Annotated in this window: 58 protein-coding genes; 34 read left to right on the top strand and 24 right to left on the bottom strand. The window is 71.7% G+C overall.

What is annotated here, in order from left to right:
• Positions 1–185: 185 nt before the first annotated feature.
• Positions 186–2735, top strand: coding sequence for a discoidin domain-containing protein (locus tag K377_RS14245; protein WP_111663662.1), 2550 nt, complete (start codon positions 186–188; stop codon positions 2733–2735).
• A 77-nt stretch (positions 2736–2812) separates the two neighbouring features.
• Here K377_RS14245 and K377_RS14240 read toward each other — a convergent pair whose 3' ends face one another.
• The 4 genes from K377_RS14240 to K377_RS14225 all read right to left on the bottom strand — a co-directional run bounded on the left by K377_RS14240 (position 2813) and on the right by K377_RS14225 (position 5764).
• Positions 2813–3082, bottom strand: a complete 270-nt coding sequence (locus K377_RS14240; RefSeq protein ID WP_111663741.1) for a GlsB/YeaQ/YmgE family stress response membrane protein — start codon at positions 3080–3082, stop codon at positions 2813–2815.
• An 85-nt stretch (positions 3083–3167) separates the two neighbouring features.
• Entirely contained in the window at positions 3168–4286 is a 1119-nt protein-coding gene (locus tag K377_RS14235) for a hypothetical protein (protein WP_237551975.1), read from the bottom strand.
• Between the two features lie 177 nt (positions 4287–4463).
• Positions 4464–5180, bottom strand: coding sequence for a cysteine hydrolase family protein (locus tag K377_RS14230; RefSeq protein WP_111663661.1), 717 nt, complete (start codon positions 5178–5180; stop codon positions 4464–4466).
• Positions 5180–5764, bottom strand: coding sequence for a cysteine hydrolase family protein (locus K377_RS14225; RefSeq protein ID WP_111663660.1), 585 nt, complete (start codon positions 5762–5764; stop codon positions 5180–5182). The genes K377_RS14230 and K377_RS14225 overlap by 1 nt, the downstream gene beginning before the upstream one ends.
• A gap of 230 nt (positions 5765–5994) precedes the next feature.
• Between K377_RS14225 and K377_RS14220 the strand changes: the two genes are divergently transcribed.
• The 8 genes from K377_RS14220 to K377_RS14185 all read left to right on the top strand — a co-directional run bounded on the left by K377_RS14220 (position 5995) and on the right by K377_RS14185 (position 12441).
• Positions 5995–6315 (top strand): hypothetical protein, encoded by a 321-nt coding sequence (locus K377_RS14220; RefSeq protein WP_111663659.1) that lies wholly within the window; start codon positions 5995–5997, stop codon positions 6313–6315.
• A gap of 105 nt (positions 6316–6420) precedes the next feature.
• On the top strand, positions 6421–7236 hold the full coding sequence (locus K377_RS14215; protein ID WP_111663658.1) for a HipA family kinase: 816 nt from the start codon (positions 6421–6423) through the stop codon (positions 7234–7236).
• Positions 7233–7625 carry a DUF3037 domain-containing protein gene (locus K377_RS14210; RefSeq protein WP_111663657.1) on the top strand — a complete coding sequence of 131 codons (393 nt, stop codon included), beginning with the start codon at positions 7233–7235 and terminating at the stop codon, positions 7623–7625. Before K377_RS14215 ends, K377_RS14210 begins: the two co-directional genes overlap by 4 nt.
• Before the next feature lie 135 nt (positions 7626–7760).
• On the top strand, positions 7761–8522 hold the full coding sequence (fabG, locus tag K377_RS14205) for a 3-oxoacyl-ACP reductase FabG (protein ID WP_111663656.1): 762 nt from the start codon (positions 7761–7763) through the stop codon (positions 8520–8522).
• A 17-nt stretch (positions 8523–8539) separates the two neighbouring features.
• Positions 8540–9292 carry an SDR family oxidoreductase gene (locus K377_RS14200; RefSeq protein WP_111663655.1) on the top strand — a complete coding sequence of 251 codons (753 nt, stop codon included), beginning with the start codon at positions 8540–8542 and terminating at the stop codon, positions 9290–9292.
• 89 nt (positions 9293–9381) lie between these two features.
• Positions 9382–11004 carry an ABC transporter substrate-binding protein gene (locus K377_RS14195; protein ID WP_111663654.1) on the top strand — a complete coding sequence of 541 codons (1623 nt, stop codon included), beginning with the start codon at positions 9382–9384 and terminating at the stop codon, positions 11002–11004.
• A 117-nt stretch (positions 11005–11121) separates the two neighbouring features.
• Positions 11122–11805, top strand: a complete 684-nt coding sequence (locus tag K377_RS14190) for a uracil-DNA glycosylase (RefSeq protein ID WP_111663653.1) — start codon at positions 11122–11124, stop codon at positions 11803–11805.
• Positions 11806–11895: 90 nt separating this feature from the next.
• On the top strand, positions 11896–12441 hold the full coding sequence (locus K377_RS14185; protein WP_111663652.1) for a hypothetical protein: 546 nt from the start codon (positions 11896–11898) through the stop codon (positions 12439–12441).
• A gap of 21 nt (positions 12442–12462) precedes the next feature.
• On the opposite strand, the gene K377_RS14180 is transcribed toward K377_RS14185, so the two are convergent.
• On the bottom strand, positions 12463–12936 hold the full coding sequence (locus K377_RS14180) for a hypothetical protein (RefSeq protein WP_258395035.1): 474 nt from the start codon (positions 12934–12936) through the stop codon (positions 12463–12465).
• A 163-nt stretch (positions 12937–13099) separates the two neighbouring features.
• Here K377_RS14180 and K377_RS14175 point away from each other — a divergent pair, with 163 nt between their 5' ends.
• The gene (locus K377_RS14175) at positions 13100–13996 is read left to right on the top strand and encodes a Gfo/Idh/MocA family protein (protein WP_111663650.1); all 897 of its coding nucleotides are present in this window, start codon (positions 13100–13102) and stop codon (positions 13994–13996) included.
• Between the two features lie 104 nt (positions 13997–14100).
• Here K377_RS14175 and lnt read toward each other — a convergent pair whose 3' ends face one another.
• Positions 14101–15648 carry an apolipoprotein N-acyltransferase gene (gene lnt / locus K377_RS14170; RefSeq protein ID WP_111663649.1) on the bottom strand — a complete coding sequence of 516 codons (1548 nt, stop codon included), beginning with the start codon at positions 15646–15648 and terminating at the stop codon, positions 14101–14103.
• Positions 15649–15746: 98 nt separating this feature from the next.
• Positions 15747–16223: a nuclear transport factor 2 family protein gene (locus tag K377_RS14165; RefSeq protein WP_111663648.1), complete on the bottom strand. Its 477-nt coding sequence runs from the start codon at positions 16221–16223 to the stop codon at positions 15747–15749.
• Positions 16224–16292: 69 nt separating this feature from the next.
• Between K377_RS14165 and K377_RS14160 the strand changes: the two genes are divergently transcribed.
• The gene (locus K377_RS14160; protein WP_111663647.1) at positions 16293–16949 is read left to right on the top strand and encodes a DinB family protein; all 657 of its coding nucleotides are present in this window, start codon (positions 16293–16295) and stop codon (positions 16947–16949) included.
• 19 nt (positions 16950–16968) lie between these two features.
• Positions 16969–17709: an SDR family oxidoreductase gene (locus K377_RS14155; protein ID WP_111663646.1), complete on the top strand. Its 741-nt coding sequence runs from the start codon at positions 16969–16971 to the stop codon at positions 17707–17709.
• Between the two features lie 15 nt (positions 17710–17724).
• Here K377_RS14155 and K377_RS41665 read toward each other — a convergent pair whose 3' ends face one another.
• From K377_RS41665 to K377_RS14145, 3 genes are all read right to left on the bottom strand, one after another.
• Entirely contained in the window at positions 17725–17898 is a 174-nt protein-coding gene (locus K377_RS41665) for a hypothetical protein (RefSeq protein WP_181512562.1), read from the bottom strand.
• A 90-nt stretch (positions 17899–17988) separates the two neighbouring features.
• Positions 17989–18738: a tyrosine-protein phosphatase gene (locus K377_RS14150; RefSeq protein ID WP_111663645.1), complete on the bottom strand. Its 750-nt coding sequence runs from the start codon at positions 18736–18738 to the stop codon at positions 17989–17991.
• Entirely contained in the window at positions 18735–19583 is an 849-nt protein-coding gene (locus K377_RS14145; protein ID WP_111663644.1) for a helix-turn-helix transcriptional regulator, read from the bottom strand. The genes K377_RS14150 and K377_RS14145 overlap by 4 nt, the downstream gene beginning before the upstream one ends.
• A gap of 101 nt (positions 19584–19684) precedes the next feature.
• Between K377_RS14145 and K377_RS14140 the strand changes: the two genes are divergently transcribed.
• Positions 19685–20392, top strand: coding sequence for an SDR family NAD(P)-dependent oxidoreductase (locus K377_RS14140; RefSeq protein ID WP_111663643.1), 708 nt, complete (start codon positions 19685–19687; stop codon positions 20390–20392).
• 12 nt (positions 20393–20404) lie between these two features.
• Here K377_RS14140 and K377_RS14135 read toward each other — a convergent pair whose 3' ends face one another.
• Positions 20405–21121, bottom strand: coding sequence for a helix-turn-helix transcriptional regulator (locus K377_RS14135; RefSeq protein ID WP_343238155.1), 717 nt, complete (start codon positions 21119–21121; stop codon positions 20405–20407).
• 233 nt (positions 21122–21354) lie between these two features.
• On the opposite strand from K377_RS14135, the gene K377_RS14130 reads away from it, so the two are divergent.
• Together K377_RS14130 and K377_RS14125 are read left to right on the top strand one after the other, a co-directional pair.
• Positions 21355–21885: an alpha/beta fold hydrolase gene (locus K377_RS14130; protein WP_111663642.1), complete on the top strand. Its 531-nt coding sequence runs from the start codon at positions 21355–21357 to the stop codon at positions 21883–21885.
• A 25-nt stretch (positions 21886–21910) separates the two neighbouring features.
• Entirely contained in the window at positions 21911–22609 is a 699-nt protein-coding gene (locus K377_RS14125; RefSeq protein WP_111663641.1) for a VWA domain-containing protein, read from the top strand.
• A 33-nt stretch (positions 22610–22642) separates the two neighbouring features.
• Here K377_RS14125 and K377_RS14120 read toward each other — a convergent pair whose 3' ends face one another.
• The 3 genes from K377_RS14120 to K377_RS14110 form a co-directional block, all read right to left on the bottom strand.
• Entirely contained in the window at positions 22643–22831 is a 189-nt protein-coding gene (locus K377_RS14120; protein ID WP_111663640.1) for a CsbD family protein, read from the bottom strand.
• An 83-nt stretch (positions 22832–22914) separates the two neighbouring features.
• A complete protein-coding gene (locus K377_RS14115; protein WP_111663639.1) occupies positions 22915–23790 on the bottom strand; it encodes an undecaprenyl-diphosphate phosphatase in 876 nt (291 codons plus the stop codon).
• A gap of 150 nt (positions 23791–23940) precedes the next feature.
• Positions 23941–24945 carry a helix-turn-helix transcriptional regulator gene (locus tag K377_RS14110; RefSeq protein ID WP_111663638.1) on the bottom strand — a complete coding sequence of 335 codons (1005 nt, stop codon included), beginning with the start codon at positions 24943–24945 and terminating at the stop codon, positions 23941–23943.
• A gap of 73 nt (positions 24946–25018) precedes the next feature.
• Here K377_RS14110 and K377_RS14105 point away from each other — a divergent pair, with 73 nt between their 5' ends.
• Positions 25019–26212 carry an MFS transporter gene (locus K377_RS14105; RefSeq protein ID WP_111663637.1) on the top strand — a complete coding sequence of 398 codons (1194 nt, stop codon included), beginning with the start codon at positions 25019–25021 and terminating at the stop codon, positions 26210–26212.
• Here the strand turns inward: K377_RS14105 and K377_RS14100 are convergent.
• On the bottom strand, positions 26175–26888 hold the full coding sequence (locus K377_RS14100) for a TVP38/TMEM64 family protein (protein WP_111663636.1): 714 nt from the start codon (positions 26886–26888) through the stop codon (positions 26175–26177). The two genes, K377_RS14105 and K377_RS14100, sit on opposite strands and share 38 nt — an antisense overlap.
• A gap of 107 nt (positions 26889–26995) precedes the next feature.
• Between K377_RS14100 and K377_RS14095 the strand changes: the two genes are divergently transcribed.
• The 3 genes from K377_RS14095 to K377_RS14085 all read left to right on the top strand — a co-directional run bounded on the left by K377_RS14095 (position 26996) and on the right by K377_RS14085 (position 30122).
• Entirely contained in the window at positions 26996–27703 is a 708-nt protein-coding gene (locus K377_RS14095) for a DNA alkylation repair protein (protein ID WP_111663635.1), read from the top strand.
• A gap of 300 nt (positions 27704–28003) precedes the next feature.
• Complete coding sequence (gene tuf, locus K377_RS14090; protein ID WP_111663634.1) at positions 28004–29203, top strand: elongation factor Tu; 1200 nt, start codon at positions 28004–28006, stop codon at positions 29201–29203.
• Positions 29204–29261: 58 nt separating this feature from the next.
• Positions 29262–30122 carry a spermidine synthase gene (locus K377_RS14085; protein WP_161195187.1) on the top strand — a complete coding sequence of 287 codons (861 nt, stop codon included), beginning with the start codon at positions 29262–29264 and terminating at the stop codon, positions 30120–30122.
• 6 nt (positions 30123–30128) lie between these two features.
• Here the strand turns inward: K377_RS14085 and K377_RS14080 are convergent, their stop codons facing one another.
• The gene (locus K377_RS14080) at positions 30129–31481 is read right to left on the bottom strand and encodes an MFS transporter (protein ID WP_258395034.1); all 1353 of its coding nucleotides are present in this window, start codon (positions 31479–31481) and stop codon (positions 30129–30131) included.
• A 104-nt stretch (positions 31482–31585) separates the two neighbouring features.
• Between K377_RS14080 and K377_RS14075 the strand changes: the two genes are divergently transcribed.
• Positions 31586–32038: a DUF4442 domain-containing protein gene (locus tag K377_RS14075; RefSeq protein ID WP_181512561.1), complete on the top strand. Its 453-nt coding sequence runs from the start codon at positions 31586–31588 to the stop codon at positions 32036–32038.
• 253 nt (positions 32039–32291) lie between these two features.
• On the opposite strand, the gene K377_RS14070 is transcribed toward K377_RS14075, so the two are convergent.
• Together K377_RS14070 and K377_RS14065 are read right to left on the bottom strand one after the other, a co-directional pair.
• Positions 32292–32759: a hypothetical protein gene (locus tag K377_RS14070; RefSeq protein ID WP_146614722.1), complete on the bottom strand. Its 468-nt coding sequence runs from the start codon at positions 32757–32759 to the stop codon at positions 32292–32294.
• A gap of 852 nt (positions 32760–33611) precedes the next feature.
• Positions 33612–34028 (bottom strand): DUF3761 domain-containing protein, encoded by a 417-nt coding sequence (locus K377_RS14065; RefSeq protein WP_237551974.1) that lies wholly within the window; start codon positions 34026–34028, stop codon positions 33612–33614.
• A 365-nt stretch (positions 34029–34393) separates the two neighbouring features.
• On the opposite strand from K377_RS14065, the gene K377_RS14060 reads away from it, so the two are divergent.
• Entirely contained in the window at positions 34394–35044 is a 651-nt protein-coding gene (locus tag K377_RS14060; RefSeq protein ID WP_111663630.1) for a DedA family protein, read from the top strand.
• 25 nt (positions 35045–35069) lie between these two features.
• On the opposite strand, the gene K377_RS14055 is transcribed toward K377_RS14060, so the two are convergent.
• Positions 35070–35591: a gamma carbonic anhydrase family protein gene (locus tag K377_RS14055; protein ID WP_111663629.1), complete on the bottom strand. Its 522-nt coding sequence runs from the start codon at positions 35589–35591 to the stop codon at positions 35070–35072.
• Between the two features lie 131 nt (positions 35592–35722).
• Here K377_RS14055 and K377_RS14050 point away from each other — a divergent pair, with 131 nt between their 5' ends.
• A complete protein-coding gene (locus K377_RS14050; protein WP_111663628.1) occupies positions 35723–36475 on the top strand; it encodes an acyltransferase in 753 nt (250 codons plus the stop codon).
• A gap of 66 nt (positions 36476–36541) precedes the next feature.
• Here K377_RS14050 and K377_RS14045 read toward each other — a convergent pair whose 3' ends face one another.
• Positions 36542–37447, bottom strand: a complete 906-nt coding sequence (locus K377_RS14045) for a LysR family transcriptional regulator ArgP (protein ID WP_111663627.1) — start codon at positions 37445–37447, stop codon at positions 36542–36544.
• Between the two features lie 69 nt (positions 37448–37516).
• Between K377_RS14045 and K377_RS14040 the strand changes: the two genes are divergently transcribed.
• Positions 37517–38134 carry a LysE/ArgO family amino acid transporter gene (locus K377_RS14040; protein WP_111663626.1) on the top strand — a complete coding sequence of 206 codons (618 nt, stop codon included), beginning with the start codon at positions 37517–37519 and terminating at the stop codon, positions 38132–38134.
• A gap of 54 nt (positions 38135–38188) precedes the next feature.
• Positions 38189–39529 carry an MFS transporter gene (locus tag K377_RS14035; protein WP_111663625.1) on the top strand — a complete coding sequence of 447 codons (1341 nt, stop codon included), beginning with the start codon at positions 38189–38191 and terminating at the stop codon, positions 39527–39529.
• Positions 39530–39826: 297 nt separating this feature from the next.
• Here the strand turns inward: K377_RS14035 and K377_RS14030 are convergent, their stop codons facing one another.
• Entirely contained in the window at positions 39827–40681 is an 855-nt protein-coding gene (locus tag K377_RS14030; protein ID WP_111663624.1) for a DMT family transporter, read from the bottom strand.
• Positions 40682–40815: 134 nt separating this feature from the next.
• Here K377_RS14030 and K377_RS14025 point away from each other — a divergent pair, with 134 nt between their 5' ends.
• From K377_RS14025 to K377_RS14015, 3 genes are all read left to right on the top strand, one after another.
• Positions 40816–41388 (top strand): helix-turn-helix domain-containing protein, encoded by a 573-nt coding sequence (locus K377_RS14025; RefSeq protein WP_111663623.1) that lies wholly within the window; start codon positions 40816–40818, stop codon positions 41386–41388.
• A 43-nt stretch (positions 41389–41431) separates the two neighbouring features.
• Complete coding sequence (locus K377_RS14020) at positions 41432–41989, top strand: YbaK/EbsC family protein (protein WP_111663622.1); 558 nt, start codon at positions 41432–41434, stop codon at positions 41987–41989.
• A 199-nt stretch (positions 41990–42188) separates the two neighbouring features.
• Positions 42189–42896, top strand: coding sequence for a TMEM175 family protein (locus K377_RS14015; RefSeq protein WP_111663621.1), 708 nt, complete (start codon positions 42189–42191; stop codon positions 42894–42896).
• A gap of 24 nt (positions 42897–42920) precedes the next feature.
• Here the strand turns inward: K377_RS14015 and K377_RS14010 are convergent, their stop codons facing one another.
• Positions 42921–43910 (bottom strand): LacI family DNA-binding transcriptional regulator, encoded by a 990-nt coding sequence (locus tag K377_RS14010; RefSeq protein WP_111663620.1) that lies wholly within the window; start codon positions 43908–43910, stop codon positions 42921–42923.
• 292 nt (positions 43911–44202) lie between these two features.
• On the opposite strand from K377_RS14010, the gene K377_RS14005 reads away from it, so the two are divergent.
• From K377_RS14005 to K377_RS13990, 4 genes are read left to right on the top strand one after another with little or no spacing between them, the layout of a single operon-like run.
• Positions 44203–45129 (top strand): carbohydrate ABC transporter permease, encoded by a 927-nt coding sequence (locus K377_RS14005; RefSeq protein ID WP_111663619.1) that lies wholly within the window; start codon positions 44203–44205, stop codon positions 45127–45129.
• Positions 45130–45134: 5 nt separating this feature from the next.
• The gene (locus K377_RS14000; RefSeq protein ID WP_111663618.1) at positions 45135–46064 is read left to right on the top strand and encodes a carbohydrate ABC transporter permease; all 930 of its coding nucleotides are present in this window, start codon (positions 45135–45137) and stop codon (positions 46062–46064) included.
• A 55-nt stretch (positions 46065–46119) separates the two neighbouring features.
• Complete coding sequence (locus K377_RS13995; protein WP_111663617.1) at positions 46120–47457, top strand: ABC transporter substrate-binding protein; 1338 nt, start codon at positions 46120–46122, stop codon at positions 47455–47457.
• Positions 47458–47501: 44 nt separating this feature from the next.
• A complete protein-coding gene (locus tag K377_RS13990) occupies positions 47502–49559 on the top strand; it encodes a beta-galactosidase (RefSeq protein WP_111663616.1) in 2058 nt (685 codons plus the stop codon).
• A gap of 37 nt (positions 49560–49596) precedes the next feature.
• Here the strand turns inward: K377_RS13990 and K377_RS13985 are convergent, their stop codons facing one another.
• Complete coding sequence (locus K377_RS13985; RefSeq protein ID WP_111663615.1) at positions 49597–50670, bottom strand: iron chelate uptake ABC transporter family permease subunit; 1074 nt, start codon at positions 50668–50670, stop codon at positions 49597–49599.
• Positions 50667–51716 (bottom strand): iron ABC transporter permease, encoded by a 1050-nt coding sequence (locus K377_RS13980; protein ID WP_111663614.1) that lies wholly within the window; start codon positions 51714–51716, stop codon positions 50667–50669. Before K377_RS13980 ends, K377_RS13985 begins: the two co-directional genes overlap by 4 nt.
• 113 nt (positions 51717–51829) lie before the next feature.
• On the opposite strand from K377_RS13980, the gene fes reads away from it, so the two are divergent.
• The 3 genes from fes to K377_RS13965 all read left to right on the top strand — a co-directional run bounded on the left by fes (position 51830) and on the right by K377_RS13965 (position 55072).
• Entirely contained in the window at positions 51830–53203 is a 1374-nt protein-coding gene (fes, locus tag K377_RS13975) for an enterochelin esterase (protein ID WP_237551973.1), read from the top strand.
• Positions 53204–53273: 70 nt separating this feature from the next.
• A complete protein-coding gene (locus K377_RS13970) occupies positions 53274–54263 on the top strand; it encodes an ABC transporter substrate-binding protein (protein ID WP_111663613.1) in 990 nt (329 codons plus the stop codon).
• Positions 54263–55072 carry a 2,3-dihydro-2,3-dihydroxybenzoate dehydrogenase gene (locus K377_RS13965; protein WP_111663737.1) on the top strand — a complete coding sequence of 270 codons (810 nt, stop codon included), beginning with the start codon at positions 54263–54265 and terminating at the stop codon, positions 55070–55072. The genes K377_RS13970 and K377_RS13965 overlap by 1 nt, the downstream gene beginning before the upstream one ends.
• Positions 55073–55111: the final 39 nt, after the last annotated feature.

Genomic DNA, 55111 nt, shown 5'->3' with positions numbered 1-55111 from the left:
GGTCTTGCCGAACTATTACCTCGGCCCTTAAATCAAACCGCGAACTAAGTTCTCTTCTCTGGCCGTTGAACTCTTCCGGACACGGTAGGAGTGCGCTCCACCGCGCCCGTCCATCCAGACGTGCGCTCACTTGGTGAAGGCTGCTTCGGGCCGTTTCACCCTCACCCCCGCACGGAGTGACACGCATGAGACACAGATCCTTGGGGATCGCGCTCGCCACGGCGGCGGCGCTGCTGAGCTTCCCCGCCCAGGCATCCTCGGCGGCGGCCGCCGACACGCCGCTCTCCCAGGGCAAGGCCGTCACGGCCTCCTCCACCGAGAACGGCGGCACGCCCGCGGCGTATGCCGTCGACGGTGACACCGGCACCCGCTGGTCGTCCGCGGCGACCGACGCCCAGTGGCTCCAGGTCGACCTCGGGGCGTCGGCGACGCTCAGCAAGGTCGTCCTCAACTGGGAGGCCGCCTACGCGAAGGACTACAAGATCCAGGTCTCCGACAACGGGAGCACCTGGTCCGACCTGAAGTCGGTCACCGGCTCCGACGGCGGCACCGACACCCTCGACGTCTCCGGCTCCGGCCGGTACGTCCGCATGACCGGCGTCACCCGCGCCACCCAGTACGGCTACTCCCTCTGGGAGTTCCAGGTCTTCGGCAGCTCAGGGACCACCCCGCCGGCCGACGGCTGCTCGACCGCGAACGCCGCCAAGGGCCGCCCCGCGACCGCCTCCTCCACGGAGAACGGCGGCACCCCGGCCTCGGCCGCCTTCGACGGCGACACCGCCACCCGCTGGTCGTCCGCCGCCACCGACCCGCAGTGGGTCCAGGTGGACCTCGGCTCGTCGCAGAGCATCTGCAAGGTGGACCTCAACTGGGAGGCCGCGTACGCCAAGGCCTTCAAGATCCAGGCCTCCGCGGACGGGCAGACCTGGACGACCCTGAAGGACGTCACCGGCGCGACCGGCGGCACCACCTCCTACGACGTCAGCGGCACCGGCCGCTATCTGCGGATCTACGGAACCACCCGCGCCACCGGCTACGGCTACTCGCTGTGGGAGGTCGGGGTGCACACCGGCTCCGGCTCCACCACCCCGCCCGTCGAGGGCGGCGGCGACCTCGGCCCGAACGTCATCGTCGTCGACCCCAACACGGCCAATCTGCAAGGCAAGTTCGACCAGGTCTTCGCCCAGCAGGAGTCGAACCAGTTCGGCTCGCAGCGCTACCAGTTCCTGCTCAAGCCGGGCACGTACAACAACATCAACGCCCAACTCGGCTTCTACACCTCGATCTCCGGTCTCGGCCTCAACCCCGACGACACGAAGATCAACGGTGACGTCACGGTCGACGCGGGCTGGTTCAACGGCAACGCCACGCAGAACTTCTGGCGCTCCGCCGAGAACCTCTCCCTCAACCCGGTGAACGGCACCGACCGCTGGGCCGTCGCGCAGGCCGCCCCGTTCCGCCGCATGCACGTCACCGGCGGCCTCAACCTCGCGCCGAACGGCTACGGCTGGGCCTCGGGCGGCTACATCGCCGACTCCAAGATCGACGGCACGGTCGGCCCGTACTCGCAGCAGCAGTGGTACACCCGCGACAGTTCGGTGGGCGGCTGGACCAACGGCGTCTGGAACATGACGTTCAGCGGTGTGCAGGGCGCTCCGGCGACCAACTTCGACACCGGCCCGTACACCACGCTCGACAACACGCCGGTCTCCCGCGAGAAGCCGTTCCTCTATCTGGACGGCAACGACTACAAGGTGTTCGTGCCCGCCAAGCGCACCAACGCGCGCGGCGTCTCCTGGCCGGCCAACGCGGGGACCTCGCTCCCGCTGAGCCAGTTCTACGTGGTGAAGCCCGGCGCCACCGCGGCCACCATCAACCAGGCGCTCTCCCAGGGCCTGAACCTGCTGTTCACCCCGGGCGTCTACCACCTCGACCAGACCATCAACGTCAACCGCGCCAACACGGTCGTGCTCGGCCTCGGCCTCGCGACCATCGTTCCCGACAACGGCGTCGACGCCATGCACGTCGCCGACGTCGACGGCGTGAAGCTCGCCGGGTTCCTGATCGACGCGGGCTCCAAGAAGTCGGACACGCTGCTCCAGATCGGTGGGGCCGGAGCGAGCGCCGACCACGCCGCGAACCCGACCTCCATGCAGGACGTGTTCATCCGGATCGGCGGCGCGGGCCCCGGCCTCGCCACCAACTCCGTGGTCGTCAACAGCGACGACGTGATCGTCGACCACACCTGGATCTGGCGGGCCGACCACGGCGACGGCGTCGGCTGGGAGACCAACCGCGCCGACTACGGGCTCGTCGTGAACGGCGACGACGTCCTCGCCACCGGTCTGTTCGTGGAGCACTTCAACAAGTACGACGTGCTCTGGAACGGCGAACGCGGCCGCACGATCTTCTTCCAGAACGAGAAGGCGTACGACGCTCCCAACGCCGCCTCCATCACCCACGACGGCATCGTCGGCTACGCGGCCTACAAGGTCGCCGACAGCGTCAACACCCATGAGGCGTGGGGCCTGGGCAGCTACTGCAACTTCACCTCGGACCCGAGCATCGTGCAGCAGCACGGCTTCCAGGTCCCGGTGAAGTCCGGCATCAAGCTGCACGACATCCAGGTCATCTCGCTGGGCGGCAAGGGCCAGTACGCCCACGTCGTCAACAACACCGGCGCTCCGACCTCGGGCACCAGTACCGTCCCGTCCAAGATCACGTCATTCCCGTAGACGCGATCCCGACACCGTGAGACGACCGTGCGGGGCACCCCTGGTGGGGTGCCCCGCACGGGGCGTCGTCAGCGGGTTCAGGCGCGACGTCGGTTACCGGTGATCACGCGGTACAGGATCAGCAGGATCAGCGAGCCGACGATGGCCGCCACCCACGTGGACAGGTTGAAGAAGCCGTCGATGGAGTCGACCCCGAAGATGACCTTGCCGAGCCAGCCGCCCAGAAGACCACCGGCGATGCCGATGAGCATCGTGATGATGATGCCGCCCGGGTCCTTGCCCGGCAGCAGCAGCTTGGCAATCGCTCCTGCGAGCAGTCCGATGACGATCCACGCGATGATGCCCATCATTCGCCTCCAACCAGTGGTGATAAGAACTGGTTAAGCGAGTACTCCGTCGATCCGTCTTCAAACCCGATGGGCGTGCGGGCGATTATTTGCGGACCGGGCACACCCCCGGCGTGGCGACCGTGTTGTAGAGCGGGGCGGCCTGGGCCGTCACGTTGACGGTGCCGAGCTGGTTGAGGATCTCGTCGGAGAGAAGGTCCTGCTGGCCCTTGAGGGCGTCGGCGACCACGGTGTCCTTCGGGAAGACCATCTCCGCGGCGATGTTGTCCTGCACGATGCGGGCGAGGTTGTCGAGCGCGGTGAAGACCGGGTCGGCCGGGGGCTCGAGACCGGGCAGGTCGATGAGGTGGGTGGCGACCTTCGCCGCGTTCATGCAGTCCTTGATGATGATGGTGTTCTGGTTGAGCACGCTGGTGGTCCACTGCGAGATCACCACGCAGTAGAGGTCCGTCCACGCGCTCTCGCCGACCTTGGCGCGCCAGGTCTTCATGATGTCCTGCACACCCTTGATCTGGGCCTGCGAGGCATGCTCCATGTTGGTGCGGATGGCCGGGTAGACGCTGCCGGAGAACTGCTCGAAGGACGCCATGTCGAAGTGCTTGGCGGCGACGGAGGTCTTGATGAAGGCGAGTGCTCCGTCGAGGATCGCGGCGCAGGACGTCTGGAGGGCGGCCGGAAGACCGGCGGCCGGCAGGTTCTGGCGGGCGGTGGAGAGCTTGGCGGCGTACGCCTTGAGGGGCTCGATCCACGCCGTGGACGTGTCGTCGTTGTAGGCGACCATCATCAGGTCGTGCGGGTCGATGCGGTCGGCGTTCGGCAGGTTCGGGATCTTGTCCGCGAGGTAGGACGCGATCACCGAGAAGACGCCGAGCGGGGTGTGGGCGATGGACTTCGCCAGTTCGAAGGTCGGCGCGACCGGGTTGACGGACTCCTGCCCGTCCTTGGTCACGAGGGTGAACCGGCCGCCCTTGGCGTCGTTCTGGACGACGACCACCGGGGCGAGGTGCTTGACCAACTCGGCCTTGAGCGTGGCGTAGTTGGCGCGCATGCCCGCGTTCACGGCGAACATCGACTCGCGCGCCTGCGCCTGGGTGACCGTCGCGGCGGTCACGGTGTCGGCGGAACTCGGGGCGGCCGAGTAGCCGAGCACGGCCGCGGTGCCGACGCCGGTGGCGCCTCCGATAAAACCTCTGCGCGTAGCCATCTTCGTCTTCTCCATCTGGATGTCGTGAGCTGCTGATCGGGCATGGGGGGAACCTTCTGTTGGGGGGATGGGGGGATGGGGGGATGTGGGGATGTGGGGGAGCAGAGGGGCGAGGGAGGGGAGGAGCCGGGGAGGAGCCGGGGCTCCTCCCCGGCCGGGCGTGGGGCCGGGTGCGGGCTACTTGATGTCGCGCTGCTTCGGCACGACCACGCCGAAGCGGTCCTGGATCGTGGCGAGCGCGGCTTCGTGCACCTGCTGGGCCGGGATGCCCCGCGGATTGCCGTTGACCGGGAGCGGGCGGGTCGCGGAGGCGTCGCCGACCACGGTCGGGCGGTAGCCGTGATAGACGGCTCCCTCGGTGGTGAACAGGGTGCACATGTGGGTCATGAACCCGGCGATGATGACGTTCTTGCGGCCGGTCTTCTTCAGCACCGCGTCGAGGTCGGTGTCGTGGAAGCCGTTGGGGACGGCCTTCTCGACGACCGTCTCGCCCTTGGCGGGCTTGAGCGCCGGGATGATCTGTCCCGCCTTCGACTTCAGGTCGTAGCCCTTCTCCACGATGTGGACGACGGGCGTGTGCGCCGCGCGGGCCCGCTCCAGGAGCGCCTCGGTGTTCTTGACGGCGGCGCGCCAGCCGGTCAGCTCCATCGGGCCGCCGGTGTACACGTTCTGGTAGTCGACGAGAACCAGCGTGGCGTCGGACAGCTTCGCGGGCGTCTCGTCCAGCTTCATCAGCTGCCGCAGCGTCGTGGTGTCCTCGGCGTGGTTCGTCGCGGCGGGCTTCTTGCCGCCGTCGGCGCGGGTGGCGGCCTCGGAGTCGCCGCCGCAGGCCGACAGCGTGACGGCGAGCACGGCGGCGGCGGCCAGCGCGGCGGCCGGACGGAGCAGCTTCATCAGACGATCTCCTTCTGCGTGCCGACCACGACGCCGTAGAGGTCGGCGATGGTGGCCAGCGCGCTGTAGTGCACCTGGCAGGCGTCGAGGTCGGTGCCGGCGACCGGCAGCGAGCGGGTCGCGGTGGCCTCGGCGACGACGGTCGGCCGGTTGCCGTTGAGGAACGCGCCCTGGGCGGTGAACGCCACGCACATGTGGGTCATCCAGCCCGCGATGACGACGTCCTGGCCCTCCTTGAGGTGGGTGTCCAGGTCGGTGCCGACGAACGCGTTCGGGGCCTGCTTCACCACGACCGGCTCACCGTCGACCGGGGTGAGCTTCGGGTGGATCTGGCCGATCTCCGCCCGGATGTCGTACGGGGTGCCCTCGCCGCCGTCGTTGATGACGTGGACGACCTTGGTGCCGGCGGCGCGCGCCCGGGACAGCAGCTGCGCGGCCGCGTCGAGGGACTTCTCCCAGCCGTCGAGCTCCATGACGCCCTGGGTGTAGGTGTTCTGGAAGTCGATCAGGATCAGCGTCGAGTCGGCCAGCGTCGCGGGCGTCTGGTCGAAGCCGTTCAGCTCGCGCAGCGTGGTTCGGGACATGGGTGTACCGCCTTCAGGAGTTGCGTGGGAGAGGCCGGCCCGCGGTGTTCCACCGGGCCGCGTTCACCACGCTATGACCCCGCTGTGACGTCGGCAATGACGTCTAACATGCAGATACCGACATGCGCGGGGTGGCGGGACGTGCGGCTCGGGCGGTTCGGGTCGGTGCTCGCCGGGCCCGGGGCGCTGGGCCCGTGGGGCGGCTCCGGGAGTGGATAGGCTCCGGTCGCATGAGCGAGATACGCCCCTGGGCGCAGGGCAAGTTGACCGACCGGCCCGTCGCCGTGATCGCCGTTCTCGGTGACCTGCTCGTGTGCGCCGTGGTGCTCCTGATGGCCGTCGGCGTCATCGGCCATGACCCGACCACCCGGGCGGAGGAGACCACCGCCTGGCAGTCCGCCGGGAAGCTGTATGTCGGCTGGCTGGTGGTGGGTGCGGTGTCCTTCGCCGTGCTGCGGATGCCGAGGGCCCTGCTCGCCCACGTGTCGACGATGGTGCTCGCGCCGGTCGTCCTGATCGGTCTGGTGCTCCTGCCCGGTCTCGGTGGATGACGGTGCACCCGGGTGCGGGGCGGCACGCGGCCGCTCCTCGCCTGTCATCACTCTCGGTTACTATGCTGCCTTTTACACGGTGGACTAGATGAATGGCCTGGGAACATGCTGAAAGAGGTCCTTGCCACCCGCTACGTCACGCCCTTGCGTGAGGGCGGTTCGCTGCCGGGGCTCGTCGAGGCGGATGATCTCGGCACGTACGTCATGAAGTTCACCGGCGCGGGGCAGGGGCGCAAGACGCTCGTCGCCGAGGTGATCTGCGGGCAGCTGGCGCGGCGGCTCGGGTTCCGGGTGCCCGGTCTGGTCGCGCTCGACCTCGACCCCGTGATCGGGCTCGGTGAGCCCGACACCGAGGTGCAGGGGCTGCTGAAGAACAGTGGCGGCATCAACCTGGGGATGGCGTTCCTGCCGCGGGCGCTCGGCTTCGACCCGCTCGCGTACGCCGTCGACCCGGTCCAGGCCGGGCGGATCGTCTGGTTCGACGCGCTCATCAACAACGTCGACCGCTCCTGGCGGAACCCCAACATGCTCGTGTGGAAAGGCGAGTTGTGGCTCATCGACCATGGCGCCTCCATGATCTGGCACCACAACTGGCGTGGCGCCCCGGCCTGGGCCGGCAAGCCGTACGACGCCACCGACCACGCCCTCGCCCCCTTCGGGCCCGACCTCGCCGCGGCCGCCGCCGACCTCGCGCCGCGCGTCACCGAGGAGCTGCTCGCCGAGGCGGCGGCCGACGTGCCCGATGTGTGGCTGACCGACGAGCCCGGGTTCGACACTCCGGACGCCGTGCGCCGCGCGTACGTGGAGACCCTGCTCGAACGCGCCCCGGGCCTTCATGAACGGATTTACCTGCCCAAGGGCGCCGCCGCGACCGCACCCCGGGCCACGGGCTGGATCACGTACGAAGGAGCCGGCCGATGAGCGAGCGTGAGACCCGCGACGTCTTCGAGTACGCCCTGCTGCGTGTGGTGCCCCGTGTCGAACGCGGCGAGCAGATCAACGCCGGGGTCGTCGTGTACTGCCGCGCCCGGTCCTACGTCACCGCGCTCACCCATCTCGACGAGGCGCGGCTGCTCGCCCTCGACCCCGAGGCGGACGTGGCGGGGGTGCGGGCCCTGCTCGGCGCCGTCGAGCGGCACTGCGCCGGGGGAGCGGGCGCCGGACAGGCCGGTGCGGACGACGCCGGGCGGCGCTACCGCTGGCTCGTCGCGCCGCGCTCGACCGTGGTGCAGCCGGGGCCGGTGCACACCGGTCTGACCAGCGATCCGGAGGCCGAGGCGCACCGGCTGCTCACCCTTCTGGTGCGCTGAGTGATCAGAGGCACCCGGTGGGTACGTTGACACCGGGTGTCAGGACTTCTAGCGTCACACGCACAGGGTACTAAGCGGTTGCTCAGCGACTTCCCAGCCGAGCAGCCGACCTCTAGGGCGAGGAGACCGAAGAGCATGTCCACCACTGAGCAGCGCGTAGCGATCGTCACCGGAGCCGCGCGCGGCATCGGCGCCGCCACCGCGATCCGTCTGGCCGAAGAGGGCCGCGCCGTCGCCGTGATCGACCTCGACGAGGCCGCCTGCAAGGACACCGTCGAGAAGATCACCGCCGCCGGTGGCAAGGCCCTCGCCGTGGGCTGCGACGTGTCCGACGAGGCGCAGGTCGAGGCCGCCGTCGCGCGCATCGCCGAGGAGCTCGGCGCCCCGACCATCCTGGTCAACAACGCGGGCGTGCTCCGCGACAACCTGCTGTTCAAGATGAGCGCCCTGGACTGGGACACCGTCATGAACGTGCACCTGCGTGGCGCGTTCCTGATGTCGAAGGCCGTCCAGAAGCACATGGTGGACGCCAAGTTCGGCCGCATCGTCAACCTGTCCTCGTCCTCGGCGCTCGGCAACCGCGGCCAGGTCAACTACTCCGCCGCCAAGGCCGGTCTGCAGGGCTTCACCAAGACCCTGGCCAAGGAACTCGGCAAGTTCGGCGTCACCGCCAACTCCGTCGCCCCGGGCTTCATCGTCACCGACATGACGGCGGCCACCGCCGAGCGCGTCGGCATGGGCTTCGAGGAGTTCCAGGCGGCCGCCGCCACCCAGATCCCGGTGCAGCGCGTGGGCCGTCCCGAGGACATCGCCAACGCCATCGCCTTCTTCACGGGCGAGGCGGCCGGCTTTGTCTCCGGCCAGGTCATGTACGTGGCCGGCGGACCGCTCAACTAAGGCTGGGGACAACGGACATGACTGAAATCTCGGGCAAGGTCGCCCTCGTCACCGGCGCCAGCCGGGGCATCGGCTACGGCATCGCCGAGGCGCTCGTCGCGCGCGGCGACCGCGTGTGCATCACCGGCCGCGGTGAGGACGCGCTCAAGGAGGCCGTGGAGAAGCTCGGTTCCGACCGCGCGATCTACGTGGCCGGAAAGGCGCACGACGAGGCCCACCAGGCCACCGCCGTCGAGCGCACCATGGAGGCGTTCGGCCGCGTCGACTTCCTCGTCAACAACGCCGGTACGAACCCCGTGTTCGGCCCGATCGCCGAGCTCGACCTCAACGTCGCCAGGAAGGTCTTCGAGACCAACGTCGTCTCGGCGCTCGGCTTCGCGCAGCAGACGTACCGGGCATGGCAGAAGGAGAACGGCGGCGCGATCGTCAACATCGCGTCCGTCGCCGGGGTCTCCGCCTCGCCGTTCATCGGCGCGTACGGCATCAGCAAGGCCGCCATGGTCAACCTCACGCTCCAGCTGGCGCACGAGTTCGCGCCGAAGGTGCGGGTCAACTCGATCGCCCCGGCCGTCGTGAAGACCAAGTTCGCCCAGGCGCTCTACGAGGGCCGGGAGGCCGAGGCCGCGGCCGCCTACCCGCTGGGCCGGCTCGGCGTGCCGGAGGACATCGGCGGCGCCGCCGCGTTCCTCACCTCGGCCCAGTCGGACTGGATCACCGGGCAGACGCTCGTCGTCGACGGCGGCATCTTCCTCAACGCGGGCGTCGCCTGACGCGTCAGATTCTGGGCGTCAACAGACAAACCTCTCGCAGCTCAAGTGCCCCGCCGGATCAGGTAGTTGATCCGGTGGGGCACTGCGATATGGTCTGCCGATCCCCATGGCATGGCCGAACGAGGAGCGTGCGCGTGTTCAGACGGTTGCTTGCCCCCCGCGTGTTGGCGGCGACTACGTTCATACCCCTGCTGGCCGGGTGCGGGGTGGTGAACGCGAGCGACTCCGAGGACGAGAAACCGATCGTGGTGGGCACCACCAGCGCGCCCAGCACGCTGGATCCCGCCGCGTCCTGGGACGGCTCGTGGGAGCTGTTCCGGAACGTGTACCAGACGCTCGTCGCCTTCCCCTCCGGCGCCGCCCAGCCCGAGGCGGACGCGGCCGAGTGCTCCTTCAAGGGCACCGGCAACCGCCTGTACCACTGCCGGCTGCGGGAGGACATGACGTTCTCCGACGGGGACACCCTCGACGCCGCCGCCGTGAAGTACTCCATCGACCGGATCCGGACGATCGGGGTCAAGGGCGGCCCCGAGGGGCTGCTCGGCAGCCTCGACCGCGTCACGACGCAGGGCGATCGTGATGTGACGTTTCATCTGAAGAAGGCCGACGCCACGTTCCCGTACGTGCTCGCCACCCCGGCCATGTCGATCGTCGACCCCGACGACTACCCGGCCAAGTCCGTCCGCACGGACCGCGAGGTGTCCGGCTCGGGCCCGTACACGCTGAAGTCCTACAGCCCCGGCGACAAGGCCGAGCTGGTCAAGAACGACGCGTACAAGGGCTTCGCGGACCGCAAGAACGCCGCCGTGACGATCCGCTACTTCACGTCCTCGTCCGACATGGTCGCCGCCCTGCGGTCGAAGAAGATCGACGTCACCTTCCGCGGTCTCGCCGCCTCCGACGCGGTGAAGCTCCAGGACAAGAAGAACGACAAGGACCTCCAGCTCGTCGAGGGCGCGGGCATGGAGACCAGCTACCTGGTCTTCAATCCCCAGGACCCGTGGGTGGCCAAGAAGGCGGTGCGCCAGGCCGTCGCGCAGGTCGTCGACCGGGGCGCCATCGCCCACACCGTGTACCAGGACACCGTCAGCCCGCTCTACTCCATGGTCCCGGCGGGCCTCGTCGGGCACACCACCGACTTCTTCAACGACTACGGCGAGCCGAGCGCGGCCAAGGCCGCGCAGATCCTCTCCAAGGCCGGCATCCACGAACCCGTACCGCTCACCCTCTGGTACACCACCGACCGGTACGGGTCCGCGACCAAGCCCGAGTTCGAGGAGCTGAAGCGGCAGCTGGAGGCGTCCAAGCTGTTCGAGGTCAAGCTGGAGAGCCGGCCCTGGAACACCTTCGAGGCCGGATACCGCAAGGGCGAGTACCCGGTCTTCGGGCGCGGCTGGTTCCCCGACTTCCCCGACGCGGACAACTTCATCGCCCCCTTCGTGGGCGAGGAGAACGCGGTGGGTACGCCGTACGTCTCGCGGGAGATCACCGACGAGCTGCTGCCGCAGTCGCGCCGGGAGAGCGACCGCGGCGCGGTGGTGCGCCAGTTCGCACGGGCCCAGCAGATCATGGCCGAGGACGTCCGGCTGCTGCCGCTGTGGCAGGGCAAGCAGTACATCGCCGCGAGCGAGGAGATCGCCGGCGGCGAGCGGGCCCTCGACCCGTCGACGATCATGTTGATGTGGGAGCTGGAGCGCAAGACCAGCTGGTAGCGGGGGCCGGTCCGGATTGTCAGTGGCCGCCGGTAGGTTCTTGGGTGTCGATGCGGCCGTGCGTGTCATGACGGCGCGCGCGGCTGTGCAAGTGCTCGTACCCCGGAGGTTGTTGACGTGACCGACACCGCGATGCTGCCCGAGTCCTGGCGCGGCGTCCTCGGCGAGGAACTCCAGAAGCCCTACTTCAAGGAGCTCACCGAGTTCGTCGAGGAGGAGCGCGCCCAGGGTCCCGTCTACCCGCCGCGCGAGCAGGTCTTCGCCGCGCTCGACGCCACACCGTACGACCGGGTCAAGGTCCTCGTCCTCGGCCAGGACCCCTACCACGGCGAGGGCCAGGGGCACGGCCTGTGCTTCTCGGTGCGCCCCGGGGTGAAGACCCCGCCCTCGCTGCGCAACATCTACAAGGAGATGCAGGCCGAGCTGGGCACCCCCATTCCGGACAACGGCTACCTGATGCCGTGGGCCCAGCAGGGCGTCCTGCTGCTGAACGCGGTGCTCACGGTGCGGGCCGGAGAGGCCAATTCGCACAAGGGCAAGGGCTGGGAGAAGTTCACGGACGCCGTGATCCGCTCCGTCGCCGACCGGCCCGACCCGGCGGTCTTCGTGCTGTGGGGGAACTACGCGCAGAAGAAGCTCCCGCTCATCGACACCGACCGGCACATCGTCGTGAAGGGCGCGCACCCCTCGCCGCTGTCCGCGAAGAAGTTCTTCGGCTCGCAGCCCTTCACGCAGATCAACGAGGCGGTGGCGGCCCAGGGCCACGAGCCGATCGACTGGCGCATCCCGGACCTCGGCTGAGGCCGCGCCTGCCCTGGATCGCCGTCGGCGGCGGCTAGCGTCGGAAGCCGTGACCGGTGGGCGAGCCGGTTTCCGAGCTTGGAGGCACCCTTGGCACAGCAGCGCGAGCAGGCGGCGGACGACGCGCTGCCCACCCGGATCGGGCAGCTGGTCATGCTGCACCACGCCGGAGACCGCGAGGAGGCGAGGGACCGGCTCCTCGGTCTGTGGGCGGACCTGGGCGAGGACGGCGACCCGCTGCACCGCTGCACGCTCGCGCACTACCTGGCCCGCACCCAGACCGACCCGTCCGACAAACTGGCCTGGGACCTGCGGGCGTTGACGGCCGCCGACTCCTGCGCCGAGCCGCGGTCACTGGCGCTGCGGGCCCTGTACCCGTCGCTGCATCTGAGCCTGGCGGGCGACTATGTGAAGCTGGGCCGCCCCGGTGCGGCCCGCGGCCAGCTGACCCGGGCGCGCGCCGCGTCCGCCGCGCTCGGGGACGCGGCGGACGACGGACACGCGGTCGGGGTCCGGGCCGCGCTGACGCGGCTCCAGCGGGAGATTGCGGGGCTGCCCGACGGGGACGCCGATGAGGGCGGAGGGCACGGCCGGCCCGGCGGGGAGCCGCTCGGGCCGCCGCGGAGCGGTTCTTGACGGGGCGATGAGGAGACGGCTTCAGCTGCCGTACGTGTCCTTGCAGATGGTCGCCTGAGGGCTGTCCGGGGACCAGCCTCCGTACTGGCGGCCGAGGGCGCAGACGTCGGTGTTCGGCGGCGGCGCCGGAACGGCGGGGCGGTCGATCCGGGGCGCCCTGGTCCGCGCGGGGGCGACGGGGTCCGGCGCCTTGCGCGGGGCGGCCGGTACCGCGTGGTGCGCGGGAACGCGGGGTGGCTCGGCGGGCCGCTGGACGGCGGGGGAGCGGTGCGGGGACGGTTCGGACCGTTGCAGGGCCTCGCGGGCGGGCCCCTGCACGAGCGGCCGGTCGGCGGAGTGGCCCTCCGGGCGCGGCGCGGGAGCCGTGGCGGACGGGGTGGGCGCGGCCGGAGCGGGCGGCGCGCTGACGCTCACACATCCCGAGGCGGTGACAGCGGTGACGGCCGCGGCCGCCGCCGTCAGCAGAAGCGTGGCTGAGCTGGTGGTTCTGAGCACCCGCGCCACTCTGGTGGACCTCGGGGCGGTGGCGGAACCGGAATCGGCGAGGTTGCCCCACACGGGTGAAGAGGCGGGCCGGGGTGAAAGGGTGGAGCGCCCCGGCCCCGCCGTATGCTGCCCAGACGCACACCACGGGGACGCACACAGAGGAGTACGGGACGTGAAGGTCGGCTGCATCGGACTCGGCGACATCGCCCAGAAGGCCTATCTGCCCGTGCTCGCCGCACAGCCCGGCATCGAGCTGCATCTGCAGACCCGCACCGCCGCGACCCTCGCGCGCGTCGCCGAGCAGTACCGGGTTCCGGCCGCTCAGCGCCACGCCGACCTGGACGCGCTGCTCGCTCAGGGGCTCGACGCCGCGTTCGTGCACGCGCCGACGGCCGTGCACCCCGAGATCGTGACGCGGCTGCTCGAAGCCGGGGTCCCGACCTATGTCGACAAGCCCCTCGCCTACGAACTCGCCGACTCGGTACGCCTGGTGGAACTCGCCGAGGAACGCGGGGTCAGCCTCGCCGTCGGCTTCAACCGGCGTTACGCGCCCGGGTACGCGCAGTGCGTGGAGCATCCCCGCGAGCTGATCCTGATGCAGAAGAACCGGGTCGGGCTCCCCGAGGAGCCGCGCTCGATGATCCTCGACGACTTCATCCATGTCGTGGACACCCTGCGCTTCCTGGTGCCCGGCACGATCGACGACGTCACCGTCCGCGCCCGGGTCGAGGACGGTCTGCTGCACCATGTCGTGCTGCAGCTCGCCGGGGACGGGTTCACCGCGCTCGGTGTGATGAACCGGCTCAGCGGGTCGACGGAGGAGATCCTGGAGGTCTCCGGGCAGGACACCAAGCGGCAGGTCCTGAATCTCGCCGATGTGGTCGATCACAAGGGGCAGCCGTCCGTGCGGCGGCGGGGGGACTGGGTGCCGGTGGCTCGGCAGCGGGGGATCGAGCAGGTGGCGTTGACGTTCCTGGACGCCGTGCGGGACGGGACGGTGGTCAGCGGGCGGGATGCGCTGGCTACGCATGAGTTGTGTGAGCGCGTTGTGCGGGGCGTTCTGGGCTGAGACCGGTCCGTCGTCGTCCCCGGGCCGGTGGGGGCTTCTCGCGCAGCCCCGCGCCCCTGAAACGAGCTCCGCTCGTCCAGGGGAGGCTGCGCGCAGCGCATGCGTCAGGGGCGCGGGGAACTGCGCGAGAAGCCCCCACCGGCGTGTGCGTGGGGCGGGAGGCTGCGGTGGCGGAGGCGGCGGGCGGCTTCCGTTGCGCCCAGGACCAGCAACACCGCCCCGGCGACATGCACCGGCCAGTCGCCGAAGCGCACGTACAGCGTCGTGCCGTGGGCGGTCGGCGCCGCGTACACCCGGGCCGTGCTCGACGACGTACCGAGCCACGGGCCGACCCGTGAACCATCGGGGCCGTACACGGCGGAGACCCCGGTCAGGGTGGCGTGCACCATGGGCCGCCCGCTCTCGGCGGCCCGCAACGCGGCCAGCGACGCATGCTGCTCGGGCGCCCAGCTGTGCTGGAACGTCGAGGTCGACGACTGCGCGAGCAGCACCTGAGCACCGTCCCGGGTCAGATTCCGCGTCATGTCGGGGAACGCCGACTCGAAGCACACCAGCGGCCCGAACCGCAGCGCCCCGGCGTCCATGACGACCTGGTGCGTCCCGCGCCTGCGGTCCTCGCCGGCCGCCTTGCCCACCGAGGTCGCCCAGCCGAGCAGGGACCGGGCGGGCACGTACTCGCCGAACGGGACCAGGCGCATCTTGTCGTAGTGCGGGCCGGTCGGACCGTCGCGCCCGATCAGGACCGAACTCTTGTAGATGCCCCCGGAACGGCGCGCGTCCACGTTGACCAGGAGGTCCGCGTCGACGAGCCGGGACAGCGCGGCGAGCCGACGGGCCAGATCGGGGCGCGCGGCCAGATCGAAGCCGACGCTGCTCTCGCCCCAGACGACCAGGTCGACGTCCCGCCCCGCGAGCCGCCGGGTCAGCGCCTCCTCCCGGTCGAAGCGTCGCTCGGCGCCGACGATCGTCCCGGCCTGCACGACGGCCACCCGGGCGGTGCCGTCGGTCTGCGGGCGCGGCGCCCAGGCCGACGCGGCGGTGGTCACCGCGACCGTCGCGACGAGTCCGGCCACCGCCGGGGTGCGGGCGCCGCGCGCGATCACGAGCAGCGTCACCGCGGTGTTCACGACGACCACGAGCAGGCTCAGCAGCCACACCCCGCCCACCGAAGCGAGCCGCAGCGCCGGGCCGACCTGCCACTGACTGGAGCCGAGCATCCCCCACGGGCCGCCCAACCCCTGCCAGGACCGGACCAGTTCGATCATCAGCCACGCCGAGGGCACCGCGACCAGCGCGGCCACGGACTGCCGCGGCGACGGCCGGTCGTGCAGCAGCCGGTGCAGCAGCCACCCCCACGGCGCCCACAACGCGCCGAGCAGCGCCGCGAGGACGACCGTGAAGACATGCAGGCTGGGCAGCAGCCAGTGGTGCACCGCCAGCATGAAGCCGAGGCCGCCGAGCCAGCCGTCCAGGGCGGCGCGGCGCGGCGTCGGCGCCGAGCGCGCGAGCAGCATCCAGGGGACGAGGGCCACGTACGCCAACCACCACAGCGCGGGCGCGGGGAACGCCGGCGCGGGCAGCGCGCCCGCCCCGGCCGCCGCGGCCCCGCGCCACCAGGGCGATGTCCCGAGCCGCTGCCACCGTCCCCGCATCCGCCGCGCCTCCCACCTCGTACGACTGCCGCCGTCACCGGTCACGTGCCCTCAGTGTGCGCGTCGGCGGCGATCAACGACAGTGGGCACCGCCCGGCTCACACGCCGGTGGCCGACCGCTGCGGAGCACGCCGCCACTTCTCGTGCACGGTCACCCGGTGCATCCGCCAGCCCACGGGCGTACGGACGAGCCCGAACGCGTACCGGCCGCCGCACACGAAGTCCGGCGCCCCGCCCTCGTCCGCGCCCGTGAACCGCATGGGGTTGATGTAGTCCGCCTGGACCACGGCCGTGTCGCCGACGTCCCGTTCCAGACGGCCGAAGCGCACGCGGCGGTTGACGATCAGGTGCTGGCGCATCGGGAACAGCTCCATGGTCCGGGTCAGCCACTGGGCGATCTCCTCGGCGCCGCCCTCCTCACCGCCCGCCGCCCGGTAGTCGGCGCGGCCGTCCGGCGCGAACAGGGCGCGGTACGCGACCCAGTCCCCGTCGTCCACGGTCACGGCGTAGTCGGTCACCAACTCGTCGACGGCGAGCCGGTCGAGGACGGTCGCGAGTTCCACACGCTGCGTCATCGAGTCAGTGTCGAGCCCCCGGCGCGCACAGCCAAGAGGCGTGCGCCAGGTCGCTGTTACCGTCACCCCATGTCAGAGGAGCCGAACACCCCCGTACCCGGGCCCGTCACCGCCGACGACGTCGCGCACGCCGTCCGGATCACCGTCGACGCGCTGAGCGCCGCGACCGGGGCCGACTGGCACGTCCCGGCCGGACCGCTGGAGTGGACGTGCTGGGAGACCGGCGAGCACCTCGCCGACGACCTCTTCGCGTACGCGGCCCAGATCGGCTCGACCCGGCCGCTCGCCGACGCGTACGTGAGCTTCGGCTTCTCCCGGCGCCGCCCGCAGGGGCCCGCCAACACCGTCACCGCGGAGCCGGAGGCGGGCCCCGCCGGACTGCTGGGCGTGCTCGAGGCGTGCGGCGGGCTGCTCGTCGCCGTGGTGCGGGCCACCCCCGCCGACGCCCGCGGCCATCACGTCTTCGGCGCCGCCGACCCCGAGGGCTTCGCCGCGATGGGCGTCGTCGAGACGCTGCTGCACGCCCACGACATGGCGCTCGGCCTCGGCGTCCCCTTCGAGCCGCCCGCCGGGCTGTGCGCCCGCTCCCTGCACCGGCTCTTCCCCGACGCCCCCACCGCCACCGAGCCCTGGCCGACGCTGCTGTGGGCGACCGGACGCGGTGATCTGCCGGGCCGCGAAAGGGTCGGCAAGTGGCGCTGGTACGGTGCGCCTCGCGCGACCTGATCAACGCCAGGAGGCTCGTTTGACCCGCCCCATCACGCTCGTCACCGGCGGCAGCCGAGGCATCGGCGCCGCCACGTCACTGCGGCTCGCCCGGGACGGCCACGACGTCGCCCTGTCCTACGTCCGCGACAAGGACGCCGCGCTGCGCACCGCGGACACCGTGCGCGCGGCCGGCGCCCGCGCCGTCGTCCTCCAGGGCGACACGTCGCAAGAGGCCGACGTGGAGCGGCTGTTCGACGAGGCGCAGGCCGAACTGGGCCCGCTCACCGGCCTGGTGAACAACGCCGGTGTCACCGGCCCGTTCGGCCCGCTCGTCGAGGCACGCACCGAGGACCTGCGCCGGATCGTCGACGTCAACGTCCTCGGCGTGCTGCTCTGCTGCCGCCGCGCCGCCCGCGACATGGCCGCCTCGGGCGGTGGCGCCGTCGTGAACCTGTCCTCCGCCGCGGCGACCCTGGGCAGCCCCGGCGACTACGTCCACTACGCCGCGTCCAAGGGTGCGATCGACACGCTCACCGTCGGCCTGTCGAAGGAACTCGGACCGGCCGGCATCCGCGTCAACGCCGTCGCCCCCGGCATCATCGACACCGAGATCCACGCCAGGGGCGGCGACCCGGACCGGGCCGAACGGATGGCGGGCGGTCTTCCGCTGCGCCGGGCGGGCACGGCCGACGAGGTCGCCGCGGCGATCGCCTGGCTGCTCTCGGCGGACGCCGCGTACACGACGGGTACCGTGCTGCGCGTCGCGGGCGGACGCTGACCGGACGGGTCCGGGTCACGCGGCCTTGACGACCTCGGTGCGCGTGGCCTGGGCCCACTCCGTGACCAGAAGCTCGTACTGCGCACGCTGCTCGGCCGTGAGCCGCCCGCCCGCGCGCAGCCACAGTCCCCGGATCTGCTCGTTCACTTCCTCGGCGGACCGGGCAGGCTGGGGTGCGGCAGGTGGCATGTGCCAAGGCTAAGCGCGCGACGACCGAATGTGAACCCTGAGCGAGCGGTCGACTGCGTCAAGTGATCGTTTGTGGCAGGGAGTTGGCGATCAGTTGAGCAAGCCCTTGCGGAGCTGAATGGTCAACTCCTCATCCATGCCCAGATGTTCGTTGACGTACCCCTGCACGCTCCCGAACTGCGCGGACAGGTCCGCGAGGAACAGCCGCATGATCGTCTCGGGGGCGCGGCCGAAGCCGGGCCAGCTCGGCTCACGGCCCTCGTGCGCCGCCTTCCAGTCGGCGAGGAGGCGGTCCCTGGCGCGTTCCGTCAGAGCGAAATCGGCCGCCACGTCGTCCTCGTGCACACCGAGCAGGACGAGGACCAGCGCGGCGAGCAGGCCGGTGCGGTCCTTGCCCGAGGCGCAGTGGAAGACCAGCGGTTCCTCGGCGGACGCGATCAGGGCGAGGGCCTGCCGCAGTTCGGCGGCGCCGTCGTGGGCGACCTCCAGGTAGCGGTCGGCGAGATGGCGCCACGGGTCGACGTCGGCCGGGATCACCGCCTGGTCGTACGGGCGGTGCTCCACGCTGAGATTGACCCAGCTCTGACCCGGAACCTCGGGCGCCCGGCCGTTCGCGGCGATCTCCCACGGATAGCGCAGGTCGATCACGGTGCGTATGCCGAGGCCGGTGTATCTCTCCCAGTCGGCCCGCCCGGGATCGTCGCCGGAGGCCGGGGTCAGTTTCGACAGCGCGTCGGAGCGGTACAGCCGTCCCCGGCGGACGGTACGGCCGTCGAGGGTGCGGTAGCCGCCCAGGTCACGGAAGTTGTGCAGACGGGCGAAGGCCAGGTGGCGTGTCATGCGGGTGAGGATACGAGCAGCGCCGGGACCACCCGCGTGGCGAGCAGGGTCAGGGCGTCGGCGTCCGGGGTGCCCGGCTCGGCCGTGTAGACCATGACGCGCAGATCGTCGCCCGCGACCGTCAGGGTGTCGCAGTCCAGGGTCAGCGGGCCCACCTGCGGATGGTCGACGGTCTTGCGGGCCGCCTCGTGCGGTCCCACCTCGCCCGCGTCCCACAGCGCGGCGAACCGCGGACTCCGCGCGCGCACCTCGGCGACCAGCGCGGACAGCTCCGGGTCGGCCGGGTAGCGGACGGCGGTCGCCCGCAGGTCCGCGACGAGGGCCGCCTCCATCGCGCGGCGCTCCTCGGGACTCTGCCGCACCCGGCCGGGCGGGCCGAGGAACGTCCACCAGACGCCGTTGCTCCGGTGCTCGCGCCACTGCGGGCGCTCGCCGAGCAGCGCCGTGTAGAGCGGGTTCGCGAGCAGCAGCGTCCACGCGGCGTCGAAGACCGCGACCGGTGTCCCGGCGAGCCGCTCCAGGAGGCGGTGCACGCTCGGCGTGAGCGTGCCCGGCACCCGGTCCCGGCCCGGCGGCACCAGGCCCGCGAGCCGGAACAGGTGCTCGCGCTCGGTCCCGGAAAGGCGCAGCGCGCGGGCCAGCGCCGCGACGACCTGGTCCGAGGGGTGACTGGCCCGGCCCTGCTCGAGCCGGGTGACGTAGTCCGCGGAGATCCCGGCGAGCAGCGCCAGCTCCTCGCGGCGCAGCCCGGCGGCGCGCCGCTGCCCCACGGGCGTGAGCCCGGCCGACTCGGGCCGGACGCGGTCCCGCCAGCGCCGCACGGCGTCCCCGAAGTCGTTGCTCATGCCCCCACTCTGCCCCCTCGCGCGCGGATCTTCCTGGTACCGGCAGTCCCAGGAAGACGGGACGGCTGGCTGGACGGGACGCTTCGCCGGAGGCTTGACCCATGACCACGACACTCATCACCGGGGCGAACAAGGGCCTCGGCCGCGAAACCGCCCGCCGCCTCGTCGAAGCAGGACACACCGTCTACATCGGCAGCCGCGACGCCGAGAAGGGCCGCCGCGCCGCCGAGGAGCTGGGCGCCCGGCACGTCGTCATCGACGTCACCGACGAGGACTCCGTCACCGCCGCCGCGGCCACCATCGAGGCCGACGGCGGTCTGGACGTACTGGTCAACAACGCCGGCATCGAGGGCCGCACCGCCGACAACGGCATCGTGGCCCCCGCCGACGAGACCGTCGACACCCTGCGTCCGCTCTTCGAGACGAACGTCTTCGGCACGCTCCGCGTCACCCACGCCTTCCTGCCGCTGCTGAACCGTTCCGCCGCGCCCGTCATCGTGAACGTGGCCAGCGGTCTCGCCTCGATGGCCCTGATCGCCACCCCGGACGCGCCCGCCGGCTTCTACCCGGGCATCGCCTACCCGGCCTCGAAGACGGCCGTGAACATGCTGACCGTCCAGTACGCGAAGGCGTTCCCGAACATGCGGATCAACTCCGTCGAGCCGGGTTTCACCAAGACCGACCTCAACGGCAACTCCGGCACCCAGACGGTCGAGGAGGGCGCCGAGGTCATCGTCCGTATGGCGCAGCTCGGCCCGGACGGACCGACCGGCGGATTCTTCTCCGCCTCGGGGCCCCTGCCCTGGTGAATCCGGCGGTCGTCAGCGATGGCCGCGGTGCGCCGTCTCCGGCCCCGCCTCGCGCAGCAGTTCCAGGGCTGCCACGGTCGTCGAGCCCGGCGGCGGCGTGAACACCAGCAGCCGCTGGTCCTCCGCCGGGGCGAGCAGCGCCTCCATGTCGAACTCCAGCGGCCCGGTCACGGGATGCAGCACCCGCTTGCGGCCGCCGCGCCGTACCGCCACCTCGTGCAGCTCCCACAGCGCGGTGAACTCCGCGCCGGTGCCGCGCAGCCGGTCCACCAGCGCCAGAGCCGGTGCGTCGTCCGCGCCGCGGCGGGCGACGGCGGCCCGCAGGTCGGCGACGTGCTCCCGGCCGTGCCGCTCGTGCTCCTGCGGGGGATAGGCCTCCCGCACGAACGGATCGGTGAACCAGCGCCAGACCACATTGCGGTCCGGCCCGGACACTGTGCAGGTGCAGCCGAACAGCGACTCCGCCAGCTCGTTCTGCACCAGGAGATCGCCCAGGTCGCTGGGCAACTGCACCGGGTTGCCGGCTAGTTGGTCCATCAGATACAGCAGGCCGGGCCGTATGTGCTCGCCCGCGCGGGGACCGGCCGGCGGGCGGTGTCCGGCCAGCAGGAACACATGGTCGCGCTCGTCGAGGCTCAGCCGCAGCGCCTGCGCGAGCGAGGCTAGGATCTGCGGCGACGGCTGCGGGCTGCGGGCCTGTTCGAGGCGCATCAGATAGTCGGCCGACATCCCGGCCAGCTGGGACAGCTCCTCGCGGCGCAGCCCGGGGAGGTGGGACCGGCCGGCAGTCCCACCTCCCCGGGGCGCAGCCGCTCCCGGGAACGGCGCAGGAAGTCGGCGAGTCGACCGCGGTCCATGCTCATGCGCCCATCCTGCCCGCTCGGCGTCCCAGGCCAGGACCGGCGGTCCTAGGGAAAGCGGTCCGCTCCTCACGCGAGCGGCCCGGTGCCAGGCTCCACGGCATGACGACCTACCGAACTCACGGCAACGGCACCGGACTTGTCCTCGTCCACGGCGCGGGCCCCGGCTCGGTCACCTGGGACGCCCTGGTGGACCGCTTCACCGACCGGCACACCGTGATCCTCCCCGACCTGTCCGGCAGCGACCCCGTCCCCGACCCGGGTGACGACCTCACCCTGGAGGGGCTCACGAACGAACTGGCCGCGGTCATCGAGGACCGGGACGCGGGCCCCGCCGACATCGTCGGGCACTCGCTCGGCGCCGTCGTCCGGCCCGAACTGGTGCGCCGCCTCGTTCCCGTGGCCGGTTTCGCCCACGCCGCGCAGGACGCGTACGTACGGACGGTGATGCGGATCTGGCGGGACCTCGTCGACGACGCGGAGACCTTCTCCCGCTTCGCGATGCTCGTCGCGTTCAGCAGCCCGTACCTCAACGGCCTGAGCAGTTCGTACGCCGAACTCGACTCGGGGCACGTCATGCGGGCCGAACGCCCCGAGGAATTCGTCATGTTGGTGCGCGACTTCCTCGGTTAGCCGGTTGACCTGTGAGGATGGGCCCATGCCCCTCAACTTCGAGAAGGTCCCCGCCGGGCTCGTCAGCCTCGCCAAGACCGCCGCCGTGTCCCTGGAGAAGCAGGGCCTGACCGGGGCGCGGGCCGCCGTCTACCTCGTGCTCGACCGGTCCGGGAGCATGCGCAAGTACTACAAGAACGGCAGCATGCAGCACCTCGCCGAGCAGGTTCTGGCTCTGTCGGTGAACCTGGACGACGACGGGATCGTCCCCACCGTCTTCTTCGACAGCGACGCCCGCCCCGCCGTCGACATCGGCCTCGACGACTACCAGGGCCGGATCGCCGAACTCCACCGTGCGTACGGGCACATGGGCACCACCGACTACGCCGCCGCCATGGACGCGGTCATCGACCACTACCTCGACAGCGGCGCGCGGAGCCCGGCCCTCGTCATCTTCCAGACCGACGGCTCCCCGGACTCGCGGCGCGCCGCCGAGCAGACCCTGTGCAGGGCCGCCAGGCTGCCGCTGTTCTGGCAGTTCGTCGGCTACGGCAAGGACAGGTTCGACTTCCTGCGCAAGCTGGACGAGCTGGCGGTGCCGGCCCGGCGCGTCGTCGACAACGCCGGGTTCTTCCCAGCGGGCAAGGACCCGAAGCTGATCCCGGACGCGGTGCTGTACGACCGGCTGACGGGCGAGTTCCCCGACTGGCTCCGGGCCGCGACCGCCGCCGGGATCGTCACCTGAGCGTGCCCCGGGCCCGAGGCCCGCGGGGAACGGTCAGTTGTCGTCGTCGCTCAGGGAGTCACGTACGCCCTTGAGCTTGTCCTTGGCCTTGTCGCCCATGTTCGCCGTGTCGGCCTTGGCCTGGTCGACCTTGCCCTCGGTCTTCATCCGCTCGTTGCCGGTGGCCTTGCCCAGCATCTCCTTGGCCTTGCCCTTGGCCTTGTCCATGGCGTTGTCGCCCATGACGACTCCTTGATGAGGTGGTTCGGGTCGTCTGTGACGTTACGGGCGGGTGGTGCGGGCCGCATCCGGAGGACGCGGCGCGGCTATCCGGCCGACTCGGCGGCGTGCGGGCTCAGCACCCCCGCGGTGACCAGCACGATCAGCGCGATGCCCAGCGCGATCCGGTAGTACACGAACGGCATGAAGCTCTTCGTGGAGATGTACTTCATCAGCCACGCGATGATCGCGTACCCGACACCGAACGCGATCAGCGTCGCGAACACCGTCGGCCCCCACGACACGTGCCCGCCCTCCGTCGCGTCCTTCAACTCGAAGACGCCCGAGGCCAGTACGGCCGGAATGGCGAGGAGGAACGAGTAGCGGGCCGCCGACTCACGGGTGTACCCGAGGAAGAGTCCGCCGCTGATCGTCGCGCCGGAGCGGGAGACGCCCGGGATCAGCGCCAGCGCCTGGCACAGGCCGTAGATCAGGCCGTCCTTCACCGACAGGTCCTTCAGCTCCTTGCGGGTGCGGACGGCGCGGTGCCGGCCGCCGAGCTCGTCACGGGCGGCGCGGCGGTCGGCGACACCGAGCACGACACCCATCACGATCAGCGTCGCGGCCGTGAGCCGCAGATCGCGGAACGGGCCCTCGATCTGGTCCTTGAACGTGACGCCGAGGACACCGATCGGGATCGAGCCGACGATCACCAGCCAGCCCATCTGTGCGTCGTGGTCGCTCCGCATCGACCTGTCGGTCAGCGACCTGAACCACGCCGAGATGATCCGGGCTATGTCCTTGCGGAAGTACAGCACCACGGCCGTCTCCGTACCGAGCTGGGTGATCGCCGTGAAGGCGGCCCCCGGGTCGCTCCAGCCCGCGAAGGCCGCCGTCAGCCGCAGATGCGCGCTGGACGAGATCGGCAGGAACTCCGTGAGCCCCTGGACGAGGCCGAGAATGAATGATTCGAACCAAGACATGGAGAGGTACGCGATCCAGGGGCCGGAGACGGGACCGGCCGCGGGCGCGCACCGGACAGGACGGGAAGGCACGCGCCCCCGTCACCACAGAGGCACGGGCACACGCGTGAGGCACGCTAGGCGCCGAAAGTGACGGGAAGGCGACGTGCGCTAGACATCCGGGTCACGCTGGGCCGACAGCAGGGTGTCCCCGGCCTGGGTGCGGAAGTACAGCACCGAGCGCCCGGCCCGCCGCCGGCCCACGAGCCGGGCGTCGCCCAGCACCTTCAGATGCCGGCCCACCGAGCCGAGCCCCTGCCCGGTCAGCGCGGTCAGCTGCGTCGTCGTCAACGGCTGGTCGAGCAGCATCAGGACCCGCGCGCGGGCCGTGCCGACCAGCGCGGCGAGACCGTCCGGCGGCGCCACCCGGCCCGCGTCGGCGAGCGCGCCCGCGCACGGGTACACCACCGCGTACCGGTCCGGCGGCACCGCCGCACCGGGCGGCGGCTCCGGCCAGGACACCCAGCCCTGCTGCGGGGTCACCGGCACGAACAGCAGCCGTGCCCCCGAGATGTCCCGCGGCGGATAGTCGTGCGCGTTGATCCGCAGCCGCCCCTCGCCCAGCCAGCGCATCGTCGGCCGCAGCGCGCCGAACGCCGCCGCCCAGCCGCCGACCGACAACTCCCTGGTCCGGGCGACGACATCGGCCTCGATGATCCGGCGCCGCCGCGGCCACTCGGGCAGCACCGTCGCCCGCCACACCCAGTCCAGGAACCGCGCGGCACGCTCGGCCAGGTCGTCGGGGCCCGCGAGCGGCGGCGGCAGCGGTCCCGGGCACGACAGCGCGAGGTCCGCGCGCACCGCGTCCGACGGCGTGGCCGCGATCCGGGCGAGCCCCTCGTCGAGGTCCAGATCGCACCGCCCGTACGGGGTCGGGGTGAGGAAGTCCGCGGTCCAGGTCGCCCCGAACGCGGCGTCGAGCAGCGCCGCCGTCACCGGATCCGCGGCCAGCCGGGCGCGGTAGGCGGGCAGATGGGAGTCCAGCCAGCGCCGCTCACCCGGGTGCGCGGCCCGCGGATCGGCGAGCTTCTTGAGGCTCGCCGTCGTCTCCGCGAGCGACGACACCACGAACCGGCTGCCCGCCAGCGTGTCGGCGTCGACCTGCCAGATCCCCACCCTGCCTCCTCGTTCGTTTCGCCGTGGCGCGAAACATTAACGTCCGGCCGCCGCACCCGCGCAGCCTCTGCCCATGCGCACCTACCGGGACCTCTTCGCCGCCCCCGAATTCACTCCGCTCTTCGCCGCCTGCTCGCTCCAGGTCGCCGCCCAGACGGTCGGCGGCCTCGCCCTCGGCTCGCTCGTCTACGCCCGGACGGGCTCGCCGCTGCTGTCCGCGCTCGCCATGTTCGGGCCCGCGCTCGCCCAGGTCGTCGGCGCGCTCACCCTGCTGTCGGCGGCGGACCGGCTGCCGCCGCGCGCGGTCCTCGCCGGACTCTCCCTCTTCCTGTGCCTGGCCACCCTGCTCCAGACCGCGCCGGGCCTGCCGACCGCCGCCGCGCTCACCCTCGTCCTCCTCCAGGGCGTCCCCTCGGCGCTCGGCGGCGGTGTCCGCTACGGCCTGCTCACCGACATCCTCGACAAGGGCGGCTATCTGCTGGGCCGTTCCGTCCTCAACATGAGCAGCGGCATCTGCCAGATCGCCGGGTACGCGCTCGGCGGCGTCCTCGTCACGGCGCTGTCCCCGCGCGGCACCCTGCTGATCGCCGCCGGTCTGTACGTCCTGTCGGCGGCGGTGGTCCGCGGCGGCCTGGGCGCACGCCCGGCCCGGGCCGCAGGCCGGCCCTCCCTCCGCGAGACGATGCGCGGCAACGCCCTCCTCTGGTCCTCGGTGCCGCGCCGCTACGTGTACCTGGCGCTCTGGGTGCCCAACGGCCTGATCGTCGGCTGCGAGGCCCTCTTCGTCCCGTACGACACCGTGCACGCGGGCGTGCTGCTCGCGAGTGCCTCGCTCGGGATGCTCGCCGGCGACATCCTCACGGGCCGCTTCCTGCCCCCGCGCCTGCGGGCCCGCCTCGGCGCCCCGCTCCGGCTGCTCCTCGCCGCGCCCTACCTGGTGTTCGGGCTGCGCCCGTCGCTGCCCGTGGCCCTGGCCGCGGTCGCCGTCGCCTCCATCGGCTTCTCGGCGAGCCTGCTCCTCCAGGAACGCCTGGTGGCGCTCACCCCCGACGAACTCAGCGGCCACGCCCTGGGCCTGCACACGGCCGGGATGCTGACGATGCAGGGCGTGGGGGCCCTGCTGGCGGGAGCGCTGGCACAGCTCACCTCGCCGGCCGCCGCGATGGTGGTCCTCGCGGTGCTGTCGGTGGCGGTGACGCTGGTGCTCGGACCGGGTCTCCGCTCCCCGGTCAGTGCTCGCGCGGGGGACTCCACTTGTGCCGCTTGAACCAGGCGACCAGCGCGCCCGCCAGGCCCGTCACCGCGATGAACCCCATCGCGATCAGGAACGCCGGAGAGGTGGGGGCGGAGGCGCGGGCGCCCGCCACCACGTAGGCCGCCGTGTTCGGGATCGAGCCGAGCGCGGTGGCCAGCAGGAACGGGGCCCAGCGCATCCGGGACACCGACGCGCAGTAGTTCGCCGCCCAGAACGGCACCCCGGGGAAGAGCCGGGCCGCCAGCATCGAGCGGAAGCCGTGCCGGCTCAGCTGGCCGTCGGCGGCCTTCAGCCAGCGGCCCCGCAGCAGCGGCCGCAGTGCGTCCTGGCCGAGGACCCGGCCCAGGCCGAACGCGACACCGGCGCCGACGACGGTCCCGCCGATCGCCCCGACCAGGCCGAGCTGGGAGCCGAACAGCGCGCCCGCGGCCAGATTGAGCAGGGGTCTCGGCACGAACGCGACCGTGCACAGGCCGTAGGCCACGGTGAACGCCACGACCGCGAACGCCCCGGTCAACTGGCGCGGCCAGCCGTCCTGGAGGAGCCGCTGCGGTTCGAAGAGCAGGACGCACGCGGCGGCCGCGGCCAGCAGCACCATCAGGAGCGACAGCCGTGACCAGGGGGAGAACAGCACCCTGGAGCAGCGTGCTGCGAGCCCGGCGGGACGGGCGGGGACGGTGTCGAGCATCCGGGGAGACTAACCGACACACACATAAGATCGCCGTAGGTTGTGTCTCACTTCTCCCACAAGGAACTCCCCGGGGAATCTCCGGCAGGGAAGGGACGAGGAAGCACGTGTCCGTCATTCCGCCGCCGCCCAGCGCCTGGGCCGACACCGTCCTCGACCGGCTGACCACCGTCTACCCGGCCGCCGCCGACCCCGGGCGGGCCGCGCGGATGCGGGCCTACATGAAGGACGTCGCCCCCTTCCTCGGACTGCCCTCACCCGAGCGGCGGGAACTGTCCCGCACGGTCCTCCGGGGGACCCCGAGCCCCGACGAGACCGCTCTCACCGCCCTCGCGCTGCGCTGCTGGGCCCTGCCCGAGCGCGAGTACGCGTACTTCGCCGTCGACTGCCTGCGCCGCCACGTCCGCCTGTTGTCACCGGACTTCCTCCCCGTCGCCCGGCAGCTGATCACCACCGTCCCCTGGTGGGACACCGTCGACCATCTCGCCGCCTATGTGGTGGGCGGTCTCGTCGCCGCCGACCCGAGGCTCACGGCGGCCATGGACGCGTGGGTCGAGGACGACGACCTCTGGGTGGCCAGGACCGCTCTGCTCCACCAACTCCGCTACAGGGGTGCGACCGACGCCGACCGTCTTTTCGCCTACTGCCTCCGCCGGGCCGGGCACCCGAATTTCTTCATCCGCAAGGCGATCGGCTGGGCGCTGCGCGAGTATGCGAAGACGGACGCGGACGCCGTACGGGCCTTCGTCGCCGCCCACCGGGACGTGCTCGCGCCGCTGTCCGTGCGGGAAGCCCTGAAGAACGTAGGACCGTGACCGGCTGAGCAACTCCCTTCGCGGCGCGGAAAATCGTTCGACGCGCGGCGATCCGTCGGCCATGATCTGCCTCATGTTCCGGCACGCCTTCCTCGCAGCTCCGTCCGCAGTCGCGGACGCTGCTCAGGCTGCCGTCTTCCACGCAGCACTTTTCGCAGCAGCCGCTGACGGCGCGCGACGCTGACCCTCCCCGGACATTCCGGCGGACCCCGCAGGGGGAGGGTCGGTCCGGCTCAGGGGTCCCCGCCTCCCCGTAGGAGGCCACTTTCTTTCTGAAGTTCCGGAAGGGACCACTCAGCCATGCCCAAGACGGCATACGTGCGCACCAAGCCGCACCTGAACATCGGCACCATGGGCCACGTCGACCACGGCAAGACCACCCTGACCGCCGCCATCACCAAGGTCCTCGCCGAGCGCGGCGGGGGCACGTTCGTACCGTTCGACCGCATCGACAAGGCGCCCGAGGAGGCGCTGCGCGGCATCACCATCAACATCGCGCACGTCGAATACGAGACCGACACCCGGCACTACGCGCACGTGGACATGCCGGGCCACGCCGACTACGTCAAGAACATGGTCACCGGCGCCGCCCAGCTCGACGGGGCGATCCTCGTGGTCTCCGCGCTCGACGGGATCATGCCGCAGACCGCCGAGCACGTGCTGCTCGCCCGCCAGGTGGGCGTCGACCACATCGTGGTCGCGATCAACAAGGCGGACGCCGGTGACGAGGAGCTCACCGACCTCGTCGAGCTGGAGGTGCGCGAACTGCTCTCCGCGCACGGCTACGGCGGCGAGTCCGTGCCCGTGGTGCGGGTGTCCGGGCTCGGGGCGCTGGAGGGCGACCCGCGCTGGACGGCGTCCATCGAGGCGCTGCTCGACGCCGTGGACACGTACGTCCCGATGCCGGAGCGGTACGTGGACGCGCCGTTCCTGTTGTCGGTCGAGAACGTCATGACGATCAGCGGACGCGGCACCGTCGTGACCGGCGCGGTCGAGCGCGGGCGCGTGCGGGTCGGGGACCGCGTGCGCGTGTACGGGTCGGACGACTCCGCGTCCGGGAAGGAGACGGAGACCGTCGTCACCGGCGTCGAGACCTTCGGCAAGCCGATGGACGAGGCGCAGGCCGGCGACAACGTCGCGCTGCTGCTGCGCGGGGTGGCCCGCGACGCGGTCCGGCGCGGGCACGTCGTCGCCGAGCCCGGCAGCGTGCGGCCGGCGCGGCGGTTCACCGCGCAGGTGTACGTCCTGTCGGCGACGGAGGGCGGCCGCAGCACGCCCGTCGCCACCGGCTACCGGCCGCAGTTCTACCTGCGCACCGGCGACGTCGTCGGCGACATCGACCTCGGCGACGCGGCCGTCGCGCGGCCCGGCGACACCGTCACCATGACGGTCGAGCTGGGCCGGGCGGTCCCGCTGGAGCCCGGCCTCGGCTTCGCGATCCGCGAGGGCGGACGGACCGTCGGCGCGGGCACGGTGACGACCGTGGAGCCCGGCGCCTGACGGCGGGCCGGGCCCGGGACCCCTGAACCAGGGGCCCCGGGCCCGGCACAATGGGCGGGTGAACGCACCCGACCCCGAGCCGATACCCGTCATCCGCGCCGTCGACCACGGCACGGCCCGACTGCTGCCCGACGTGGACCGGCGCCGGGCCTGGCTGCTCACGGTGAACGGAGCACCCCAGTCGTACGTCGATCTCGACGACCCCGCCCACCTGGAGTTCGAGTACGCCCGGCGTCTCGGCCACGTCCTGGACTGCGCCGCCGGCGCGGGGGCGCCGCTCGACGTGCTGCACCTCGGCGGCGGCGCCCTGACGCTGCCGCGCTACGTCGCCGTCACCCGGCCCGGCTCCCGGCAGCATGTCGTCGAGGCCGACGGCGGGCTGCGGGAGCTCGTCGCCGAGCAGTTGCCGCTGCCGGACGGGGGAGCGGGCATCACCGTGCACGGCGGGGACGCGCGGGCCTGGCTGGAGGCGGCGCCCGCGGACAGCGCGGACGCGCTCGTCGCCGACGTGTTCGGCGGCTCCCGGGTGCCGGCCCATCTGACCACCCTGGAGTACGCGCACGAGGCCGACCGCGTGCTGCGGCCCGGCGGCACCTACGCGGCGAACCTCGCCGACGGCGCCCCGTTCGCCTTCCTGCGCTCACAACTGGCCACGTTCTCGGCGGTGTTCACCCATGTCGCGCTGATCGCCGAGCCCGCGGTGCTGCGCGGACGCCGGTTCGGCAACGCCGTGCTCGTCGCCTCCCGGGCCGAGTTCGACGTGGCGGAGCTGGCCCGCCGCACCGCGCGCGACGCGTTCCCCGCGCGGGTCGAGCACGGCGACGCGCTGCGCCGGTTCGTTGGCGACGCCCGACCGGTCACGGACGCCGAGGCCGTGCCGTCACCGGAGCCGCCGGGCGGCTCCTTCCGCGTGGGGTAGGCGGGGTCACGGGGTGTCGCGCGGCGGGGCCGTCACCGGCTCGGTCGCGGTCACCGCCGCCGTGGCCGCGCCGGTCACGCCCACTGCCGCCGCGTCGTCCGGGCCGGTCGCCGCCACGGCGCCGGCGATCTCGGTCGACTCCCTGCGCCGCAGATTCCGTACGTCCGGCACGAAGAGCACCGCCGTCGTCGCGACGACCACCAGCGCCGAGCACCCCCACAGCGAAGGACTCAGGCCGAACGCCGACTCGGCGGGTCCGGCGAGAGCCGTCGCCAGCGGGACCATCGCCACCGAGCCGAACCAGTCGTAGGCGGAGACCCGGGACAGCTTCTCCTCCGGTATCTCCTGGTGCAGGGCGGTGATCCAGGAGACGCCGAACACCTCCATCATGATGCCGCTGACGAACATCACCGCGACCAGGGCCGCCAGCGGCACCGGGACCGCGAGCGCCGCCGACGGCAGGGACAGCGAGAACACCGACAGCGTCGCCGCGAACAGCAGCCGCTTCGGCTTCCAGCGCATCATCAGCAGCCCGCCGACGATCGTGCCCGCGCCGAACGCGCCGAGCGCGAAGCCCCACGGCCCGGCCCCGCCCAGTTCCTCGCGGGCCACCAGCGGCCCGAACACCGCCTCCGCGGCCCCCACCACGGCGATGACCACCGAGAACTGGGCGATGATGCCCCACAGCCAGGGCCGCGAGACGACCTCCCGCCAGCCCTCGCGCATGTCGGCGAGGAGACCGCCGCCCGGTACGCGCGGAGCGATGTGGCTCACGTCGAGGAAGCAGCGCATCGCGCCCGCCACCGCGAACGCCGCCGCGTCCACCGCGAGCACCCAGCCGGGCCCGAAGGCCGCGACCAGGGCGCCGCCGAGCGCGGCACCGCCCACCGAGGCGCCCGACATCGCCATCCGGAACAGGGCGAACGCCCGGCTCGCCTGCTCCGCGGTGACCGTCGACATCAGCATGCCCTCGGCCGCCGGGCTGAAGAACGCCTGCCCCATGCCGCCCAGCGCGCTCAGCGCCATCATCTGCCACAACTGCGGCTCGCCCGTGAGGACGAGCAGGGCGAAGGCGCCCTGGGAGAGGAAGCTCAGGGCGTTGGCCGCGACCATGACGTGATGGCGCGGCAGCCGGTCGGCGACGGCGCCACCGACCAACAGGAAGATCACCAGGAACAGGGTGCGGGCCGCCGCCACCAGACCCACGTCACCGCCGTCGCCGCCCGCCTCTAGGACGGCGAACGCCGAGGCGATCAGCGCCCCGTTCGCGCCGAGCGCCGTGATGAACGCCGACCCGGCGAGGAGCGTGTAGTTCCGCCCCGCCCAGACGGGTCGGCGCGAGGTCTTGGTTGAGGTCACTGGGGGACTATCGCCGCCGCGCGCGCATTTGCCAAACCATCCGGCCGGGTCAGCGACGCGAGCGGGGATGGTCAGGCTGGCTACCCGTGGGTAACATGCGGTTCATGAGCGCAGACCAGATGTCCATCGGCGAGATGCTCGCCGCCACGGTGCCGATGGCCCGCACCCTGAACCTCGACTTCCACGAGACCAGCCCCGAAAGGGCCGTGGTCTCCCTGCCCGATCAGGCGGACTACCACAATCACGTGGGCGGCCCGCACGCCGGAGCGATGTTCACGCTCGGCGAGTCCGCGAGCGGCGCCATCGTGCTCGCCGCCTTCGGCGACCAGCTCGCACGCGCCGTGCCGCTGGCCGTCAGCGCCGAGATCGCCTACAAGAAGCTGGCGATGGGCCCGGTCACCGCCACCGCGACCCTCGGCCGCCCGGCCGCGGACGTCGTCGCCGAGCTGGACGCGGGGGAGCGCCCCGAGTTCCCGGTCACCATCGAGATCCGCCGCGAGGACGGCGCCGTCACCGGCGAGATGAAGGTCGTCTGGACGCTGCGCCCCAACGGCTGACAGTCCCGCGCGTCGCCGCCGCGGTCGTCGGTCTCCGGCGTCCCCGCGTGGAGATCGCGGTGCCCCGCGCGGCGACGTGTCGGGTGGGTGTCTTCGGCGGCCATCGGGATGCGCTGCGGCAGGCGAGCCGACGGCTGCAAGGGTTCTCGTCCGGCAGCTTCCGGTGCGGAGTCACGGTGAGCAACCTTGCCTGCCGGAGACTGCCGGACGAGATCGGCCCCGAGGTCGCCGGAGCGGCGCTCACGGTGACCACCTACTCGGCAGCGAGCGCACGCCGGGCGGCGGCGAGGAACACGAACCCCTGATCCGTTCGAGTCCGCTCCGCTTCCCGGAAGGCGGCCTCACACGCGGCTAGCCGATCCACACCCCCCGAGCGCACGCACTCATACCACTCGGTCCCGGCCCGATCCATGGTCCACATCGACTCACGCAGCGCCTGCACGGCAGCCGCCATCGCGTTCGGCCCAGCAATGCACACCGCGTCCGCAGACTTCGTGAACACAACCCAGCCATGCTGTGCCGTCTCCGCGTATTGCCTGCACAACTCTGGTGTTCGGTCGCTGGACAGCAGACAGTTCACCAGCTTCCACCAGTCCGCCGTGATCCCCTTCGAAGTCTCGATGCAGGCGAGGTAGGCGTCCCGGCGGCCCTGTTCGAGACGCGCCTCACGCTCAACCGTCTGCTGCTGCCGTTGCTGCGCGTTCTGACTCAGGGACGACACCACTGCAGTCCCGAACCCGCCCAGTACTCCCACGGCAGCGCCGACCACGCCCGCAACCCCCGCATCCATGGCAGGGAACTACCCGCCTGGGACTGACCGGACGCCTGCCATGGAGGACCTCAACTCCGCATCAAGGCGAGGGAACCCCGTGTTGAGGGTCATCACTGCTCCATCAGCAGGTGGAGCAGTGTCGCCACCCCCACGCCGACCAGAAGGGCCACGCCCCATGAAGGGCGCTCCAGCGCCAACAGCGAAGTGCCCCCGCCGGCCAACAGGAGCAGCACTGCCCGCTGGCCGGCCGGGCTACTCACCGGGCCCACCCGGTGCGCTCGAAGCCCCGGACCCCCGGACGAGACGTGACGCGCATCTTGTGGCCCAAGTTGTACTTCTGCATAGACTCCACGTGAGTCCCCTTTCGCGAGACAGACTTGACGATCGGCCAGGTGAAGGCTCGCCGATCGTTTGTCTGAACGGGACTCCGCTCGAACCGGGATGTCTTCGGAACCTGAGAGGGGCCTCCCGCCTGAAGGAACAGGAAGGGACCCGCTTCTGCGGGTTGCCGAAGCCCGCTACGGAGAAACTATCCGGGCGTCATCGGGCAGGTCAGGGGCGACGAGGGATCTCGGCCTGCATGGCGGCCAGGCAGTGCTAGCACTGAAAGAGTCCGCAGCGCGTAGCCTTGAATCAGTCCTAGGATCATTAAAGGTTACGGCGTTACGCTGTCGAGATATGTGCTGAATGTGCGTTGTGTGGCCTCGATGTCCATGATGGCTGGATCTTGACCCTCGCACCACGATGCGACCCGAATGACCCTCGGCCCGGCAGGGCAACGCGGGCGGGGTGCTCGTGCGCTTACCGGTAGAAGGTCGCGACGCCGCCGTGGTGGGAGCAGGCGCCCTGGTGGTGGGCTGCGTAGGAGTAGGTGCCGTCGTTGCAGAGCGCGGTGGCCCCGTTGCCGTTGGACGAAGATCCGCCCGAGCCGCCGCTGGACGTTCCGCTGCTGCCGCTCCCTCCGGACGTTCCGCTGCCGCCGGCGGCGGGTGCCTTCGCGGTGACAGTGACCTTCACCTTCACGGTCTTCGTCGCTGTGACGGTGGGGGTCGCCTCCGGGCTGGCCGTCTCGGTGGCCGTAGCCGTTGCTGTCGCGGTGACGGTCGCGGTGGGAGTCGGTCGGGGCTTGCTCGCTGCGGCGTTGGCGGTCGCGTCGTCCTGGCTGGCCCCGCCGGCGCCGACGCCGATGACGAAGGCGATACCGATCGCGGGCAGCATGAACCGCTTGCGTCCCCACAGAGGGGTCCGGGATGGCTGAGGCGCGGCGGGCGGCCAGTTTCCGGGCGGCGGCTGGAAGTGCGACATGAGATCCCCCCATGAGATGTGCGGTAGCCCCGACGATAAGAGTGGCTAAAGCAAGCATGTATGCCGGGTGATGAAGTTGTGATGAAAACGTGAAACCTCACCTTGGTGCCCGACCTCGGGTGGCAGCCGCTCGGGGGAGCCTCCGGCCCCACGGCCAGGTGTGGTTCGGTCGACCCGGACGCGTCAGGGCGAACAGGTAGGCTTCCCGGCGTGGGCGCCCCAGGGGAGGGCGCGCGCCGGGTACACCGAACTTGCGGGTCTTACGGGAGGCGGCTGCTTTGCACATCCAGGAGTGGCTCGACACGATTCCGGCGGTCGCCATCTACGCCCTGGTGGCGGGCGTCATCGGCCTGGAGAGTCTCGGCATCCCGCTGCCCGGCGAGATCGTCCTCGTCTCCGCCGCGCTGCTCTCCTCGCAGCACGGTGACGTCAACCCCGTCGTGCTCGGCGCCTGCGCCAGCGCGGGCGCCGTCATCGGTGACTCCATCGGATACGCGATCGGCCGCAAGGGCGGCCGTCCACTCCTGGCCAAGCTGGGTGCCAAGTTCCCCAGGCACTTCGGGCCCGCCCATGTCGCCACCGCCGAGCGGTCGTTCGAGAAGTGGGGCATGTGGGCCGTCTTCTTCGGCCGGTTCATCGCCCTGCTGCGCATCTTCGCGGGCCCGCTCGCGGGCGTGCTGCACATGCCGTACTGGAAGTTCCTCATCGCGAACTTCCTCGGCGGCGTGGTCTGGGCCGGCGGCACGACCGCCGTCATCTACTACGTGGGCGTGGTCGCCGAGGACTGGCTGAAGCGCTTCTCGTACGTGGGTCTGGGCGCGGCCGTGCTCGTCGGGCTCGCCTCGATGCTCATCGTCAAGCGCCGGGCCGCCAAGGCCGCCGCCGCGCACGAGGCCGCCCAGGCGGAGGCCGCCGTCGTCGCCGACTGACGGCCCGCGCCCCGGGCGGGCGCGGTCACAGCGCGCGGTGCATCTTCGCCAGTTCCACGTAGTGGGTGCCGTTCAGCGTGACCAGTTCGCGCTCCTCGTCCGACAGCTCGCGCCTCACCTTCGCGGGGACGCCGGCCACCAGGGAGCCGGGCGGGACCACCATGCCCTGCGGGACCAGCGCCTGCGCCGCCACCAGCGAACCGGCGCCGATCACCGCGCCGTTGAGCACCGTCGCACCCATGCCGATCAGGCAGTCGTCCTCGATGGTGCAGCCGTGCAGCACCGCGTTGTGCCCGACCGAGACGCGCTCGCCGACCGTCACCGGGAAGCCCGGGTCGACATGGACCGTGCAGTTGTCCTGGATGTTGCTGTCGGCGCCGAGCACGATCGGCTCGAACTCCGCCCGCAGCACCGCGCCGTACCAGACGCTCGCGCCCGCGCGCAGGGTGACGTCGCCGATCAGCGTGGACATCGGCGCCGCGAACGACTCCTGGTCCAGCGCCGGTTCGTGGTCGCCGAACCCGGTGACGAGTGCCTCGTGGGCCATGCCTGCTCCTCTGTTTCCCGATGGTTTCCGGTCATGGTGTCGCGCCAGAGCGAACCGTACCTGTGGGGTGAAGATCACAGGCCGGTGAGGTGGGGGCGGACGGTACGGGTGAGTAACGTAGCGCCGTGCCGATGAAATGGAACGTGTTCTCGTCCCCGGGCGGCCCGGGCGGCCGGGGTGGCCGCGGCGGTCTCGCCCATCGGGCCGTCCAGGCGGGCTGGCGCTGGATGCAGCGCAGGGGCGCGGTCACGGCGGAGCAGACCGGCGGGCATCCGTTCGGCGCGATCGGCGGCGGCACCCGGCTGGCCTTCCCGCAGGGCACCCTGTTCGGGGAGCCGTGGATCCGGCTCGGCGCCCACTGCATCATCGGCGAACAGGTCACGCTGACCGCCGGGATGATGCCCGACCTCGACCTCGGCCCCGACCCGATCCTGACCATCGGTGACGGCGTCGTCATCGGACGCGGCAGCCATGTCATCGCGGACACGACGGTGACCATCGGCCGGGACGTCTACATGGGCCCGTACGTGTACATCACCTCCACCAATCACTCCTACGACGACCCGGAGCAGCCGATCGGCAAGCAGTGGCCGCGGATGGAGCCGGTGGACATCGGCCCCGGCTGCTGGATCGGCACCAACGCCGTGATCCTCCCCGGCGCCCGCATCGGACGGAACGTCGTCGTCGCGGCGGGCGCCGTCGTGCGCGGCGAGATCCCCGACCACGCGGTGGTGGCGGGGGCGCCCGCCCGGGTCGTGCGCACCTGGGACAAGGAGGCGGGCTGGCAGCCGCCGCTGCGCACGCCCGCGCCGCAGCCGATCCCGGCCGACGTCACCCCGGAGCAACTGGTGGCCCTGGCCGACCTGGAGGACACCGGCACCTGATCCGAGATGATCAGTTCCGCGGTCGCGGGTGCCGTCCCGGCCGGTGCGGCTGGACCCGTGCGTGGTTCAAAAGCCCCGCAGCGCTTCGCCGGCGGCCGCCGTGACCGCGGACGCCACCGCGGCGAGCGCGGGGGAGTCCAGCTTCCACTGCTGCCAGTGGAGCGGGACGTCGACCGGGCGGTCCGGGGCGAGCGGCACCAGGCGGCCGGACCGGAAGAGGGGCTCGGCCTGCATCTCGGGCAGCATGCCCCAGCCCAGGCCCAGGGCGATGGACTCGGCGAACCCCTCCGACGTGGGCACCGCGTGCCGGACCCGGCTCGCCGCGCCGCGGCCCCGGCGCAGTCCGCGCACGAACGCGTCCTGGATGTCGTCGCTGCGGTCGAAGGTCATCACCGGGGCCGTGGTGAGCACGTCGGCGAGCGGTCCTTCGAGGTGGCGGCGGGCGAAGCCGGGACTCGCCGCCGCCAGATAACGCATCCGGCCCAGGGCCCGCACCGAACAGCCCGTCACCGGCTCGGGCGACGAGGTCACCGCCGCCATCACCCGGCCCTCGCGCAGCAGTTCCGCGGTGTTCGCCTCGTCCTCGCGGTGCAGCTCGAAGCAGATGTACGGGGTCCGCTCGACCCGTTCCAGCGCGCCGAGGAACCAGGTGGCGAGGGAGTCCGCGTTCACCGCCACCGAGACCCGCGTCGGCTCCTCGGCCTCGCTGGTCAGACCCAGCTCGGCGTACGCGTCGCGTTCCAGGCGGGCGAGCTGACGCGCGTACCGGACGACGACCGCGCCCGAATCGGTGGGCCGCACCGGTTTCGTGCGGACGAGCAGCACCCGGCCGGTGCGCTGCTCCAGGGCCTTGACGCGCTGGCTGACCGCCGACGGCGTCACGTGCAGCGCGGCGGCCGCCGCGTCGAACGTGCCCTCGTCGATCACCGCGAGCAGGGTCCTGACCTGGTCGAGCGGCAGTTCCGGAGTCATCACGAGCGCTAATGTTACGTAAGAATCTTTAGCTGTACGCGTGGTGATCGTCCCCGTAGCGTCGAAGCAATGAACACCTCACTCGCCGCCGCGCTCGCGGGCTTCGGCACCGGTCTCTCCCTCATCGTCGCCATCGGGGCGCAGAACGCCTTCGTGCTGCGCCAGGGGGTGCGACGCGACGCCGTGCTCGCCGTCGTCGGCATCTGCGCGGTGTCGGACGCGGTGCTCATCGCGCTGGGCGTGGGCGGAGTGGGCGCGCTCGTCGTCGCCTACCCGGAGGCGGTGACGGCGGTCGGCTGGATCGGGGGAGCGTTCCTGCTCGCCTACGGGGCGCTCGCGGTCCGCCGGGTGATCGCCCCGGCCGGGGACGCGCTGCGGACCGAGGGCACGACCAGCGGATCGCGGCGGCGGGCCGTGCTGACCTGCCTCGCCATGACCTGGCTCAACCCGCACGTCTATCTCGACACCGTGTTCCTGCTCGGGTCGGTCGCCGCCGGACAGGGCGCGCTGCGCTGGACCTTCGGACTCGGCGCCGTCCTGGCCAGCGTCTGCTGGTTCACCGCGCTGGGCTTCGGCGCCCGGCTGCTCGGCCGCTTCCTGGCGAAGCCCGCCGCCTGGCGGGTCCTCGACGGTCTGGTCGCCGCCACCATGATCGTGATGGGGATCATGCTGATCACCGGAGGCTGAGACGCTGTTCCCGGCTCCGGCCGGTGCTGCGATAGTGAACCCTGCACGCGATAGATGTACCGAGCAAGCAGGAAGTACGTGGACACCAGCGACAGCCGTACCGGCACGGAACCCGCATCCGAGCCGCAGGAGCCGAACGAACCACCGGCGGCGAGCGAGCCGCGAAGCGGCTGGCGCCGCTTCGCCATGGACACCCGGCCGCTGCGCATCCCCGCCTACCGCCGGCTGTGGACCTCGACCATCGTCACGGCCGTGGGCAGTCAGCTCACGGCCGTCGCCGTGCCGAAGCAGATCTACGACATCACCGGCTCCTCGGCCTGGGTCGGCGCGGCGAGCCTCGCCGGACTCGTCCCGCTGATCGTCTTCGCCCTGTGGGGCGGCGCCGTCGCCGACAGCGTGGACCGCCGCAAGCTGCTGCTCGTCACCAACTCGGGCATCGCCGTCACCTCGCTGCTGTTCTGGCTCCAGGCCGTCAGCGGGCTCGAGTCCGTCGCCGTGCTCATGGTGCTGCTCGCCCTCCAGCAGGCCTTCTGGGGTCTCAACTCCCCGGCGCGGACCGCCTCCATCGCCCGGCTCGTGCCCGAGAGCCAGCTCCCCGCCGCCAACGCGCTCGGCTCCACCGTCATGCAGACCGGGCAGGTCGTGGGGCCGCTGCTCGCCGGTGTCCTGATACCCGTGATCGGGCTGCCCGAGCTGTATCTGATCGACGCCGTCGCGCTCTGCGTCACCGTCTGGGCCGTCTACAAGCTGCCCGCGCTGCCGCCGCTGTCCGAGGTCAAGCGGCGCGCCGGGGTGCGCGAGATCGTGGAGGGGTTCCGCTACATCTCCGCGCACAAGGTGCTGCTGCTGTCCTTCCTCGCCGACATCATCGCCATGGTCTTCGGCATGCCGCGCGCCCTGTTCCCGCAGCTCGCCGCCGAGACGTACGGCTCGTACGGCGAGGGGCTCGCGCTGGGGCTGCTGTTCGCCGCGATTCCGATCGGGGCGGTGGCCGGGGGGCTCTTCTCGGGGACGTTCTCGCGGGCGCGGCGGCACGGCTGGATGGTGATCGGGGCCGTGGTCGCCTGGGGTGCGGCCATCGCAGGGTTCGGGCTGAGCCGCAGTCTGTGGCTCGCCGTGGTGTTCCTCGCCGTGGCCGGGGTCGCCGACATGGTCTCGATGGTGTTCCGCGGCGCGATTCTGCTGTCGGCGGCCACGGACGAGATGCGGGGCCGGATGCAGGGGGTGTTCACGGTGGTGGTCGCGGGTGGCCCGCGGCTCGCTGACGTCCTGCACGGTTCGGCCGGGTCGGTGTTCGGCGCGCGGGAGGCCGTCACCGGGGGCGGGGTGCTGGTGGTCGCGGCGATGCTGACGCTGGCGTTCGCGGTACCGGCGCTGCGGCGCTACCGGATCTGAGGCCGCCCGCGCCCCTTGGCCGTTCGTTCGCCGCGGCCCGGTGGGGGCTGGTCGCGCAGTTCCTCGCGCCCCTGGAGCGAGCTGCGATCGCCCCTGCCATGTCATTGATCGCACGGGTGCTCACCCCGGACGCCTCGGCCAGCTCCTCCATCGTCAACCCGGCGCCGCGCCGCAGTTCGCGCAGCCGCTTCCTCAACGTCAAAAGCCCCCCGAAGCCCCACCGGCCCTCAGCCGCCCGACCTGCCGCCGCGACCGGCCTCCACGGACCGCAGACGAGGGGGGCCGGGACCGACGGAGTCACCCCGTGGCCAGCAGCAGCGTCCCCACCAGTGCCAGCCCGGCCCCGGCGGCCTGCACGCCCCGCAAGCGCTCGCGCAGCAACCCCCGTGCGGCCAGCGCCGTGATCACCGGATAGAGATAGGCGAGTACGGCGGCCACGGTCACCGGCCCGCGCTGAACAGCCAGCGAGTACGTACCGTTGGCGGCCACATCGGCCAGCCCCACCACGGCGAGGGCCGGCAGCGACGCCACGAGGCCACCGTCCGGCGCCACCCGAACCCCGCGCCCCGAGGAAGCGGCCAGCGCGACCCCGCCCACCGCCACATTGGTCGCCCGCTGCACGAACAGCGCCAGGAAGAGCCCCGGCACCGTGCTCGACGCCTCCGCGATCAGCGCCATCACGGCCCCGAACCCGAACGCGGCGCCGAGCGTCAGCAGCACCGTCCGTCCCCGCACCGACGCCCCGCCCCGCCGTGGCCCACCGGCGAGCAGCACCCCCACGACGGCGATCAGAATGCCCCCGGCCTGCACCGGACCCGGCCGTTCGCCGAGCGAGAGCCCCACGCCCACCGGCACCGCGACACCGATCGTGCTCAGCGGCGAGACGACGCCCATCGGTCCGAGAGCGAGCGCCTTGTAGAAGGCGAGCATGGCGAGCGGCCCGAGCAGCCCGGCGACGACGGCGAGCCACAGCCGCGGCTCTGCCTCCCGCCAGGCACCGGTCGCCGCGACGACGACCCCGAGCACCACCGCCGCGATCGACTGCGAGACGACCACGACCGTGAGCGCCGGGATGCGCCGCGACAGCAGCCCGCCGCCGAAGTCGGACAGACCGATGAGGAGGCTGGTGGCGAGGGCGAAGAGTGCTGTCACGGCGTACCTCGCAGTACAGTTCGATGAACGCTGAAGTGCACCACACCGTAGTTCAATATCCTGAACGCTGTCATTCAGGATATTGAACTCCGCTCTCTGCTTGCTGCCCGCTCACCCCTGGCCATGGACGGAATGTGTCGGACCTCGAACTGCTGACCCAGTCGCTCGCCCGCAACGTCAAGCACTGGCGCTCCGAGCGCGGCTTCACCCTGGACGCGCTCGCCGCCCGGGCCGGCGTCAGCCGGGGCATGCTCATCCAGATCGAGCAGGCCCGCACCAACCCGAGCATCGGCACCGTCGTCAAGATCGGCGACGCGCTCGGCATCAGCATCACGACGCTGCTCGACTACGAGCAGGGACCCAAGGTGCGGATCGTGCCCGCGGAGCAGGCGGTGCGCCTGTGGTCCACGGAGGCCGGGAGCTATCACCGGCTGCTCGCCGGGACCGAGGCGCCCGGCCCCCTGGAGATGTGGGACTGGCTGGTGCAGCCGGGCGAGGGCAGTGCCTCCGACCCGCACCCCGACGGGACGATCGAGCTCTGCCATGTGACGGAGGGGGAGCTGACCCTGGTCGTGGACGGTGTCCCGCACCAGGTGCCCGAGGGTGCGAGCGTCACCTTCGAGGCGAACGCGCCGCACGAGTACCGCAACGACGGCCCCGTGCCGACCCGGATGATCATGGCCGTATCGGTGCCGTTCGTACGCTGAGACGTCCGACGGGCGTACGCGCGTCGGCTGTTAGCGTGCCGCCATGCGTGCACCCATCGGAGATTTCGACCACGTCCGGCCGGCCCCCGAGGTCCTCGACCTGCTCACCCGCCCCGTCGCCGACGCCGTCCGGCACTGGCGCGGCACCGTGCCCGCGCAGGACCTGGTCCACGTCGACACCGAGCCGGAGTGGGCCGACACCGCCACGTTCGTCGAGCACTACGGCCCCGAACTGCTCGCGCGGTCCGCGAACTGCGTCGTCGTCGCGGGCAAGCGCGGCGGCGAGAGCACCCTCGCGGCGTGCGTCGTGCTCTCCACCACGAAGGTCGACGTGAACGGTGCGGTGCGCCGCCAACTCGGCGCCCGCAAGGCCTCGTTCGCCGCGATGGACACCGCCGTCGGTGAGACCGGCATGGAGTACGGCGGCATCACCCCCATTGGACTGCCCGCCAGTTGGGCGGTCCTCGTCGACGCCGCCGTCGTCGATCTCCCGTACGTCCTGATCGGCAGCGGCACCCGCCGCGGGAAGCTGATCGTGCCGGGCAAGGCGCTCGCTGAACTGCCCGGCGCGGTCGTCCTGGAAGGGCTCGGCATCGGCTGACCCCTGGATCGGTCCTCCTCCAACTCCCTTGTGGATAAGGCGAGTAGAGAGTGCCGGACGGCGGCGAGCGGTACCCCCCGTCGCCGCTGCTTGTATGGGCCACGGGTACAGTCCGCAGGGTCGTCGCGCCATCCGTGAGCAGTGGGCTCCGGCAGCGGCGGCACGCTCCCGCGAAGCGGACGAGGAAAGGTGCGAACGCATGGGCGCCAGTGGCGTTGTCGACGAGAACGGCTCGGGAGGGACCGGCGCGGCAGAGCCGCCGGACCCCGCCGCGCGCGGCATCGAGGGAGGTGCCTCGGCGGAGCGGCTGCTGCTCTTCACCGACGCGGTGGCCGCGATCTCCATCACCCTGCTGATCCTGCCGCTGGTCGACCTCGTACCGGAAGCCGCGTCCGCCCACGAGGGCCCCAGCAAGGTGATCACCGATCACCTCGACCAGATCTGGAGCTTCCTGCTCAGCTTCGTGGTCATCGCGAACATCTGGCTGGAGCACCACCGGGCCTTCTCGACGGTCGCCAAGCTCACCCGCCCCCTGATGGTGTGGAACATGGGGTGGCTGCTCTCCGTCGTCGTGCTCCCCCTCCCGACGGAGATGATCGGCTCCTTCGGCGGCCAGGACGTCTTCGTGGGGGCCTTCTACTACACGACCCTGCTGGCCGGTGTGGTGTGCCGGCTGGGGATGCTGTGGATCCTGAAGTCCACCCCGGAACTGCTCGAAGGGGACGACCGCGAGCGGGCCCAGCGGCGGATCGAGGACATGTACGCCGACGGCTACCTCACCGCCGTCGCCCTGGTCGTCGCGTTCGCCCTCGCACTCGTCGTGCCCACGCTGATGTACTACAGCCTGTTGCTGCTCGCCGTCCCGCCGAGGCTGCGGGGCCGCCGGGCCCGACGCGCCACCCGCTGAACGCACGCGCCCCGGCCCCGGCTCTCACCCTGCCGGGGCCGGTCCCGTGCTCCGACGCACCACCAGCCGCGTCGGCACCAGCGTCGTCCCCCGCTCGGCCGCGCCCTGCCGCACCTGCCGCAGCGCGCTCTCCACGCAGCGCCTGCCGACCTCGCCGAAGTCCTGGTGGACCGTGGTGAGCGGCGGCAGGAACGAGCCCGACTCCGGGATGTCGTCGAAGCCGATGACCGAGACGTCGTCGGGGACCTTCCGGCCGCGTTCGTCGAGCGCGCGCAGCAGGCCGAGGGCCATCTGGTCGTTGGCCGCGAACACGGCGGTGCAGTCCGGGTGTTCGGCCAGTTCCAGGCCCGCGCGGTACCCGGACTCCGCCGACCAGTCGCCCCGCGCCGGTTCCGGGACCGGGCGGCCCGCTTCCTCAAGTGCCGTGCGCCACGCGTCCGTTCGGCGCTGCGCGGCGAACGAGCCGGAGGGGCCCGCCAGATGCCAGACCGTCTCGTGGCCCAGATCGAGCAGATGCCGTACGGCGTCGCGCGTGCCGCCCGCCTGATCGGTGTCGACCACCGCGAACCGGTCGCCCGCGTCCGAGTCCACGACCACCACCTGCACATGCGGCGGCAGCGTCAGCCGCCCCGAGTCCAGGAGGTGCACCTCCATGATGACGATCACCGCGTCCACGGCCAGCTCCCCGAGCCGGGAGAACGCGCCGTGCACCTCGTCCTGCGTCGGGACCGCGACCGGCATCAGCGTGACCGCGTACCCCTCCTGGGCCGCCGAGGTCGCGATGCCCTCCAGCGTGCGCACGTTGCCCGTCGTGGACAGCGTGAACGTGATGACGCCGATGGTGTGGAACTGGCCGCGCTTGAGGGCGCGCGCCGCGCTGTTGGGCCGGTAGTCCAGATCCTTCATGGCGGCGAGGACCCGCTCGCGGGTCTCCTCGTTCACCCCCGGGAAGCCGTTCGAGACGCGGGAGACCGTCTGTGAGGAGACGCCCGCGACCCGTGCGACGTCCGCCATCGAGGCGCCGCGGACGCTCCGGGCGCGCGTCCCGCGGCCGGAGGCCGACGCGCCCCCCGTTGTTCCTGTCACCGTGTGCCTCACCCGTCGCTGTGTCCGCTCGCCGGTCGGCCGCCGGTCCGGTCAATGGCCTTTCGCCGGACGACTCTTGACCGTCCTCCGTGGGGCAGTGTAGACATTCGGCCACCGGATGTTTACGTAAACATAACAGCTCGCAAGCCGCTCACGCGCAGCGATGTTTGCGTAAACACCTCGGCTCCGCCCGCGAGGACGCACGAGCGAGGGACGCACGATGACGATGCTTCAACCGTCGGCCGCCGCAGGCCGGCGCCCCGGCCGGTCACCGGCGCGCCGAGCGCGCCGCTCGTGGACGGGATGGGGGTTCATCGGCCCCTTCGCCCTCGTCTTCACGCTGGTCTTCCTGGCGCCGCTCGTCTACTCCGTCTATCTGAGCCTGTTCCGTACACAACTCATCGGCGGAACGCACTTCGTCGGCCTGGACAACTACCAAGCCGCCCTGTCGGACGGCCAGTTCTGGGACGGCGTCCTGCGCGTCGGGCTCTTCCTGCTGATCCAGGTGCCGATCATGCTCGGCCTCGCCCTGCTCGTCGCCCTCGCGATCGACAGCGGCCGGCTGTACGGCAAGGACTTCTTCCGGATCACCGTCTTCCTCCCGTACGCGGTGCCCGCGGTCGTCGCCACCCTCATGTGGGGCTTCATGTACGGCACCCGCTACGGCCTGGTCGGCGACATCGACGGCGCGCTCGGCGTCCAACTGCCCGACCTGCTCTCCCCGGACCTGGTCCTCGCCTCCATCGGCAACATCGTGACCTGGGAGTTCGTCGGCTACAACATGCTGATCTTCTACGCGGCGCTGCGGGTCGTCCCGCACTCGCTGTACGAGGCGGCCGAGATCGACGGAGCCGGGCAGCTGCGCGTCATCACGGCCATCAAGCTCCCGGCGATCCGCGGCGCCCTCGTCATCGCCACGATCTTCTCGATCATCGGCAGCTTCCAGCTCTTCAACGAGCCCGCGATCCTTCAGAAGCTCGCCCCGAACGCCATCACCACCGACTTCACCCCGAACTACTACACGTACTCGCTGTCCTTCTCCGGCCAGCAGCAGAACTACTCCGCGACGGTCGCCATCGTCATGGGCGTGATCACCATGATCGTGGCCTACGTGGTCCAGCTGCGCGGCATGCGCAAGGGAGCGTGAGCGCGATGACCACCAGCACCCCCGTGCGCCGGCCCGCACCGTCCCGGTCCGCGGCCCCGCGCCTGCGCACCCCCCGCCGCCACATACCCGGCCGGCCCCGGCGCAGCGTCCTGCTCACCGTGCTCACCGGCGTCGTCCTCGTCTACAGCCTGCTGCCGCTGGTGTGGCTGCTGATCAGCGCCACCAAGTCCCAGGAGGGGCTGGCCCGTTCGTTCGGCCTGTGGTTCGACGGCGACTTCGACCTGTGGTCCAACATCGCCGACACCTTCACCTACCAGGACGGCGTCTTCCTCCGCTGGTTCCTCAACACCCTGCTGTACGTGGTGGTGGGCGCGGGCGGTGCCACGTTCCTCGCGGTGCTCGGCGGCTACGCGCTCGCCAAGTTCGACTTCCCCGGCAAGAAAGGCGTCTTCGCCGTCGTCATCGGCGCGGTCGCGGTCCCGGCGACGGCGCTCGCCGTCCCCACCTTCCTGCTGTTCAGCAAGATGGGCCTGACCGACACCCCGTGGGCCGTCCTCGTGCCGTCGCTGATCTCACCGTTCGGCCTGTATCTGATGTGGGTGTTCGCCAGTGAGGCGATCCCCACCGAGCTGATGGAGGCCGCCCGGATCGACGGCGCGGGCGAGGTGCGCACCTTCTTCCGGGTGGCCCTGCCGCTCCTCGCGCCCGGCACCGTCACCGTGCTGCTCTTCACCACGGTCGCGACCTGGAACAACTACTTCCTGCCGCTGATCATGCTGAAGGACTCCGACTGGTACCCGCTCACCCTCGGCCTCGACTCCTGGAACAAGCAGGCGCAGACGTCCGGCGGCGAGACCGTGACGAACCTCGTCCTCACCGGCTCCCTGCTCACCATCGTCCCCCTCATCGCCGCCTTCCTGCTGCTGCAGAAGTACTGGCAGTCCGGACTCTCCGCCGGAAGCGTCAAGGAGTAGCCCGGCGGCTGCGTGACAACCCTCTGTAGAACCACGACGAAGTGGAAGATCCGTCATGCCCAAGCACACCCGCCGCCTGCTGCGCGGCATAGGTCTCGTCTGCGCCCTCGCCCTCGGGGCGACCGCCTGCGGCGGCTCCGACGACTCCGGCGACAAGAAGGTCGGCGCCTCCGACCTCCAGGCGGCCCTCAAGAAGGGCGGCACACTCACCGTCTGGGCCTGGGACTCCACGGTGAAGAGCGTCGCCGCCGAGTTCGAGAAGAAGTACCCGAAGGTCCACGTCGAGGTGGTCAACGCGGGCACGGGCAACGACCAGTACAAGGCCCTGTCGAACGCGATCTCCGCGAAGAAGGGCGTTCCCGACGTCGCGCAGGTCGAGTACTACGCGATCGGCCAGTACTCCCTGACCAAGGGACTCACCGACCTCGGCGCCTACGGCGCGGGCAAGCTCAAGGCCGACTACTCCACGGGCCCGTGGAACTCGGTGGCGGACGGCGACAGCGTCTGGGGTCTGCCCATGGACTCGGGCCCCATGGCTCTCTTCTACAACAAGAAGGTCTTCGACAAGTACAAGATCTCCGTCCCGACGACCTGGGACGAGTACCTGGAGGCCGCCCGCAAGCTGCACAAGGCCAACCCGAAGATGTACATCACCAGCGACGTCGGCGACGCCGGGATGACCACCAGCCTGCTGTGGCAGGCGGGTTCGCACCCGTACACGGTCGACGGCACGAACGTCGGCATCGACTTCACCGACGCGGCCGCCGCCAAGTACACCGAGGTGTGGCAGAAGCTCATCGACGAGAAGCTCGTCGCACCGGTCACCGGCTGGACCGACGACTGGTACAAGGGCCTCGGCGACGGCACCATCGCCACCCTGCCCACCGGTGCCTGGATGCCCAACAACTTCGTCACCGGCGTGAAGCAGGCCTCCGGCGACTGGCGGGTGGCCGCGCTGCCGCAGTGGACCGCGGGCGAGCACGCCAGCGCGGAGAACGGCGGCAGCTCGCTGGCCGTGCCCGACCTCGGCAAGCACGACAACAAGGCGCTCGCCTACGCCTTCACGAAGTACATCGCCGCCGGCGCCGGGGTGCAGACCCGCATCGACGAGGGCGCCTTCCCGGCGACCGTGAAGGACCTGAACTCGACGGAGTTCCAGGACGCGAAGTTCGACTACTTCGGCGGCCAGCAGGCCAACAAGATCTTCGCCGAGTCGGCCAAGAACGTCCCGTCCGGCTGGTCCTACCTGCCGTACCAGGTCTACGCGAACTCGATCTTCAACGACACCGTCGGCAAGGCCTACGTCTCCGGCACCAAGCTCTCCGCCGGTCTGAAGTCGTGGCAGGACGCATCGGTCAAGTACGGCAAGGAGCAGGGCTTCACCGTCAAGTAGGCACCAGCGTTAGCCAGTTCACCCCGCAGCACCGGAAGGATCCCATGACCGCCCCCACTCCCTCCCGCTTCCCGTACGCGAAGGGCTCCGACGGCACCCGCCGCCTCGGCTACGGCGCCGACTACAACCCCGAGCAGTGGCCGCGGGAGGTGTGGGAGGAGGACGTCCGGCTGATGCGCGAGGCCGGGGTGAACGTCGTCTCGCTGGCGATCTTCTCCTGGGCCAGGCTCCAGCCCACCGCCGACACCTGGGACTTCGGCTGGCTGGACGAGATCATGGACCTGCTGCACGCGCACGGCGTCGGCGTCGACCTGGCCACGGCCACCGCGTCGCCGCCGCCGTGGCTGACCACCGCCCACCCGGAGATCCTGCCGGTCACCGCGACCGGCGAGACCCTGTGGCCGGGCGCCCGCCAGCACTGGCGGCCCACCTCGCCCGTCTTCCGCGAGCACGCGCTGCGCCTGGTACGGGAGATCGCCACCCGGTACGCCGACCACCCGGCCCTCGTCGCCTGGCACGTCAACAACGAGCTGGGCTGCCACAACGTCTACGACTACTCCGACGACGCGGCCCGCGCCTTCCGCGCCTGGCTGCGCCGCCGCCACACCACCCTGGACGCCCTCAACGACGCCTGGGGAACGGCCTTCTGGTCCCAGCGCTACAGCGACTGGGAGCAGATCCTGCCGCCGCGCCTCGCGGCCTCGCACCCCAACCCCACCCAGCAGCTCGACTTCAAGCGGTTCTCCTCGGACGCCCTCAAGGACCATCTGCGCGCCGAGCGCGAGGTGCTGCGCGAGCTCACCCCCGACGTCCCCGTCACCACGAACTTCATGGTCATGGGCGGCACCAAGGGCATGGACTACGCGGACTGGGCGGACGAGGTGGACTTCGTCGCCAACGACCACTACGTCATTCCCGGCCCGCGGGACCGCGACGAACTGTCCTTCTCGGCCAGCCTGACGAGCGGCATCTCGGGGCACCGCCCCTGGTTCCTGATGGAGCACTCCACCAGCGCAGTCAACTGGCAGCCCGTCAACCTGCCGAAGCAACCCGGTGAGTTGGCCCGCGACTCGCTGCTGCACGTGGCGCACGGCGCGGACGCCGTCTGCTTCTTCCAGTGGCGCCAGTCCCGGGCGGGCGCCGAGAAGTACCACTCGGCGATGGTGCCCCATGCGGGGGAGGACAGCGAGCTCTTCCGGTCCGTCGTCGCCCTCGGCCGCACCCTGGAACGGCTCGCGCCGATCGCGGGCAGCGAGCGCGAACCCGCCCGCGTGGCCGTCCTGTTCGACTGGGACTCGTGGTGGGCCGGTGAGCTGGACTCCCACCCCACCTCCCGCCTCGACTACCACCGCGAGGCCCTGGACTGGTACACGGCGCTGTTCCGTCTCGGCGTCCGCGCCGACATCGTGCCCGCGCACGGCACCGACCTGTCCGGCTACGACGTCGTCGTCGCGCCCGTACTCCACGTCGTCCCGCAGCCGCTCGCCAAGGAGCTCACCCGGTACGCCGAGAACGGCGGCCACCTCGTGACCACCTACTTCTCCGCGATCGTCGACGAGAACGACCACGTTCACCTCGGCGGCTACCCGGGCGCCCTGCGCGAGCTGCTCGGCATCCGCATCGAGGAGTTCGGGCCGCTGCTCGACGGCGACACCGTCGGCCTCGACGGCCCGCTGCACGCGGCGACCGGCAGCCTGTGGACCGACCGGATCGGCGTCGAAGGACCGGACGTCGAGGTCCTGGCCCGCTACCGCACCGGCTCCTACGCCTCCCGCCCGGCCGTCACCCGCCGCACGACGGGCGCGGGCTCGGCCGCGTACGTCTCCACCCGCCTCGGCGTCGAGGGCCTGGCCGCCCTGCTCCCCGTGCTGCTCGGACCCGCCGGAGTGAGCAGCGAACTCCCCGAGGAGGCAAGGGGAGCGGTGGAGCACGTCGTCCGGCGGGACGCGACGCACCGGTACGTGTTCCTGGTCAACCGGACCGACGCGCCGGTGACCGTGCCCGGCACGACCGGCGAGGTGCTGGCCGGTCCCGCGCTCACGGACTCCGGGATCGTGCTGCCGCCCCGCGAGGTCGCGGTCCTGCGCCGTCCGGTCGGCTGAGCCCCGGCGCGGGGGACGAGGACCGGCGTCCCCCGCGTCACAGGTGCTGCGCCCGGCGCTCCTTCAGCAGCAGCCACGCCAGATACAGGCCGCCGCCGACCCCGGTCACGACGCCCACGGGCATCAGCGCCGAGCCCGTCACCCGCTGCGTGAGCAGATCCGCACCTGCCACCAGCAGAGCGCCGAGCCAGGCGGCGGGCAGCACGTTCGGGCCCGCCGCGCGGGTCACCCGGCGGGCCAGCTGCGGCGCGGCCATCGCCACGAACGGGATCGGGCCCGCGGCGGCCACCGCCATCGCGGTCAGGCCCGTGCCCGCGCACAGCAGCACCAGCCGGCTGCGCTCGGGCCGCACCCCGAGCGCGCCGGCGGTGTCGTCGCCCATTTCGAGGACCGACAGCCGACGCGCGTACACCAGGACCAGCGGGACCAGGGCGACGAGGCCGAGCCCGGCGATCCGGACCTCCGGCCAGCCCCGGTCGTTGAGCGAGCCGATCATCCAGCTCGCGGCCTGCGCCGCCTTGCCGATGTCGGCCCGCACGTACAGGAAGCTGGTCGCCGCGCCGAGCACCGCGGACGCGCCGATGCCGACGAGCACGAGCCGGTAGCCGTGCACACCGCGCCGCCAGGCGAGGACATACACGGCGGCGGCGGTCGCGAAGCCGCCGACGACGGCGCCGAGCGCCGTCTGCGGCGCCCCCGCGTTCAGGAAGATGATCGCGACGAGCGCGCCCGCCGACGCGCCGTTGCCGAACCCGATGATGTCCGGGCTGCCCAGCGGATTGCGGGTCAGCGACTGGAACACCGCGCCCGCCATACCCATCCCGAACCCGACGAGCAGCGCCACCAGCACCCGGGGCAGGCGCAGGTCGAGGACGATGAACTCGGCGCCGGGCGGCCCGTTCCCGGCGAACGTGCGCAGCACCTCCGGCGGCGAGAGCGCGTACGAGCCCGTGCCGACCGAGAGCACCGTCACCACCGCGCCGAGCACCAGCATCGCCAGACAGACGAGGACGGCCCGCGGATCGAACCGCAGCGAGAACCGGCCGGCCCGGAGCCGGCCCCTGCGCAACTCGGCCCGCACCCGCGGGCGTTCGGGCAGTACCCGGGTCACAGCTGGGCCACCTTCCGCTGCCGGACGAGATGGATGAAGAGCAGGCCGCCGAGGAACGACGTGACGATGTCCACCTCGATCTCGGACGGGGACACGACGACCCGGCCGACGACGTCCGAGACGAGCAGCAGCGCCGGGGCGAACAGGGCGCAGTACGGCAGCATCCGGCGCGGGTCGGGGCCGCTGAACGCGCGGACGGCGTGCGGGATCATCAGGCCGATGAAGCCGATCGGCCCGCACACGGCGGTCGCGGCGCCGCACAGCAGCGTGATCGCGACGATCGACAGGATCCGGGTGCGGCGGATCGAGGTGCCGAGCGCGCGGGCGTGGTCCTCGCCGAGCGCGAGCGCGCCGAGCGGCCGGGCCAGCGCGAACGTCAGCAGCGCGCCCGCGGCCAGCAGCGGCAGGACGGTGACCAGGAGGTCCGGGTCCCGCTTGGCGAGCGTGCCGACCGACCAGTGGCGCATCGAGTCGAGGGTGCTGAGATCCCACTGCTGGAGGCCGTTGACGTAGCCGAACAGGGCCGCGTTCACGGCCGTCCCGGCGAGCGCGAGCCGTACCGGGGTAGCCGAGCGGGCGCCGCCCAGGGCGTTCACCGCCGTGGCGGCCACCGCCGCGCCGGCCAGCGCGAACCACAGGTAGCCCGTGAACGAGGTGATCCCGAGCACGCCGATCGCGGTGACGACGGCGGCCGACGCGCCCGCGTTCACCCCGAGCAGCCCCGGGTCGGCCAGCGGATTGCGGGTCAGCGTCTGCATCACGCCGCCCGCGAGACCCAGCGCCGCGCCGACCGCGACCCCGATGAGCGTCCGCGGCAGCCGCAGCTCCCGGACGATGTTGTCGTCCTTGGACCCGGACGGCGAGAACAGCGCCGACCAGACGTCGCCCGGCGGGATGTGCTCGGTGCCCACCGACAGGGACAGGGCCACCGCCCCTGCCAGCAGCGCCAGACCGAGCGCGAGTCCGGCGGCCAGTGGGGGGCGTGCGCGGCCGGTGGCCGGGAGTCGCTGTGTTCCTCCGGGGTGGAGGCGAGTACCAGTGGGCATGTGGTTAGCTTAGGCTAGCCTTACCTCATCTGCTAACAATTACGTTGACGAAAAGCCCGGTCGCCGCGAGGTGCCCGGAAACGCCTTCGAGGCGCTCGACGGGAAGGGGAGACATGCGCGTCCAGGTCGCCGGAACCGAGCCCGAGTCCGAGTCCGAGTCCGATGCCGAGACCGAGTCCATGGCCCGGCCCGCCGCCCTGCCGGACCACCGGCCGGTCCGCGTCATCGGGCCGCGGATCGCGCGCCTCGCGGCGGGCGTGGCCGAGGCCGACCCGGCCCGCAGGGCGGCGCTCGTCGAGGAGTTCTGGCAGGAGGCGGCGCGGAACGGCACCCCGCTCGTCGAGGAGATCGACGGCGAGCCCGACCACCGCGTGGTCACCTTCCTGTGGCGCGGCCACCGCGCCACCCGGCAGGTGCTGCTCATGGCGAACCGGCTCGTCGACCGCGAGCACCTGGCGGGTTCGCTCCTGGAGCGGATACCCGGGACCGACGTCTGGCACCTCGGGCTGCGGCTGCGCGCCGACCACCGCGGCTCGTACCGGATCGCCGCCGACGTCTCGGCCAAGGAGCCGCCCGCCGCTCCCGATGTCCTCCAGGAGCGACTGCGTTCCCTGGCCGCCCATGCCGCCGGCGATCCGCTCAACCCTCGGACCCAGCCGACTCGTTGGGGCCCCTCGGACGGCTCGGTCTTCGCGCTGCCGCAGGCGCCCGTCGAGGCGTGGGCCCCGGCGGAGCGTGCCGCCACCGTGCCGGCGGGCCGCGTCGAACGGCATCGCGCACCCGCCGCCGCACTCGGCGGATTCCGTGACGTCTGGGTCTACGTCCCGCCCGGCGCGGCCTCCGCCGTCGCGCCGCTGCCCACGCTCGTCCTCTGCGACGGCGACATGTGGTTCGGCCGCGAAGGACTCCAGCGCACCCTCGATCTGCTCATCGCCGACGGACGCGTCCCGCCGCTCGTCGTACTCGCGCCGGACGCCGTCGACCGCCACACCCGCAACCGTGAACTCGGCGCACGCGACGCCTTCGTGACGTATCTCGCCGACGAACTGCTGCCCTGGGCGGCGGGCCGCTGGCCCCTCGCCGCCGAGGACCCCGACCGCACCGTCGTCGCCGGACAGAGCCTCGGCGGCATGGCCGCGCTGCACGCCGGCTATCTGCGCCCCGACCGGTTCGGGCACGTCGTCGCCCAGTCGCCGTCCCTGTGGTGGCGGCCCGAACTGCCGCCCGGCGTACGGGCCCCCGTCCTCGGCACGCCCTGGCTCGTCGGCCGGTACGCGGCCGCCGCCCCGCGCCCGATCACCGTCCATCTCGACGTCGGACTGCACGAGGGCGCCATGGTCGACCACTGCCGCTCCCTCTACGACACCCTGCACTCGGCCCGCTACCGGGTCACCCGCAGCGAGTACAACGGCGGCCACGACCAGGCCTGTTGGCACGTCGCCCTCGCCGACGCGCTGATCCGGCTGCTCGGCCCCGCGTCCCCCTGAACCGGGCCGCCCCTGACTCCCCCCACGCACCACCCGCTCAACTCCCTCACCTCTTAGGAGCTTCACGGTCATGTCCCGTATCCGATCCACCCGCCGCGCGGTCCTGCTCCCGTCGGCCGCCGCCGTCACCGGAGCCCTGCTCCTCAGTGCCTGCGGCAGCGACAGCTCCGACGACGACGCCGGCGGCAAGGCGAAGGCGGCCTCGGAGACGACCCGGCAGGTCACCGACGCCCAGGGCCGCAAGGTGAAGGTGCCCAGCGACCCGCGGAAGGTCGTCACCCTCAGCGAGCCGACCACGGACGCCGCGCTCGCCCTCGGCGTCTCGCCGGTCGGCACCACCGCGGGCCGCGGCCAGAAGGGCGTCTCCAGCTACCTCGCCGACAAGGCGTCCTCGGCCCAGGTCGTCGCCACCGTCGCCGAGGCCGACATGGAGAAGCTGGCCGCGCTGCAGCCCGACCTGATCCTGCTCGACGAGACGACCGGCGCGAAGAAGACCGTCGACAAGCTGCAGAAGATCGCGCCGACCGTCGTCACCGCCAAGCTCAACGAGGACTGGAAGCAGGCGTTCACCGACACCGCGGACGCCCTCAACAAGAAGTCCGACGCGGAGAAGTGGCTGACCGACTTCGACACCCAGGTCGCTGCCACCAAGAAGAAGCTCGGCGACAACGCGGGCACGTCCGTCTCCGTCATCCGCTGGCAGGACGGCGCCCCGTCCGTCGTCGGCAAGGGCGAGGGCCACGTCGGCTCCACGCTCAAGGCCCTCGGCCTGGACCGGCCGAAGGACCAGCAGGGCGCCTCCACCGGACACAGCGAGCCGGTCTCCCTGGAGAAGCTCTCCACCATCGACGGCGACTGGCTGTTCTTCGGCGTCCTCGGCAGCAGGGCCGACGGCGAGAAGGGCTACGCCGAGGCCCGCAAGGTCACCAACTTCAGCAGGCTCGGGGCCGAGAAGGACGGCCACGTCGTCGTCACCGACGGCTCCGCCTGGAACAGCGCCGGCGGTCCGCTCGCCGCGCAGATCGTCCTCGACGACGTCAAGGAGGCGCTCGCCCAGTGATATCCGTCCCCGACAACGGTACAGCCGAACTGGCCGGCCGGCTCGCCCTCGTCACCGGGGCGGGCCGGGGGATCGGCGAGGCCGTCGTCGCCGCGCTCGCCGGGCGCGGGGCCCGCGTCCTCGCCACCGACCTGGACGCCGACGCCGTCTCTAAGCTCGCGGGGGAGTACGCCGACGATCGCGTCGTCGCCCGGGCGCTCGACGTCACCGACTCCGCGGCCGTCGAAGGCCTCGTCGCCGACGCCGAAGCCACGCTCGGCCCGCTCGACATCGCCGTCAACGTCGCCGGAATCCTGCGCGGCGCCCCCGCGGTCGACCTCACCGACGACGACTGGGCCGCCACCTTCGCGGTCAACACCCACGGCGTCTTCCACGTCTCCCGCTCGGTCGCGCGCCGGATGACCGCGCGCGGACGCGGCAGCATCGTCACCGTCGCCTCGAACGCCGCCGGGGTGCCCCGGGCGGGCATGGCCGCCTACGCGGCCTCCAAAGCGGCCACCGTCATGTTCAGCAAATGCCTCGGGCTCGAAGTCGCCGCGCAGGGCGTCCGCTGCAACACCGTGTGTCCCGGGTCGACCCTCACCGACATGCAGCGCGGCATGTGGGAATCGTCCGGGGCCGACGTCGACGCCGCGCGGCGGTCCGTCATCGAGGGGGACCTCTCCGCGCACCGGACCGGGATCCCGCTCGGGCGCATCGCCGACCCCGCCGACATCGCGGAAGCGGTGGCCTTCCTGGCCTCCGACCGGGCCCGGCACATCACGATGCACGACCTGTACGTCGACGGCGGCGCGACGCTCCGCGCGTGAGCGGGCCCGCCTGTTCGCTTGCCGGGTGCGACCGTCCGG

Source organism: Streptomyces sp. PsTaAH-137, from assembly GCF_003259365.1.
Taxonomy (GTDB): Bacteria; Actinomycetota; Actinomycetes; order Streptomycetales; family Streptomycetaceae; genus Streptomyces.
Note: the sequence above shows the minus strand (reverse complement) of the source record. Positions and strands in the feature narration are given on the sequence as shown.

Coding starts and splice junctions, on each gene's coding strand:
- K377_RS14245 (WP_111663662.1), top strand. CDS start 186: ATGAGACACAGATCCTTGGGGATCGCGCTCGCCACGGCGGCGGCGCTG.
- K377_RS14240 (WP_111663741.1), bottom strand. CDS start 3,082: ATGGGCATCATCGCGTGGATCGTCATCGGACTGCTCGCAGGAGCGATT.
- K377_RS14235 (WP_237551975.1), bottom strand. CDS start 4,286: ATGGCTACGCGCAGAGGTTTTATCGGAGGCGCCACCGGCGTCGGCACC.
- K377_RS14230 (WP_111663661.1), bottom strand. CDS start 5,180: ATGAAGCTGCTCCGTCCGGCCGCCGCGCTGGCCGCCGCCGCCGTGCTC.
- K377_RS14225 (WP_111663660.1), bottom strand. CDS start 5,764: ATGTCCCGAACCACGCTGCGCGAGCTGAACGGCTTCGACCAGACGCCC.
- K377_RS14220 (WP_111663659.1), top strand. CDS start 5,995: ATGAGCGAGATACGCCCCTGGGCGCAGGGCAAGTTGACCGACCGGCCC.
- K377_RS14215 (WP_111663658.1), top strand. CDS start 6,421: ATGCTGAAAGAGGTCCTTGCCACCCGCTACGTCACGCCCTTGCGTGAG.
- K377_RS14210 (WP_111663657.1), top strand. CDS start 7,233: ATGAGCGAGCGTGAGACCCGCGACGTCTTCGAGTACGCCCTGCTGCGT.
- fabG (WP_111663656.1), top strand. CDS start 7,761: ATGTCCACCACTGAGCAGCGCGTAGCGATCGTCACCGGAGCCGCGCGC.
- K377_RS14200 (WP_111663655.1), top strand. CDS start 8,540: ATGACTGAAATCTCGGGCAAGGTCGCCCTCGTCACCGGCGCCAGCCGG.
- K377_RS14195 (WP_111663654.1), top strand. CDS start 9,382: ATGGTCTGCCGATCCCCATGGCATGGCCGAACGAGGAGCGTGCGCGTG.
- lnt (WP_111663649.1), bottom strand. CDS start 15,648: ATGCGGGGACGGTGGCAGCGGCTCGGGACATCGCCCTGGTGGCGCGGG.
- K377_RS14165 (WP_111663648.1), bottom strand. CDS start 16,223: ATGACGCAGCGTGTGGAACTCGCGACCGTCCTCGACCGGCTCGCCGTC.
- K377_RS14160 (WP_111663647.1), top strand. CDS start 16,293: ATGTCAGAGGAGCCGAACACCCCCGTACCCGGGCCCGTCACCGCCGAC.
- K377_RS41665 (WP_181512562.1), bottom strand. CDS start 17,898: ATGCCACCTGCCGCACCCCAGCCTGCCCGGTCCGCCGAGGAAGTGAAC.
- K377_RS14150 (WP_111663645.1), bottom strand. CDS start 18,738: ATGACACGCCACCTGGCCTTCGCCCGTCTGCACAACTTCCGTGACCTG.
- K377_RS14145 (WP_111663644.1), bottom strand. CDS start 19,583: ATGAGCAACGACTTCGGGGACGCCGTGCGGCGCTGGCGGGACCGCGTC.
- K377_RS14140 (WP_111663643.1), top strand. CDS start 19,685: ATGACCACGACACTCATCACCGGGGCGAACAAGGGCCTCGGCCGCGAA.
- K377_RS14135 (WP_343238155.1), bottom strand. CDS start 21,121: ATGTCGGCCGACTATCTGATGCGCCTCGAACAGGCCCGCAGCCCGCAG.
- K377_RS14130 (WP_111663642.1), top strand. CDS start 21,355: ATGACGACCTACCGAACTCACGGCAACGGCACCGGACTTGTCCTCGTC.
- K377_RS14125 (WP_111663641.1), top strand. CDS start 21,911: ATGCCCCTCAACTTCGAGAAGGTCCCCGCCGGGCTCGTCAGCCTCGCC.
- K377_RS14120 (WP_111663640.1), bottom strand. CDS start 22,831: ATGGGCGACAACGCCATGGACAAGGCCAAGGGCAAGGCCAAGGAGATG.
- K377_RS14115 (WP_111663639.1), bottom strand. CDS start 23,790: ATGTCTTGGTTCGAATCATTCATTCTCGGCCTCGTCCAGGGGCTCACG.
- K377_RS14105 (WP_111663637.1), top strand. CDS start 25,019: ATGCGCACCTACCGGGACCTCTTCGCCGCCCCCGAATTCACTCCGCTC.
- K377_RS14100 (WP_111663636.1), bottom strand. CDS start 26,888: ATGCTCGACACCGTCCCCGCCCGTCCCGCCGGGCTCGCAGCACGCTGC.
- tuf (WP_111663634.1), top strand. CDS start 28,004: ATGCCCAAGACGGCATACGTGCGCACCAAGCCGCACCTGAACATCGGC.
- K377_RS14075 (WP_181512561.1), top strand. CDS start 31,586: ATGAGCGCAGACCAGATGTCCATCGGCGAGATGCTCGCCGCCACGGTG.
- K377_RS14065 (WP_237551974.1), bottom strand. CDS start 34,028: ATGCTGCCCGCGATCGGTATCGCCTTCGTCATCGGCGTCGGCGCCGGC.
- K377_RS14055 (WP_111663629.1), bottom strand. CDS start 35,591: ATGGCCCACGAGGCACTCGTCACCGGGTTCGGCGACCACGAACCGGCG.
- K377_RS14050 (WP_111663628.1), top strand. CDS start 35,723: ATGAAATGGAACGTGTTCTCGTCCCCGGGCGGCCCGGGCGGCCGGGGT.
- K377_RS14045 (WP_111663627.1), bottom strand. CDS start 37,447: ATGACTCCGGAACTGCCGCTCGACCAGGTCAGGACCCTGCTCGCGGTG.
- K377_RS14040 (WP_111663626.1), top strand. CDS start 37,517: ATGAACACCTCACTCGCCGCCGCGCTCGCGGGCTTCGGCACCGGTCTC.
- K377_RS14035 (WP_111663625.1), top strand. CDS start 38,189: ATGTACCGAGCAAGCAGGAAGTACGTGGACACCAGCGACAGCCGTACC.
- K377_RS14020 (WP_111663622.1), top strand. CDS start 41,432: ATGCGTGCACCCATCGGAGATTTCGACCACGTCCGGCCGGCCCCCGAG.
- K377_RS14015 (WP_111663621.1), top strand. CDS start 42,189: ATGGGCGCCAGTGGCGTTGTCGACGAGAACGGCTCGGGAGGGACCGGC.
- K377_RS14010 (WP_111663620.1), bottom strand. CDS start 43,910: ATGGCGGACGTCGCACGGGTCGCGGGCGTCTCCTCACAGACGGTCTCC.
- K377_RS14005 (WP_111663619.1), top strand. CDS start 44,203: ATGACGATGCTTCAACCGTCGGCCGCCGCAGGCCGGCGCCCCGGCCGG.
- K377_RS14000 (WP_111663618.1), top strand. CDS start 45,135: ATGACCACCAGCACCCCCGTGCGCCGGCCCGCACCGTCCCGGTCCGCG.
- K377_RS13995 (WP_111663617.1), top strand. CDS start 46,120: ATGCCCAAGCACACCCGCCGCCTGCTGCGCGGCATAGGTCTCGTCTGC.
- K377_RS13990 (WP_111663616.1), top strand. CDS start 47,502: ATGACCGCCCCCACTCCCTCCCGCTTCCCGTACGCGAAGGGCTCCGAC.
- K377_RS13980 (WP_111663614.1), bottom strand. CDS start 51,716: ATGCCCACTGGTACTCGCCTCCACCCCGGAGGAACACAGCGACTCCCG.
- fes (WP_237551973.1), top strand. CDS start 51,830: ATGCGCGTCCAGGTCGCCGGAACCGAGCCCGAGTCCGAGTCCGAGTCC.
- K377_RS13970 (WP_111663613.1), top strand. CDS start 53,274: ATGTCCCGTATCCGATCCACCCGCCGCGCGGTCCTGCTCCCGTCGGCC.